At 65.2% G+C, this 57,671-nt stretch carries 46 protein-coding genes (1 of these 46 cut by a window edge); 28 read left to right on the top strand and 18 right to left on the bottom strand.

Going from position 1 to position 57,671, the window contains the following annotated elements; all coding sequences use genetic code 11:
* Nucleotides 1-14 precede the first annotated feature (14 nt).
* Nucleotides 15-704 carry a L,D-transpeptidase gene (locus LB520_RS15315; protein WP_224638126.1) on the bottom strand — a complete coding sequence of 230 codons (690 nt, stop codon included), beginning with the start codon at nt 702-704 and terminating at the stop codon, nt 15-17.
* A gap of 305 nt (nt 705-1,009) precedes the next feature.
* On the opposite strand from LB520_RS15315, the gene LB520_RS15310 reads away from it, so the two are divergent.
* The 3 genes from LB520_RS15310 (at nt 1,010) to xylB (ending at nt 4,492) form a co-directional block, all read left to right on the top strand.
* On the top strand, nt 1,010-1,633 hold the full coding sequence (locus LB520_RS15310; protein ID WP_140844649.1) for a LysE family translocator: 624 nt from the start codon (nt 1,010-1,012) through the stop codon (nt 1,631-1,633).
* 4 nt (nt 1,634-1,637) lie between these two features.
* A complete protein-coding gene (locus tag LB520_RS15305; protein ID WP_224638039.1) occupies nt 1,638-2,957 on the top strand; it encodes a tetratricopeptide repeat protein in 1,320 nt (439 codons plus the stop codon).
* Between the two features lie 80 nt (nt 2,958-3,037).
* Complete coding sequence (gene xylB / locus LB520_RS15300; protein WP_224638038.1) at nt 3,038-4,492, top strand: xylulokinase; 1,455 nt, start codon at nt 3,038-3,040, stop codon at nt 4,490-4,492.
* A gap of 197 nt (nt 4,493-4,689) precedes the next feature.
* On the opposite strand, the gene LB520_RS15295 is transcribed toward xylB, so the two are convergent.
* Complete coding sequence (locus tag LB520_RS15295; RefSeq protein WP_224610155.1) at nt 4,690-5,052, bottom strand: nuclear transport factor 2 family protein; 363 nt, start codon at nt 5,050-5,052, stop codon at nt 4,690-4,692.
* 111 nt (nt 5,053-5,163) lie between these two features.
* On the opposite strand from LB520_RS15295, the gene xylA reads away from it, so the two are divergent.
* The 3 genes from xylA (at nt 5,164) to LB520_RS15280 (ending at nt 7,686) form a co-directional block, all read left to right on the top strand.
* The gene (xylA, locus tag LB520_RS15290) at nt 5,164-6,489 is read left to right on the top strand and encodes a xylose isomerase (RefSeq protein ID WP_224638037.1); all 1,326 of its coding nucleotides are present in this window, start codon (nt 5,164-5,166) and stop codon (nt 6,487-6,489) included.
* Nucleotides 6,490-6,660: 171 nt separating this feature from the next.
* The gene (locus tag LB520_RS15285) at nt 6,661-6,864 is read left to right on the top strand and encodes a hypothetical protein (RefSeq protein ID WP_224531740.1); all 204 of its coding nucleotides are present in this window, start codon (nt 6,661-6,663) and stop codon (nt 6,862-6,864) included.
* Between the two features lie 60 nt (nt 6,865-6,924).
* On the top strand, nt 6,925-7,686 hold the full coding sequence (locus LB520_RS15280) for a TIGR01458 family HAD-type hydrolase (RefSeq protein ID WP_318011965.1): 762 nt from the start codon (nt 6,925-6,927) through the stop codon (nt 7,684-7,686).
* On the opposite strand, the gene LB520_RS15275 is transcribed toward LB520_RS15280, so the two are convergent.
* The gene (locus LB520_RS15275) at nt 7,667-8,647 is read right to left on the bottom strand and encodes a GlxA family transcriptional regulator (RefSeq protein WP_224604367.1); all 981 of its coding nucleotides are present in this window, start codon (nt 8,645-8,647) and stop codon (nt 7,667-7,669) included. The genes LB520_RS15280 and LB520_RS15275 overlap by 20 nt on opposite strands.
* A gap of 131 nt (nt 8,648-8,778) precedes the next feature.
* Between LB520_RS15275 and LB520_RS15270 the strand changes: the two genes are divergently transcribed.
* The 12 genes from LB520_RS15270 (at nt 8,779) to LB520_RS15215 (ending at nt 26,527) form a co-directional block, all read left to right on the top strand.
* Complete coding sequence (locus tag LB520_RS15270) at nt 8,779-9,702, top strand: 3-keto-5-aminohexanoate cleavage protein (RefSeq protein WP_224604370.1); 924 nt, start codon at nt 8,779-8,781, stop codon at nt 9,700-9,702.
* 70 nt (nt 9,703-9,772) lie between these two features.
* Nucleotides 9,773-10,396, top strand: coding sequence for an HD domain-containing protein (locus LB520_RS15265; protein ID WP_224638036.1), 624 nt, complete (start codon nt 9,773-9,775; stop codon nt 10,394-10,396).
* Nucleotides 10,397-10,401: 5 nt separating this feature from the next.
* Entirely contained in the window at nt 10,402-11,523 is a 1,122-nt protein-coding gene (locus tag LB520_RS15260; RefSeq protein WP_224638035.1) for a carnitine 3-dehydrogenase, read from the top strand.
* Nucleotides 11,524-11,527: 4 nt separating this feature from the next.
* The gene (locus tag LB520_RS15255) at nt 11,528-12,691 is read left to right on the top strand and encodes an acyl-CoA dehydrogenase family protein (protein ID WP_095768160.1); all 1,164 of its coding nucleotides are present in this window, start codon (nt 11,528-11,530) and stop codon (nt 12,689-12,691) included.
* Between the two features lie 64 nt (nt 12,692-12,755).
* On the top strand, nt 12,756-14,834 hold the full coding sequence (locus LB520_RS15250) for an acetate--CoA ligase family protein (RefSeq protein ID WP_224638034.1): 2,079 nt from the start codon (nt 12,756-12,758) through the stop codon (nt 14,832-14,834).
* Nucleotides 14,827-15,609 carry a carnitinyl-CoA dehydratase gene (locus LB520_RS15245; RefSeq protein ID WP_224631488.1) on the top strand — a complete coding sequence of 261 codons (783 nt, stop codon included), beginning with the start codon at nt 14,827-14,829 and terminating at the stop codon, nt 15,607-15,609. Before LB520_RS15250 ends, LB520_RS15245 begins: the two co-directional genes overlap by 8 nt.
* Before the next feature lie 216 nt (nt 15,610-15,825).
* Nucleotides 15,826-16,758: an alpha/beta hydrolase gene (locus LB520_RS15240; protein WP_224638033.1), complete on the top strand. Its 933-nt coding sequence runs from the start codon at nt 15,826-15,828 to the stop codon at nt 16,756-16,758.
* Between the two features lie 365 nt (nt 16,759-17,123).
* The gene (locus LB520_RS15235) at nt 17,124-19,085 is read left to right on the top strand and encodes a hypothetical protein (protein WP_224638032.1); all 1,962 of its coding nucleotides are present in this window, start codon (nt 17,124-17,126) and stop codon (nt 19,083-19,085) included.
* An 11-nt stretch (nt 19,086-19,096) separates the two neighbouring features.
* On the top strand, nt 19,097-22,936 hold the full coding sequence (locus tag LB520_RS15230; RefSeq protein WP_224638031.1) for a DUF11 domain-containing protein: 3,840 nt from the start codon (nt 19,097-19,099) through the stop codon (nt 22,934-22,936).
* Between the two features lie 289 nt (nt 22,937-23,225).
* Complete coding sequence (rpe, locus tag LB520_RS15225; protein WP_224638030.1) at nt 23,226-23,903, top strand: ribulose-phosphate 3-epimerase; 678 nt, start codon at nt 23,226-23,228, stop codon at nt 23,901-23,903.
* Nucleotides 23,904-24,163: 260 nt separating this feature from the next.
* The gene (locus LB520_RS15220; protein WP_224610136.1) at nt 24,164-24,901 is read left to right on the top strand and encodes a GntR family transcriptional regulator; all 738 of its coding nucleotides are present in this window, start codon (nt 24,164-24,166) and stop codon (nt 24,899-24,901) included.
* 108 nt (nt 24,902-25,009) lie between these two features.
* Complete coding sequence (locus LB520_RS15215; protein ID WP_224638029.1) at nt 25,010-26,527, top strand: malonate--CoA ligase; 1,518 nt, start codon at nt 25,010-25,012, stop codon at nt 26,525-26,527.
* 180 nt (nt 26,528-26,707) lie between these two features.
* Here the strand turns inward: LB520_RS15215 and nagA are convergent, their stop codons facing one another.
* From nagA to LB520_RS15195, 4 genes are read right to left on the bottom strand one after another with little or no spacing between them, the layout of a single operon-like run.
* Nucleotides 26,708-27,868, bottom strand: coding sequence for an N-acetylglucosamine-6-phosphate deacetylase (nagA, locus tag LB520_RS15210; RefSeq protein ID WP_224638028.1), 1,161 nt, complete (start codon nt 27,866-27,868; stop codon nt 26,708-26,710).
* Complete coding sequence (locus LB520_RS15205; RefSeq protein ID WP_224638027.1) at nt 27,865-28,896, bottom strand: SIS domain-containing protein; 1,032 nt, start codon at nt 28,894-28,896, stop codon at nt 27,865-27,867. The genes nagA and LB520_RS15205 overlap by 4 nt, the downstream gene beginning before the upstream one ends.
* On the bottom strand, nt 28,893-29,672 hold the full coding sequence (locus tag LB520_RS15200) for a GntR family transcriptional regulator (RefSeq protein ID WP_224531693.1): 780 nt from the start codon (nt 29,670-29,672) through the stop codon (nt 28,893-28,895). Before LB520_RS15200 ends, LB520_RS15205 begins: the two co-directional genes overlap by 4 nt.
* Nucleotides 29,669-30,550 (bottom strand): BadF/BadG/BcrA/BcrD ATPase family protein, encoded by an 882-nt coding sequence (locus tag LB520_RS15195; RefSeq protein ID WP_224638026.1) that lies wholly within the window; start codon nt 30,548-30,550, stop codon nt 29,669-29,671. Before LB520_RS15195 ends, LB520_RS15200 begins: the two co-directional genes overlap by 4 nt.
* Before the next feature lie 200 nt (nt 30,551-30,750).
* Between LB520_RS15195 and LB520_RS15190 the strand changes: the two genes are divergently transcribed.
* From LB520_RS15190 to LB520_RS15165, 6 genes are all read left to right on the top strand, one after another.
* Nucleotides 30,751-31,701 (top strand): N-acetylmuramic acid 6-phosphate etherase, encoded by a 951-nt coding sequence (locus LB520_RS15190; RefSeq protein WP_224638025.1) that lies wholly within the window; start codon nt 30,751-30,753, stop codon nt 31,699-31,701.
* A 114-nt stretch (nt 31,702-31,815) separates the two neighbouring features.
* Nucleotides 31,816-33,075: an ABC transporter substrate-binding protein gene (locus LB520_RS15185; protein WP_095768147.1), complete on the top strand. Its 1,260-nt coding sequence runs from the start codon at nt 31,816-31,818 to the stop codon at nt 33,073-33,075.
* Between the two features lie 241 nt (nt 33,076-33,316).
* Nucleotides 33,317-34,246, top strand: a complete 930-nt coding sequence (locus LB520_RS15180; RefSeq protein WP_224638125.1) for a carbohydrate ABC transporter permease — start codon at nt 33,317-33,319, stop codon at nt 34,244-34,246.
* An 8-nt stretch (nt 34,247-34,254) separates the two neighbouring features.
* Complete coding sequence (locus LB520_RS15175) at nt 34,255-35,094, top strand: carbohydrate ABC transporter permease (protein WP_224638024.1); 840 nt, start codon at nt 34,255-34,257, stop codon at nt 35,092-35,094.
* 130 nt (nt 35,095-35,224) lie between these two features.
* Nucleotides 35,225-36,238, top strand: coding sequence for a Gfo/Idh/MocA family protein (locus LB520_RS15170; RefSeq protein WP_263483734.1), 1,014 nt, complete (start codon nt 35,225-35,227; stop codon nt 36,236-36,238).
* A gap of 15 nt (nt 36,239-36,253) precedes the next feature.
* A complete protein-coding gene (locus LB520_RS15165) occupies nt 36,254-37,252 on the top strand; it encodes an ABC transporter ATP-binding protein (RefSeq protein WP_140686978.1) in 999 nt (332 codons plus the stop codon).
* 205 nt (nt 37,253-37,457) lie between these two features.
* Here LB520_RS15165 and LB520_RS15160 read toward each other — a convergent pair whose 3' ends face one another.
* From LB520_RS15160 to LB520_RS15140, 5 genes are all read right to left on the bottom strand, one after another.
* A complete protein-coding gene (locus tag LB520_RS15160; RefSeq protein ID WP_224638022.1) occupies nt 37,458-38,303 on the bottom strand; it encodes a fumarylacetoacetate hydrolase family protein in 846 nt (281 codons plus the stop codon).
* A gap of 174 nt (nt 38,304-38,477) precedes the next feature.
* The gene (locus tag LB520_RS15155; RefSeq protein WP_224638021.1) at nt 38,478-39,209 is read right to left on the bottom strand and encodes an SDR family oxidoreductase; all 732 of its coding nucleotides are present in this window, start codon (nt 39,207-39,209) and stop codon (nt 38,478-38,480) included.
* Nucleotides 39,210-39,489: 280 nt separating this feature from the next.
* A complete protein-coding gene (locus LB520_RS15150; RefSeq protein ID WP_224638020.1) occupies nt 39,490-41,865 on the bottom strand; it encodes an aldehyde dehydrogenase family protein in 2,376 nt (791 codons plus the stop codon).
* A 16-nt stretch (nt 41,866-41,881) separates the two neighbouring features.
* The gene (gene deoC / locus LB520_RS15145; protein ID WP_224638019.1) at nt 41,882-42,928 is read right to left on the bottom strand and encodes a deoxyribose-phosphate aldolase; all 1,047 of its coding nucleotides are present in this window, start codon (nt 42,926-42,928) and stop codon (nt 41,882-41,884) included.
* Nucleotides 42,929-43,361: 433 nt separating this feature from the next.
* Nucleotides 43,362-44,189 carry a ferredoxin--NADP reductase gene (locus tag LB520_RS15140; protein ID WP_224629680.1) on the bottom strand — a complete coding sequence of 276 codons (828 nt, stop codon included), beginning with the start codon at nt 44,187-44,189 and terminating at the stop codon, nt 43,362-43,364.
* Between the two features lie 222 nt (nt 44,190-44,411).
* On the opposite strand from LB520_RS15140, the gene LB520_RS15135 reads away from it, so the two are divergent.
* Together LB520_RS15135 and LB520_RS15130 are read left to right on the top strand one after the other, a co-directional pair.
* Nucleotides 44,412-46,484: a hydantoinase/oxoprolinase family protein gene (locus LB520_RS15135; protein ID WP_224638018.1), complete on the top strand. Its 2,073-nt coding sequence runs from the start codon at nt 44,412-44,414 to the stop codon at nt 46,482-46,484.
* Between the two features lies 1 nt (nt 46,485).
* Complete coding sequence (locus LB520_RS15130; RefSeq protein ID WP_224638017.1) at nt 46,486-48,174, top strand: hydantoinase B/oxoprolinase family protein; 1,689 nt, start codon at nt 46,486-46,488, stop codon at nt 48,172-48,174.
* Nucleotides 48,175-48,433: 259 nt separating this feature from the next.
* Here the strand turns inward: LB520_RS15130 and LB520_RS15125 are convergent, their stop codons facing one another.
* The 6 genes from LB520_RS15125 to LB520_RS15100 form a co-directional block, all read right to left on the bottom strand.
* Nucleotides 48,434-48,895: a MarR family winged helix-turn-helix transcriptional regulator gene (locus LB520_RS15125; RefSeq protein WP_224638124.1), complete on the bottom strand. Its 462-nt coding sequence runs from the start codon at nt 48,893-48,895 to the stop codon at nt 48,434-48,436.
* Entirely contained in the window at nt 48,892-49,476 is a 585-nt protein-coding gene (locus LB520_RS15120; RefSeq protein ID WP_224638016.1) for an amino acid synthesis family protein, read from the bottom strand. Before LB520_RS15120 ends, LB520_RS15125 begins: the two co-directional genes overlap by 4 nt.
* Nucleotides 49,469-50,353 carry a UPF0280 family protein gene (locus tag LB520_RS15115; protein ID WP_224638015.1) on the bottom strand — a complete coding sequence of 295 codons (885 nt, stop codon included), beginning with the start codon at nt 50,351-50,353 and terminating at the stop codon, nt 49,469-49,471. Before LB520_RS15115 ends, LB520_RS15120 begins: the two co-directional genes overlap by 8 nt.
* Nucleotides 50,353-51,894 carry a 6-hydroxynicotinate reductase gene (locus LB520_RS15110; protein ID WP_224638014.1) on the bottom strand — a complete coding sequence of 514 codons (1,542 nt, stop codon included), beginning with the start codon at nt 51,892-51,894 and terminating at the stop codon, nt 50,353-50,355. The genes LB520_RS15115 and LB520_RS15110 overlap by 1 nt, the downstream gene beginning before the upstream one ends.
* Nucleotides 51,891-54,638, bottom strand: a complete 2,748-nt coding sequence (locus LB520_RS15105; RefSeq protein ID WP_224638123.1) for a molybdopterin-dependent oxidoreductase — start codon at nt 54,636-54,638, stop codon at nt 51,891-51,893. Before LB520_RS15105 ends, LB520_RS15110 begins: the two co-directional genes overlap by 4 nt.
* A 62-nt stretch (nt 54,639-54,700) precedes the next feature.
* Complete coding sequence (locus LB520_RS15100; protein ID WP_224638013.1) at nt 54,701-55,558, bottom strand: FAD binding domain-containing protein; 858 nt, start codon at nt 55,556-55,558, stop codon at nt 54,701-54,703.
* Nucleotides 55,559-55,859: 301 nt separating this feature from the next.
* Here LB520_RS15100 and pncA point away from each other — a divergent pair, with 301 nt between their 5' ends.
* Nucleotides 55,860-56,474 (top strand): bifunctional nicotinamidase/pyrazinamidase, encoded by a 615-nt coding sequence (gene pncA, locus LB520_RS15095; RefSeq protein ID WP_224638012.1) that lies wholly within the window; start codon nt 55,860-55,862, stop codon nt 56,472-56,474.
* Between the two features lie 324 nt (nt 56,475-56,798).
* On the top strand, nt 56,799-57,671 hold the 5' portion of the coding sequence (locus LB520_RS15090; RefSeq protein WP_224638011.1) for a sodium:proton antiporter. 549 nt of this gene lie beyond the right edge of the window; only the first 873 of its 1,422 coding nucleotides appear in the window; the start codon lies at nt 56,799-56,801; the stop codon falls past the right edge of the window.

Here is a 57,671-nt window from a genome sequence, read left to right as displayed (position 1 = left end):
GTCGCCTGGAAAGATCAGACCACGACGACCGGGTTCTTCTTGGAAACGCGGCTGTAGAGGTCGATGATGTCCTGGTTGATCAGGCGCACGCAGCCCGACGACATCGCCTGGCCGATGCTCCACCATTCGGGCGAGCCATGGATGCGGTAGCCGGTGTCCTTGCCGTTCTGGTAGATGTAGAGCGCCCGGGCGCCCAGCGGATTGGTGAGGCCGCCGGGCTGGCCGCCTTGCCATTTCACCAGTTCGGGCTTGCGCTGGATCATTTCCGGCGGCGGCGTCCACACCGGCCATTCGCGGCCGTACTGGATATTGGCGCGGCCCGACCAGCGGAAGCCGTCCTTCCCGATGCCGACGCCGTAGCGGATGGCATCGCCGCCCGGCTGGACGAGATAGAGCATGCGCTCCTGCAAGTGGACGACGATGGTGCCGGGCGCCTCGCCGGTCTTGTCGACGACGATCTGGCGGCGGAACTGCGGCTTGACCTTCTGCCACGGCACCTCCGGCACCTGGAAGCCGCCGTCGGTGAGCGAGGCATACATGACGTCCGGGCCGGTGATGTTCTTGTCGACGCTGATCGCCGGACGCATCGGCGGCACGGAACCGGTGACGGTGTTGTCGAGCTGCATTTGCGGCAGGTCGAGCGCGTCGGTGGTGCTGCAGCCGGCAAGGCCGAGCAGCGCCACGGCGCCGGCGCCGGAAAGCATGGCGCGGCGGGAAAGCTGAATTTCGATATCGATTGCGGCGCCGTTGGAAGGCGGCGTCAGACGTTGCGGCAACTCGCGCATGCACCAAACCCTACGCTGCCGGCGGGGGTCCGGCCGGATCGCAGGCATTTTCGCCATTCATCGTTGAAAAAGGGTGAAAGAGTCCGTGCCGGGCTTAACCCTAACGGATCGTTATGGCGGCAGATGAGCCGCCGGCCTCGGCGCTGAAGATTTTTCCAACGGCCCCTTTACATTCTCCCCTGCCCCAGGATTTATCCTTTTCTTTGCGCTCAAGGAGCAGGGAAATGTCCTTCGAAAACTGGGCTGCCTTCGCCGCCGCCTCTTCCATTCTTCTCATCATTCCTGGCCCGACGATCCTCCTGGTCGTCTCTTATGCGCTTGGGCAAGGCTGGCGCACCGCGTTGCCGATGGCAGTGGGCGTGGCGCTGGGCGACTTCACTGCCATGACGCTGTCGATGCTCGGCATCGGCGCGCTGCTCGCGGCTTCGGCAACGGTGTTCACCATGCTCAAGGTGATCGGCGCCGGCTATCTCATCTATCTCGGCATTAAACTGTTCCGCGCCGGCGGCGCGCTGAAGGCGGAACCGCGCACCGACGCGGTCTCGGCGGCACGGATGATGGCGCATGCCTGGCTGGTGACGGCGCTGAACCCGAAGAGCATCACCTTCTTCGTCGCCTTCCTGCCGCAATTCCTCGACCGGCATGCCGACTTCTGGACACAGATGCTGATCTTCGAGACGACCTTCCTGACTTTGGCCTTCGCCAATGCCTTTGGCTACGCGCTGGTCGCATCCAGGGCCCGGGCGATCGTGCGCAACCCGAAGGCGATCCGCATCTTCAACCGCACCGGCGGCACGCTGCTGGTCGGCGCCGGCATCGCCACGGTGGCGATGCGGTCGGCCAACTGACGCTATGAAGGACGCGTTCGGTCTTACCTATTCCGGTGTGACCGAAGCCGGGTTTTCGTCCTACGCCCGCGCCGTGCATGAATTGCAATGCTTCATCGGCGATCCGGTCAGCTCCATCGACCGCGCTATTGGCGAAAATCCCGGTTTCGTCATGGCGCATGTATTCAAGGGCTATCTGTTCGGCCTGGCGACGGAGCGCGAAGCGACTGCCGTGGCCAAGGCGTGCTACGAGGCGGCGTTGCCGCTTGCGGCGACGACCCGCGAGCAGGCGCATGTCGCCGCACTCGGCCATCTCGCGGGGGGACACTGGCACCAGGCGTCGCGCATTCTGGAAGATGTCGCCATCGACCACCCGCTCGATGCGGTGGCGCTACAGACCGGGCATCAGGTCGATTTCTTCACCGGCAATGCGCGCATGCTGCGCGACCGCATCGGCCGGGCGCTGCCGGCCTGGCAGAAAGGCATGCCGGGCTACCACGCCGTTCTCGGCATGCAGGCGTTCGGGCTGGAGGAGATGGGCGATTATGGCCGTGCCGAATCCTTCGGCCGGCAGGCTGTGGAGATCGAACCGCGCGACGGCTGGGCGCAGCATGCGGTCGCGCATGTCATGGAAATGCAAAGCCGGCAACGAGACGGCATCGCCTGGATGCGGGCCGACCCGGAAGCATGGACCAAGGAGAGTTTTCTCCAGATCCACAATTGGTGGCATCTGGCGCTGTTCCATTACGATCTCGGCGAAACCGACGAGGTGCTCAAGCTCTATGACGGGCCGATCTATGGCGACCGCTCGACATTGGCGCTCAATATGGTCGATGCCTCGGCGATCCTGTGGCGCCTCGCTCTGGGCGGCGTCGATGTCGGCGACCGCTGGGCGGCGCTTGCCGGCAACTGGAGTCCAAAAGCCGCCGCCGGCAATTATGCCTTCAACGACGCGCATGCGATGATGGCCTTTGTCGGCGCAGGCCTGGAGGCGCCGGCCAAGACGCTGCTCGAGGCGCAACGCGAAGCGATGCGCGGCGAGGATGACAACGCCGTCTTCACGCGCGATGTCGGCCATCCGCTGACGCTTGCGATCAAGGCTTTCGGCGAAGGCAAATATGACGAGGCCGTGCGACTGATCCGGCCGATCCGCTCGATCGCGCATCGTTTCGGCGGCAGCCATGCGCAGCGCGACGTGATCGACCTGACGCTGATCGAGGCCGCGTTGCGCGCCGGCGATAGGGCGCTCGCGCGGGCGCTGACGGCCGAACGGCAGCTCGCCAGGCCCGACAGCCCGCTGTCGGCGCTGTTCTTGCGTCGCGCCGCCGATTTGTCAGAGAATTGACCCGGAGCGGATCTTGTCCTAAAAACTGGCCAAGCCAGATTTTTTCGGGACCCGAAAAAATTAAGGCAGTGGAGGAAATCATGTATCTCGGCCTCGACCTGGGCACTTCGGGCGTCAAGGCGCTGCTGATCGACGACGGCCAGAAGGTCATCGGCTCCGGCCATGGCTCGCTCGACGTTTCGCGGCCGCATCCGGGTTGGTCGGAGCAGGATCCGGCGCATTGGATCGACGCCTGCGAGACGGCGATTGGCGAACTCAAGGCTTCCCATCCGAAGGAGCTGGCCGCGGTCAAGGGCATCGGCCTTTCCGGCCAGATGCACGGCGCCACCCTCCTCGACGCCTCGAACAAGGTGCTGCGCCCCTGCATTCTGTGGAACGACACCCGCAGCCATGTCGAGGCGGCCGCGCTCGATGCCGATCCGCGCTTCCGCAAGCTCACCGGCAACATCGTTTTCCCGGGCTTCACCGCGCCGAAGCTTGCCTGGGTGAAAGAGCACGAAGCCGGGACCTTCGCCGAGGTCGCCAAGGTACTGCTGCCCAAGGATTACCTGCGACTCTGGCTGACCGGCGAGCACATCTCCGAAATGTCGGATTCGGCCGGCACCTCGTGGCTCGATGTCGGCAATCGTCGCTGGGCGCCCGAATTGCTGGCGGCGACGTCGCTCGACGAAAAGCACATGCCGTCGCTGGTCGAGGGCACTGCCAAGGCCGGTGAGCTGCGCGGTGAGCTTGCTTCCAAGTGGGGCGTCGCGGCGGGTATTCCTGTTGCCGGCGGCGCCGGCGACAACGCAGCCTCGGCTTGCGGCATGGGCACGGTCGGCGCCGGGCATGCTTTCGTATCGCTCGGCACGTCGGGCGTGCTGTTTGCGGCGAACGTCTCCTATCTGCCCAATCCGGAAAGCGCGGTCCACACATTCTGCCATGCGCTGCCCGACACCTGGCACCAGATGGGCGTGATCCTTTCGGCCACCGATTCGCTCAACTGGCTGTCGGAGATCACGGCAAAGAGCGCCGGCGACCTGACCGGCGAACTCGGCGACAAGCTGAAGGCACCGACGGGCGTTACCTTCCTGCCCTATCTCTCGGGCGAGCGCACGCCGCACAATGATTCCGCCATCCGCGGCTCGTTCATCGGGCTGGCGCATCAATCGAGCCGGGCCGTGCTGACGCAGGCGGTGCTCGAGGGCGTCGCCTTCGCCTTCCGCGACAGTCTCGAGGCGCTGAAGACGGCCGGCACCACGCTGAGCCGGGTGACCGCGATCGGCGGCGGCTCGCGCTCGCGCTATTGGCTGAAGGCGATCGCCACGGCGCTGCAGGTTCCGGTCGATATTCCGGCCGACGGCGATTTCGGCGCCGCTTTCGGCGCGGCAAGGTTGGGGTTGATCGCCGCGACGGGGGCTGATCCGCTGGCTGTGTGCACGGCGCCGGCCACGGATGCGACGATCGAGCCGGATGCAGGGCTTGGCGGTGCTTTTGCTGATGCCTATCAGAGGTATCGGGCGCTCTACCCGGCGATAAGGGCGATAACTGCGTGACTATGCGCGAGGCCCCCCTCTCTGCCCTGCCGGGCATCTCCCCCGCAAGGGGGGAGATTGGATGTCACGCCGGCTTTCGCCAATCGCCGGCGTTGCAAGGAGAGGCGAGGCCTCGAAGCTGCCAATCTCCCCCCTTGAGGGGGAGATGGCCGGCAGGCCAGAGGAGGGGGCCTCACATCCCACCTCCTCGGTTAGCCTCACTGCGCCGGCACCTTATCCAAGAACCCGGTGACACTCTTCAGGCGACCATTCTCGATGACGCCAATATCGGTGCCCTCGATGACGGATTCCGTGCCTTCCGGCCCAAGATTCCACGAGAAGCGGATGCGGTCGGCGAAACCGTCCGGCTCACCCTTCAGCGAGAAGCGGAAGCCGACGAAGCGCTGTTGCACGCCGTCGATCAGCGCGGCGATGCCGTCATGGCCATCGCCTTGCATGATCGGGTCGCGATAGCTGACGTCGCTGGTGAAAGCCGCGTCGAGCAGCGCCTTGCGGCGCTGCGCATCGATCTCGTTCCAGGCGGCGATGTAGTTGCGGGCGATCGTGTTGAGGTCGGTCATAGTCATGTTCCTTCGTTGGATCGTTTCGACATGACGCTTTTCGCCCGGCAAAAGATTGAAACCAATTACGCCTGAGGTAATCGGGAAACCATCTCGGAGAGGAAGGAAACCATGAGCAGCGGATTTTTCGGCGACATCAAGACAATCAAATATGAAGGGCCGGATTCGACCAATCCGCTGGCCTACCGATTCTACGATCCCGACGAGGTGGTGGCCGGCAAGCGGCTGGAAGACCATCTGCGCTTCGCCGTCGCCTACTGGCATTCCTTCGCATGGCCGGGCGGCGACCCATTCGGCGGCCAGACCTTCGACCGACCCTGGTTTGCCAAGCCGGGCGGCGTCGACACGATGGAACTGGCCAAGCTCAAGGCCGACGTCGCCTTCGAGATGTTCTCGCTGCTTGGCGCGCCCTATTTCTGCTTCCACGACGCAGACGTGCGCCCGGAAGGCAAGGATTTTTCGGAGAGTGCCGCGCGCCTCGACGAGATCACCGACTATTTCGCCGACAAGATGAAACAGACCGGCGTCAAGCTGCTCTGGGGCACGGCGAACCTTTTCTCGCACCGGCGCTTCATGTCCGGCGCGGCCACTAATCCCGATCCGGATGTGTTCGCCTATGCGGCGGCGACGGTGAAGAAATGTATCGACGTCACCAAGAAGCTCAAGGGCGAGAACTATGTGCTTTGGGGCGGCCGCGAGGGCTATGAGACGCTGCTCAACACCGACCTTGCCCGCGAGCAGGAACAGGCCGGCCGCTTCCTCAACCTCGTCGTCGATTACAAGCACAAGATCGGCTTCACGGGCACGATCCTGATCGAGCCGAAGCCGCAGGAGCCGACAAAGCACCAGTACGACTACGACGTCGCGACCGTCTACGGCTTCCTCAAGCGCTTCGGGCTGGAGAAGGAAGTAAAGCTCAACATCGAGCAGGGCCACGCGATCCTGGCCGGCCATTCCTTCGAGCATGAGCTGGCTTTGGCGAATGCGCTTGGAATCTTCGGTTCGATCGACATGAACCGCAACGACTACCAGTCGGGCTGGGACACCGACCAGTTCCCCAACAACGTGCCGGAAATGGCGCTTGCCTATTACCAGGTGCTGCAAGGCGGCGGCTTCAAGACCGGCGGCACCAATTTCGACGCCAAGCTCAGGCGCCAGTCGCTCGACCCGGACGACCTCCTGATCGGCCATATCGGCGGCATGGATGCCTGCGCACGCGGCCTCAAGGCGGCGGCCAAGATGATCGAGGACAAGGCGCTGTCCGGCCCGCTCGCCGAGCGCTATGCCGGCTGGAACACCGCCGAAGGCAAGGCGATGCTTTCGGGCGAGCGCACGCTGGAGGAGATCGCCGAGCGCGTCTTGAAGGAGAAGATCGAGCCGCAGCCGCGCTCCGGCCGGCAGGAACTGCTGGAGAACATCGTCAACCGCTACGTCTGATCGCTCAGGCGGAATGCCCGAGCGTATAGCATTCGCGCGGGGCAGAACTTCACGACAAGGTTTTGCCCCGAGCCGCCCCTCAATCGCCCCGCTCTTGCCTTCAAACAGCCGTCACGGAACTCGTATAAACGTGGCTCCTGTGGCGGGTGAAGAAGAAGGAGGCGAACCGATATGCAGCACGAACGCGAGATCGACGCCCTGCTTTCGTCCGGTGAAACCGGATCGATCATCGACCGGCTGATGGCCTTGCCCCATTCGAAAGAGGGCGGTCGCAAGACAAATGAATGGGACCGCGCGGTCGCCGCGCGGTTGGAAACGGCGCTGGCCAAGAGCATGCGCACGCGCATCGTCGGCGAGGGCCGCGACGCCGCCTGACAATTCCCGTGATTTGACGAAAAGAGGTGGCTTCTCCATCCTGCACCGATGATACGCGCGGTGCTGCTTGACCTTGTGGGTGTCGTCTATGATGGCGATACCCCGATCGCAGGAGCTGTGACCGCGGTCGGGCGTTTGCGCAAGGCCGGCCTGCCGCTCCGCTTTGTCAGCAACACGACACGCTCGCCGCGCAGCAAGATCGTCGCGCAACTTGCCGCCATGGGCATCGAAGTTGCGGATGAAGAATTGCTGACGCCGGCGCGCGCTGCGATCGAATGGTTGCGCAGGCATGGCCGCGAGCCGCATCTGCTCATCCATCCCGATCTCGAAGCAGAGTTTTCGGGCCTGGAGGGAGGAAGCGGCAAGGCGGTTGTCGTGGGCGATGCCGGCGAGGCGTTCGGCTACGCCAGTCTCAACCGTGCTTTCCGCGCGTTATCCGCCGGCGCCGATTTTGTGGCTTTGGCCACCAACCGCACCTTCAAGGATGCGGACGGCCAGCTCAGCCTCGACGCCGGCGCCTTCGTTGCGGCCCTCGAATTCGCCAGTGGCCGAAGCCCCGTCGTGCTCGGCAAGCCGTCGGCGGATTTCTTCCATTCGGCGCTTGCCGATTTGAACTGCCCGGCCGCCGATGCGGTCATGGTCGGCGACGACGCGGAGAGCGATGTCGCCGGCGCGCTCAGCGCCGGGCTCGGCGCGGCGCTGCTCGTGCGAACCGGCAAGTACCGACCCAAGGACGAGACGCGATACGATCCGGCTCCGACGGCAGTGGTCGATGACCTCGCCGCCGCAACAGACTGGATTCTCAACCGCGCCGCAGCCTGACCGGCGCCTCGCCGAAAGCTCTTGAAAATGCCCTGGAAAATGCTGCGGCGGAGGAAAAGCCCGTACGCCCGGCAATGTCGGCCATGGCGATGCGCGTATCGACCACGAGCCGCCGGGCGGCGCTGAGGCGCAGCCTCAGATAATAGGCGCCGGGCGTCTCGCCGATCGACTTGCGAAAAATGCTTTCCAGCGTTCTTGCCGTGACGCCGGCGCGTTTTGCCACGGCGTCAATGGTGAGCGGCTGGTCGACATGCGCTTCCATCAGCCGGATTGCCTGCGCAAGCCGCGGATCGTAGCCGTCGAGCCGGCCGAGCGAGACCAGCGGCTGCGCGTCGGTCGCGGCGCGCGCCTGGTCGTAGATGAAGACGCTCGCCACATCGAGCGCGGCGGCCATGCCGAGCCGGGTGCGAATGAGATGCAGCATCAGGTCGAAGGTCGGCGAGGCGCCGCCGGAGGTGAAGACCGGCCCGTCGATGACATAGCGGTCCGGCCGCACGTCCACGCCCGGAAAGGCGGTCGAGAAATCCTCCATGTCTTCCCAATGCGTGGTGGCGCTGCGGCCCTCGAGCAGGCCGGCGCGCGCCACCAGCCAGGTGCCGGCCTCGACGCCGCCGCAGGCGCGGGCAGCGCGCGCTGCCCTGCGCAGGCCCGCGAGCAATGCCGACGTGGCGTAGTTCTGCGTGCCGAAGCCGGCGACGACAACCAGCATGTCGGTGGCCTCGGCCGCGTCGAAACGGCCGCTGACGGCCACGGGGAGGCCGCATGTCGTCACCGGCGCCTCGCCGGTGACCGAGACCAGCTTGAAATCGAACAGCGTCTCGCCTGAGATGCGGTTTGCTGCGCGCAGCGGGTCGACCGCCGAAGCCACGCACATGATCGAGGACCCCGAGAACACGAGGAGCGTAACCTTGAGCCTCTCGCGCTCGGACCGAAAGATGGTCGGCTTTTCGCTTTTGATCATGAGAGCTTCGTAAAACGCAAAACAGTTTCCAGCAAGTCGGGCATTCTTGCTGAATTGCCGTGCATGCCGTGCCGCTATCGGCTCCCGCTTCTGGGTGGCATGCATGGCCGATCGAATCTGGGAGGATCAAAATGCCGCTTGCGATGAACCGCGAGGTCTTCATTACCTGTGCCGTGACCGGCTCCGGTGGCACGCAGGACCGCAGCCCGCATGTGCCGCGCTCGCCCAAGCAGATCGCCGATTCGGCGATCGAGGCCGCCAAGGCGGGTGCGGCGATCGTCCACTGCCATGTGCGCGACCCCGAGACCGGCAAGCCCAGGCGCGACGTGCATCTCTACCGCGAGGTGACCGAGCGCATCCGCGAGGCGAACGTGGACGTGGTGCTGAACCTCACCGCCGGCATGGGTGGCGACATGGTGTTCGGCTCGCCGGAAGCGCCTTTGCCGCTCAACGAGAAGGGCACCGACATGGGAGGCGCCACCAACCGCATGGAGCATGTGCGCCAGTGCCTGCCGGAGATCTGCACGCTGGATTGTGGCACGATGAATTTCGCCGAGGCCGACTATGTGATGACCAACACGCCGGGCATGCTGCGCGCCATGGGCGGCATGATGACGGCGCTGGGCGTGAAGCCCGAGATCGAGGCCTTCGATACCGGACATCTGTGGTTCGCCAAGCAACTGGTCGAGGAAAAGGTGCTCGACCCGGATGCGCTGGTGCAGCTCTGCATGGGCGTGCCATGGGGTGCGCCGGACGACCTCAACACTTTCATGGCCATGGTCAACAACGTGCCCTCGACCTGGAACTGGTCGGCCTTCTCGATCGGCCGCAACCAGATGGCCTATGCGGCGGCGGCCGTGCTTGCCGGCGGCAATGTCCGCGTCGGCCTGGAGGACAATCTGTGGCTCGACAAGGGCGTGCTGGCGACAAACGCGCAGCTCGTCGAACGCGCGGCCAGCATCGTCACCAATCTCGGCGCGCGCGTGCTCGGGCCCGAGGAAGTCCGCAAGAAGCTCAACTTGACCAAGCGGCCGCCGATCGCTGCCACGGCTTAAGCATGATCCCGAAAAGTGGGTACCGGTTTTCGGACAAGATCATGCTCAAACAAGACACCGGGAGTTGAGCATGGCTACCGTCAAATTCACCGCGATGAAGGACGGCGACAAGGAAGACTACGAATTCCTGACCGCCCATGAGATCGACTACGCCGCCAAGACCGGCGACCGGCTGCTCGACGCGCTCGTACAGCTGGATGAGGGTCTTTCCGGCTACAAGATCACCCGGCTCGGCCATTCGCTGCAGGCGGCGACGCGCGCCTGGCGCGACGGCGCCGATACGGACTGGATCGTCTGCGCGCTGCTGCACGACATCGGCGACATCTACGCGCCCTACAATCATGACGAATATGCGGCTGCGATCCTAAAACCCTTCGTGCGCGAGCAATGCACCTGGGTGGTGGAAAAGCATGGCGACTTCCAGCGCCTCTATTACGCGCATCACCTGGGCGGCAACCGGCATGCCCGCGACCGCTTCGCCGGCCACCTCTATTTCGATGACTGCGACCAGTTCTGCGAGCGCTGGGACCAGTCGAGCTTCGATCCCGATTACGAGACGCTGCCGGTCGAGTTCTTCCGGCCCTTCGTGCTCGAGGTCTTCGCCCGCAAGGCCTACGATCCGGCGGTGATCCGCGCCGGCGAGCGCGTGGCCCTCACAGATCCCGAAACAGCCAAGACGAGAACCGGAGCCTGACAAGCATGAGCATCATCAACAAGGCGGCCGCCATCGGCGGCGGTGTCATCGGCGCCGGCTGGGTGGCGCGGCTGCTCCTGAACGGCATCGACGTGTCGATCTTCGATCCCGATCCGGAAGCGTCGCGCAAGGTGGGCGAAGTGATGAAGGGCGCGCGCCGCGCCTACAAGCAGATGCTGCCCGGCGGCCTGCCCAAGGAAGGCAAGCTCACCTTCGCCAAGACCATCGCCGAGGCGGTTGCCGACGCCGACTTCATCCAGGAAAGCGTGCCGGAGCGGCTCGACCTCAAGCACAAGGTGCTGGCCGAGATCGACCAGCATGCGCCGGCCAATGCCATCGTCGGCTCGTCCACCTCCGGCATCAAGCCGACCGACATGCAGGTGGCGATGAAGAAGCATCCGGAGCGGCTGGTCGTCGGCCATCCGTTCAACCCGGTTTATCTCTTGCCGCTGGTCGAGATCGTCGGTGGCGAGCAGACCTTCCCCGAGGCGATCGAGGTGGCCAAGGAGCTCTACGCCTCGATCGGCATGAAGCCGGTGGTGGTGCGCAAGGAGATCGAGGCCTTCGTCGGCGACCGCCTGCTCGAGGCGGCATGGCGCGAAGCGCTGTGGCTGGTCAAGGACGGCATCTGCACCGTCGAGGAACTCGACGACATCATGCGCTATTCCTTCGGCCTGCGCTGGGCGCAGATGGGCATGTTCCAGGTCTACCGGGTCGCCGGCGGCGAGGCCGGCATGCGCCACTTCATGGCGCAGTTCGGACCTTGCCTGAAATGGCCGTGGACCAAGCTGATGGACGTGCCGGAGTTCAACGACGAGCTGGTCGACCTGATCGCCACGCAGTCGGACGAGCAGGCGCATGGTCTGTCGATCCGCGAGCTGGAGAGGATCCGCGACGACAATCTGGTCGCGATCATGGAGGCGCTGTCGAAGCAGAACAAGGGCAAGGGCTGGGGTGCCGGCGCGCTGCATAAGGACTATACCAGGCAACTCGCCAAGCTGGCCGCGAAGAAGAGTCCAGCCAAAACTGCCGAAAAGCCCAAGCCGGCGAAGAAGGCAGCCAAGCCGGCAAAGGCTGAGAAGTCCGCCAAGGCCGACAAGGCGAAGAAGAGCAAGAAGAAGGGCTGAGGCGATGCATTTCGGTCTTTCGGAAGAACAGAAGCTCATCGTCGAAACGACGCGCGCCTTCGTCGAGAACGAGCTCTACCCGCATGAGCGCGAGGTGGAGCGCACAGGCGTGCTGCGCCGCGAACTGATCGACGAATTGAAGGCGAAGGCGATCGAGGCCGGGCTTTATGCCGCCAACATGCCGGCCGATGTCGGTGGCGCCGGCTTGGACACGGTAAGCTGGCTGCTCTACGAGAAGGAGCTTGGCCGCGCCAATTACGCGCTGCACTGGACCTGCGTGGCGCGTCCGTCCAACATCCTGCTCGCCGGCACGCCGGAACAGCGCGAGAAATATCTTTTCCCCTGCATCCGCGGCGAGAAGTCGGACTGCCTGGCGATGACGGAGCCCGGCGCTGGCTCCGACCTGCGCGGCATGAAGGCGACCGCGGTGCAGGACGGCTCGGACTGGGTGCTCAACGGCACCAAGCACTTTATCTCGCATGCCGACATCGCCGACTTCGCCATCGTGTTCATGGCTTCGGGCGAAGAGGATTCGCCGCGTGGCAAGCGCAAGAAGATCACCGCCTTCTTCGTCGACAAGGGCACCAAAGGCTTCACGGTGCGCGACGGCTATCGCAATGTCTCGCACCGGGGCTACACCAATTCGATCCTCGAATTCGACGATTGCCGGCTGCCGGCTTCCCAGGTGCTCGGCGAAGTGCACAAGGGCTTCGACGTCGCGAATTCGTGGCTTGGCGCCACGCGTCTCCAGGTCGGCGCCACCTGCCTCGGCCGCGCCGAGCGCGCGCTATCGCATGCCATCGAATATGCCGCGCAGCGCCAGCAGTTCGGCCAGCAGATCGGCAAGTTCCAGGGCGTCTCGTTCAAGCTCGCCGACATGGCGACGGAATTGAAGGCCGCGGACCTGATGGTCTTCGAAGCCGGCTGGAAATACGATCAGGGCACCGTCACCGACCAGGACATGGCGATGGCCAAGCTGAAGGCCACCGAGATGCTGGCCTTCGTCGCAGATGAAGCCATCCAGATCCATGGCGGTATGGGGCTTATGGACGACCTGCCGCTGGAGCGCATCTGGCGCGACGCCCGCGTCGAGCGCATCTGGGAAGGCACGTCGGAGATTCAGCGACATATTATTTCGCGGGCGCTGCTGCGTCCGTTCGGAGCTTAGAGCATGATGCGCCAAGGCCGGGATCCGGCCTTGGACAAGATCGCGCTCAAACGAAAAGATGGCCATGCATAAACTCGAACGTCTCTTGCGCCCAAAATCGATCGCCGTGTTTGGCGGGGCGCAGGCCGCCGCCGTCGTGGCGCAGTCGATCAAGATGGGCTTTGCCGGCGAGATTTGGCCGGTGCATCCGACCAAGGACGAGGTCGCCGGCCGCAAGGCCTATCGCTCCGTCGCCGACCTGCCCGGAGCACCGGACGCCGCATTCGTCGGCGTCAACCGGCATCTGACCATCGAGGTGATCAAGGCGCTGGCCGAACGCGGCGCCGGCGGCGCCGTCTGCTTCGCCGCCGGCTTCCTCGAGACCGAGGCCTATGACGAGGACGGCGAGCGGCTGCAGGCCGAGCTCGTCGCCGCCGCAGGCCAGATGCCGATCATCGGGCCGAACTGCTACGGCCTGATCAACTATGCCGACGGCGCGTTGCTTTGGCCTGACCAGCATGGCGGGATCAGGCTGGCCGAGGGCGGCAATGGCGTCGCCATCATCACGCAATCGTCAAACATCGCCATCAACATGACGATGCAGAAGCGCGGGCTGCCGATCGCCTTCCTGATGACCGCCGGCAACCAGGCGCAGACCGGTCTTTCGGAAATGGCGTTGGGCCTGATCGAGGACGAGCGCGTCACCTCGCTTGGCCTGCATATCGAGGCCTTCGACTCGGTCGCCGGCTTCGAGAAGCTGGCGGCACGGGCGCGCGAATTGAAGAAGCCGATCATCGCCATGAAGGTCGGCCGCTCGGAGCAGGCAAGGCAGGCGACGGTGTCGCACACCGCCTCGCTGGCCGGCTCCGACGCCGCCTCCGGCGCCTTCCTGAAGCGTCTCGGCATCGCGCGCGTCGATTCCATTCCGGCCTTCATCGAGGCGCTGAAGCTGCTGCACATCACCGGACCATTGCCCGGCTACAGGCTCTCGTCGATGAGCTGCTCGGGCGGCGAGGCCTCCGTGATGGCCGACAGCGCCGAGGGGCGCTGGGTGCATTTTCCGGCCCTGACGGCCGAGCACCGCGCGCATGTCAAATCGACGCTCGGACCGCTGGTCGCCGTCGCCAATCCGCTCGACTACCACACCTTCATCTGGAACAACGAGCCGGCGATGACCGCCACCTTCACGGCCATGGTGTCGGGCGGCTTCGACTTGAACATGCTGGTGCTCGACTTCCCGCGCCCGGACCGCTGCTCGGACGTGGACTGGTGGGCGACGCTGCGCGCCTTCGAGGCCGCATTGAAGACCAACAAGGCGCAAGGCGCGATCGTCTCTTCGTTGCCGGAAAACCTGCCGGAGGAGTACACCGCCGGCCTGATGGCGCGCGGCATGGTGCCGTTGTTCGGCATCTCGGAGGCCATGGACGCCGCCCAGGCCGCCGCCTTCATCGGCTGGGCCTGGCGCGAGCCGCAGGCGCAGCCGGTCGACACCACGGCGGCAGGCGCATCCGAAGCCAAACGCGTGACGCCGGACGAGGCCGAGGCCAAGGAAAGGCTGATCAACGCCGGCCTGCCGGTGCCGAAGGGCGAGCGCGCCTCCAATGCGGTCGAGGCGGTGATTTCCTCGATGAGCTTGGGCTTCCCGGTGGCGCTGAAGGCGCTCGGCGTCACGCACAAATCGGAAGTCGGTGCCGTCAGGCTGAACCTGAAGGACGCCGAATCCGTCAGCGCCGCCGCGCATGACCTTTTGCCGCTCGGCACGGGACTTTATGCCGAGCGCATGGTGCGCGACGGCGTCGCCGAACTGATCGTCGGCTTCACCCGCGACCCGATGTTCGGCGTGGTGATGACGCTCGGCACCGGCGGCGTGCTGGTCGAGCTGTTGCGCGACAGCGTGACCCTGATGCTGCCGGCGACGCGCGACGACATCGAGGCGGCATTGCATGGATTGAAACTCTATCCTCTCCTCGAAGGCTATCGCGGCCGGCCGAGGGCCGACGTCGACGCCGCCATCGACGCCATCGCCGGCATTGCCGACTTCGTGCAGAAGAACGAGGGCGAGATCGAGGAACTCGACATCAACCCGCTGATCGTGTGCGCCGAAGGCAAGGGCGCCTGGATCGCGGACGCCCTGCTGGTGCTTGGAGAAAAGAAGAATGGCTGAAATCATCACCACCCGCCGCGAAGGTGCTGTCCTCGAGGTCACGCTCGACCGGCCGAAGGCCAACGCCATCGATCTCAAGACGTCGCGGCTGATGGGTGAGACCTTTAAGGCGTTCCGCGACGATCCCGACTTGCGCGTCGCCATCGTCAAGACAGCCGGCGACAAGTTCTTCAGCGCCGGATGGGACCTCAAGGCGGCGGCCGCAGGCGACGCGGTCGACGGCGACTACGGCGTCGGCGGCTTTGCCGGGCTGCAGGAGCTGCGCGACCTCAACAAGCCGGTGATCGCCTGCGTCAACGGCATGGCGGTGGGCGGCGGATTCGAGCTGGCGCTGTCCTGCGATCTCATCTACGCCTCGGACCATTCCTCTTTCGCGCTGCCCGAGATCCGCGCCGGCACGCTGGCCGACGCTGCGACCATCAAGCTGCCGAAGCGCATCCCCTACCATATCGCCATGGACCTTCTGTTCACCGGCCGCTGGATGGATGTCGCCGAGGCGCATCGCTGGGGCTTGGTCAACGAGGTGCTGCCCAAGGACAAGCTCGAGGAGCGCGTCTGGGAGATCGCAAGGTTGCTCGCCAGCGGCCCGCCGCTGGTCTTCGCCGCGATCAAGGAGACGGCGCGAGTGGCCGAGGCGCTGACCTTCCAGGACGCGATGAACAAGGTGACGCGCCGGCAGCTGCCGACAGTCGATAAGCTCTACGGGTCGGAAGACAACATGGAAGGGTTCCGGGCTTTCGCGGAGAAGCGCGAGCCGGTTTGGAAGGGCAAGTGATTCTGCGGAGATGACGGAGCGAGGCCCCCCTCTCTGCCCTGCCGGGCATCTCCCCCTCAAGGGGGGAGATCAGATGTCACGCCCGCTTTCGCCAATCGCCGACGTTGGGAAAGAAGTGCCGTCGACGAAACTGCCAATCTCCCCCCTTGAGGGGGAGATGTCCGGCAGGACAGAGAGGGGGGCCTGGGCTCGGCCTTGGCTACCTGTTCCGCACCCATGACCGACTACAAAACCCTCATCGACGCAGAAACCTGGGCCTTCATCGAGAAGACCAACTCCTACTATCCGCCGGACACGATCGACTACACGATCGAAGAGCAGCGCGCGATCTATGACCGGATGTGCCGGGAGTTCTTTGCCGGCTATCCGCAGGGCGTGACCGCCTTGACGACAGGCATCGCCGACGGCATCCCGATTCGCATCTATCGCAACGCGGAGCCGAACGACGCTGCGATGGTGCTCTACCTTCATGGCGGCGGCTTTATCCTGGGCGGGCTGGAGAGCCATGACGATGTCTGCGCCGAGCTTTGCGCCCGCACCGGCTACGAGGTGGTCTCGGTCGATTATCGGCTGGCGCCGGAGCATCTGCATCCGGCCGCCTTCGACGATGCCATGGACGCCTTCGAATGGGCCGCCAGGACCTATGACTGCCCTGTCGTGTTTTGCGGCGACAGCGCCGGCGGCAATCTCTGCGCGGCGGTAGCGCATGCGACGCGCGGTCACGCCAAGAAGCCGGCCGGCCAGATGCTGATCTATCCCGGGCTCGGCGGCGACCATTCGCGCGGCTCCTACGTCACCCATGCCGAGGCTCCGATGCTGACCGCGCGCGATCTCGACTTCTACAAGCATATCCGCACCGGCGGCGTCGACCAGACCGGCGACATCACGCTCTATCCGCTGGCCGACGCCGATTTCGCCTATTTGCCGCCGACGGTGCTGATCACCGCCGAGTGCGACCCGCTGTCATCCGACGGCGAGGCTTATCGCGACCGCGTCATCGCGGCCGGCGGGCGCGCCGCCTGGTTCGAGGAGCCGGGCCTGGTGCATGGCTACCTCAGAGGCCGCCACATGATCGGCCGGGCACGGACGAGCTTCACCCGCATCGTCGAGGCGGTATCGGCGCTCGGCCGGGGCGACTGGATCTGGTAACGCCCCTGGCGACCGCAAACACTTTCCACCCCGCTATCCTCCCATGAACCTTTCCATGCCGGCCAGCGACTGACGGCCAGGCGCCGCAATGGCGCGGCCCGGAAAGGAAAGCCGCCATGACCAGAAACCCAGAGACTTCGCGGTCTCCGGGAACAACGGGAATCCAGCGCGATCACCCCCTTCGGGAAGGGGTCGACGCGCTGGGCTTCCGGCTGATTCCGTTGACCCTGCCCAGCAGCCGGCGTATCGTCGCCAAGAGGAAAACAGACAATTCGAACGGGGAAGAACGTGCCGCAACGCCGCGCCTTGCCCTGGTTGGCGCGGTAGAGGCGGACGTTCCTTCCAGCGGCTTCGGGGGGAGTTCAATGTCTGGCGTTCGCGGCTCGTTCCTGCGTTCCCGTGGCCGCCGTTTGCGCCGCGCAATCGCAACAAGCGGCGGAATTCTGGCTTTGGCGCTGTCCGCCGGCTTGTGGCTCGGCGCGGCGAAGGCGCAGGAAACCCAGATCATCTATCCCGGTTCGATGGCGGTCACGGGCTTTCCGGGCACCACCATTCCCGATTTCGATCAGGGTCTGCCCCCCGGCGTCGACCCGGTCGACGAGACCTTCATCGATACATCCCGCGCATCCTTGCGCATTTTCGACGTCTCGCATCTCGGCGGGCCCGCTTCCGGCCAACTCGTCAACACGCGGCCGCCCTTCGAGGTGACGGCCGGGCAGATCGGCGAGGTGTTCGGCCTCGCCTATGACGATGGCGTGCGCGACGGCGTGCCCTCAGGCGTTCCCAACCTCTACGCGGCTGCGACCTCGCTGCATGGCGTCGAGATCGTCACGCCGGACGCCGACCATGACGGCAGGCCGGAACGGCAGCGCCGCGGCACCGCGGGCGCCACTTTCATGCAGGGTCAGTTCGGCACCGAGAATGGCGGCGGACCAGGCACGATCTGGAAGATCGACGGCATCACGGGCGCCGTCTCCAAATTCGCCGACATCGACACCAACAGCGGGCCGGGCATCGGCAACCTCGCCTTCGATGCTACCCATCGCCAGTTCTTCGCTTCGGATCTCGATACCGGGCTGATCCACCGCATCGATATCGAAGGCAATTTGATCGACAGCTTCGACCATGGCGTCGCCGGGCGTCCGGCGCATGGGTTAGCCCCGGTCGCCGACGACGGCGCCGCGATGGACATCCAGGCTGCCGCTTTCGATAGCGAAGACCCCGCGACCTGGGGCTACACGCAGGACGCGCGCCGGGTCTGGGCCGTCGCCTATCATGGCGGCCGGCTCTACTATTCCGTCGGCGAGAAGGCCGAAATCTGGTCGGTCGGCATCGCAAGCGACGGAGGCTTTGCCGGCGGTCCGCGCTGGGAACTGACGGTCAAGGCGGACCAGGACTATGCCGTCACCGACATCGCCTTCGACAACAAGGGCTTCATGTATCTCGCCCAGCGCGGCCCGGTCGAGAACCGCTACGATTACAGCCGCTTCGCCGATTCCGGCAAAGGCGAGCTGATACGCTACTGGCGCGAGGATCCGGACGATCCGGCAACGGAATCGGCCTGGGTCGAGGTGCCGCAGGAATATGCCGTCGGCTTCCCGCAGGGCAACCGGCAGTCGGCCGGCGGCGTCGACCTGCAATATCGCTATGACGCCGAAGGCAATCTCGACACTTCCGTTTGCACCGACACCGTCGTCAACACCGGCGACAAGTTGCGCGACAATCCCGAACTTGCCGAGCGCCTCGCCGCCGGCGGGCCGCTTGCCGTGCATGGCGTCCAGCTGACGCCAAGCGCGCTGGTCAAGCCGGCGAACGTTCCGCCCTTCGGCTCATGGTTCGTCGACTTCGACGGCTATTTCGAAGACCCGGACGTCCAAGGCCATGTCGGCGACGTAAGGGTCTGGCGCCCCTGTGAGGGCCGCGCCGGCTACTATGAGGAAATCCCCGGCGGCGGCTACCTGCCTCCGTTCTATCCGCCGGACTTCCCGCCGCCCGGCAACCTGCCGCCCTGCGTGGATGTCGACGACGTGCATTACTACTGCACGCCGCGCGGTCTGCGGGCCGAACTCTATCTCCATGACCATGCCGGCTTCGGCGGCGATTCGATCAAGGCGCAATCCCAGAGGCCCGGCGTCGCGGTGACGACCCCCATGTCGCATGTTCCGGGCAAGCCCTACACGATCGACATCACCGGCCATGATCCGGGCGACACCGTCAATGTCGGGCTCTGCTTCTACCGCAAGTCCGACCAGGACAAGGGTGGCTACTACCCTTGTTGCAAGATGACGCTGCCGCTCAGAACGCCAGCCGTCAGCTGCGAGCGTTGAGGGAGGGACAGATGAGCAATCTCGCCCTTTCCCGCTTCGTTTCGAGCAACCCGAAACCCGTCATGGAGACGATCATGAAACCCCTGTCATACGCCAGGCGCGGCGCGCGCTGGCTGATGGCGGCCGGTGTCGGGGTCGCCATGACGGCTCTGCCGGCGTTTGCCCAGGACCAGGCTCCGGCCAAGACCAATCAGGCCGCCAATCCGGCGTCACGCGGCATTAATGCGGAACTCGCGCGGACCGTGCCCTTCTTCACCAAGAAAGGCAGCCAGAAAAGCTGCGATTCCGTCGAGTATGTCCTGAGCTTCGGCATCCATGGCGACCCGCAGGACTTCGACCGGCCAAGCGTGGCCGCCCTGCTCAAAGCGACAAGGCTCGATTTCAAGGACCAACTGCCGCACGGCCTGCAGATTGTCGGCGTCGATGTCTCCGGCGACGGCACCAGCGCCTCCGGCGGAGCGCTGCCCGTTGCTTCAATCGGCACGTCGGACAGCCCGAACGACACGGCCAGCGTTTCCAACTTCCGCATCAGCGCTGCCAACCTCGATGGCGCGGGTGTTGCGAACGAACGCGTCATCACCTTCCGCATCACCGCCAGGATAGACCATGCGACCTTTCCCGTGCCGACGACGGTCGACAACCAGGGTGAGATCGAGGTGGCCTTCAGGGGCGGTTCGGCAACAACGATCCACTCGCAGGATCCGGACAGACCGGACGACGGTGATTTCCTGACCGGCGTGAAGACCTCGATCAAGATCGACTTGATCAAGTGCAACCCGCCGCCACCACCTCCCGGCAAGGAATGTTTCAAAGTCGAGCGCGGCACGGTCGATTGCGTGCCAGGCGGCGGCGCCTTCATCTATCATATGCCGGTCGGCCCGGAGATGGGCGACAAATGGGTGCAGGTGTCGACGACGACGCCCGGCGTCAGCATCGTTCCCGACATGCAGAAGGTGCCGATCGGCGGCGGCGTGCTGAACTGGAAAATCATCGGCGCTTCGCCCGGCGAAACCATCCACCTCGTCGTCACCGGCATCGAGACCTATGCCGGGCCGAAGGAAGGCTGGGGGCTCTGCTGCACGCAGGTGATCGACATCGTCGTCCCGCGTGACCTGAGATGCCCGCCGAAGGACAAGGAGCCGGACCTCAAGGTCGAAAAACATGCGGACGTGCCGCGTTGCACGATGGCCGGCGGCTGCGACTTCACCATCACCGTCACCAATGTCGGCGACGCGCCCTATAACGGCAAGATCGTGCTCGACGAGGTGACGCTGCCGGCAGGCTCAGTGCTGACCTCCGGGCCGAACGCGCCCTGGGTCTGCGCGCCCGGCACGACGCCGATGACCTGCACCTATCCGGCGACTACGCTCAACCCCGGCGCCTCCGTCAACCTCAAGCTCGGCTTCAAGCCGGCGGGCGGCTGGCAAGGCGGCGTGCTGCGCAACTGCGCCGCCTATGACTACCAGGCCAGCGGCAAGCCGCTGTTCGGTAGCCAGCAGAACGACCGCGGCTGCGCCTCGATCCCGATCTGCCGCCGCGGCGATCGCGATCCGCAGTGCAATCCGCCGGTCGAGAAGAAGGTCGACCTGATCCTGAAGAAGCGCGCCCGTACCCCGGTCTGCACGCCGGACGGCGCCTGCACTTTCGTGATCGACATCATCAACAACGGCACCGGGACCTATAACGGGCCGCTCACGGTGATCGACACCTACCCCGGCGGCGCGCCCACCTCGTCGACCTTCGGGCCGAGCCCGCCATGGGCCTGCGGACCGAACGGCCCCGGACAGTTCCGCTGCGACAATGCCGGCATCTCGCTGCCTCCGGGCGCCTCGACGCCGATCGTCGTCAGAGCGGTGATGCCGGCGAACTACCGGCCGGACACGGTGGAGAACTGCGCCGAGGTGAAGGGCATTGCCGGCGAGGTCGACCTTGCCAACAACAAGGCCTGCGCCACCGAGCGCATCCGCCACCCGAATGGCGGCCAGCCTGGCCTGCGCATCACCAAGACCTGCGATGGCTCGCTGGCTGGCGCTGCGGTTGTTTCCTGCCGCATCACCGTTACCAATGCCGGCACCGCCGCCCCCACCGGACCGGTGCGGGTCAACGATGCCGCGACGCTGGTATCGGGTGGCGCTCCGGTGCAAATCCAGACCGTCACCCCGGACGGTGCGGACTGGGCTTGCGAACCGGTGCCTGCCAACACGCTGTCGTGCCAGATCCCCGGCGCCGTGATGACGCCCGGAACCAGCCGGCACTTCGACGTGACGGTGAGCGGCAACGGCGCGTTCGAGAACTGCGCGCGCGGCTCCTACGGTCCGGCGCCGGGGGACGGTATCGTCTATCCGATCGGCCAGGCCTGCGCGAAAGGCGGCGGCGGCTCGACCATCCGCGTCGAGAAGACCGGCGATGCCGAGTGCCGGCCGGGAGAGCCCTGCTCGTTCGAGATCACCATCACGAACGATGGGCCTACCCCCTTCTCCGGCCCGGTCCGCATCGGCGATGCGATCGGCATCGACGGCATCGGCAGGCTGGAAGGCGTCCGGATCACCTCGATCGACCCGCCCTTCGGCTGCTCGCCGGAGCCGGCGACGCTGCCGGCGTCCTGCATCGCGAACCTGGCGCTCGGCGCCGGCGAAAGCCGCAAGCACCATGTCACCGTGACCCTTCCCGACGACAAGCGGCTTGCCGATCTCAAGGGCACGGTCAGCGGGCAGAATTGCGTCGGCGTGCTCTCGCCGAACACGCCGGTGCAAAGCGGCGGCGACGTGCTGTCGCGCACGCCGAGCGGCATGCAGGGCGATCGCGGCAAGGCCTATGCGTGCCATCCCTTCATCGTCAGCCGAGAGGTTAAGAACCAGTGCTTGTATGGAATGGTGCTGAACTCGGCCGGCCGCTGTGTCTGTCCGGAAGGCACCACCTTCCGTGACGGCCAATGCTCGTCCGGCGGCAGCAAGCTTCTGCCGCTGCCGCAGCGTTGCGTCCTGCTGCAGGGCCAGATCCGCACCGAGGACGGACGCTGCGTCTGCCCGCGCGGCACCGAGCTGGAGAACGGCAAATGCGTGCGGGGCGAAGAGCCGCAGGAGCCGCAATGCACGCTGCGTCCCGGCCAGTACCGCGACCAGAACGGCAATTGCGTCTGCCGCCGCGGCGAGCTGGTGAACGGCGTGTGCCAGGTCGTCCCGCCAAAATGCACGATTCGTGGCGCAGTGCTGACGACGGACGGCTGCGTCTGCCCGAAAGGCACGCATCTCGACCGTGCCGCCAAGGCTTGCGTGCCTGACAGGGAGCCGCCCGCCCAGTGCCGTATCCGCGGCCAGTCCCGCAACGCTGATGGCGATTGCGTCTGCCCGCGCGGCATGGAGGTGCGCGGCGGCGCCTGCCGGCCGATCGTGTCGAAGCAGTGCCCGGTCCGCGGCCAGCTGCGCGACGCCAACGGCAACTGCGCCTGCCCGGACGGCCTGGTGGTGCGGGGCAAGGCCTGCCAGCGGCCGAAGCCGAGCCAGGAGCAGTGCGCCATCCGCGGCCAGGTCCACAACAAGCGGGGTGACTGCGTCTGCCCGCGCGGGACCGAAATCCGCAACGGCGCCTGCCGCAAGGCGTCGGTGGAATGCGCACCGGGTGCGGAGTTCATCGACGGACAGTGCCAGCCGGTTTTCACTCGGCGGCGCTGCCCGGCCGGAACGGCCGGACAGTATCCGGATTGCTACCCGATCCGCAGGCGGCCGGACATCGAGATCAACCCCGGCATCCTGCTCAACCCGAATGTGCTGCAGCAACTGGTGCCGCAGCGCCAGCCGCGGCGGATGCTGCAGGATCCGGCGGGCGCCAACATCCAGAACTTCAAGCCGTAATCTTGGCTGAAGACCAGGACCCGCCGGAGCGATCCGGCGGGTTTTCTTTTCCACATCGAAGAAAGCCCTATGTCAGGCGGGCTAATGCACCTGTCCTAAACATGCTTCCCTTTGGCCGGATCATGGTCCAGGGCGTTTTACCGTTTCACGAAAACGGTGAACGCCCTATCTCTTTGTTTTCACGCAATTCCGGACGGAAAAGCGCTCGCACTTTTCCTGGAATTGCTCTAGGCAATCGCCCTGACAGGCGCGCGACCACGCGCACAGGACCGCCGGGAGAATTTGCGCCATGAGCAAGAAGACCCTGATCGCGCCATCGGTGCTGGCGTCGGATTTTTCGAAGCTCGGCGACGAGGTCGAGGCCGTCGCGGCGGCCGGCGCCGACTGGATCCATCTCGACGTGATGGATGGTCATTTCGTGCCCAACATCACCTTCGGCCCGCCGGTGATCAAAGCGATCCGCAATCGCACCAAGGCCTTCTTCGATTGCCATCTGATGATTGCGCCGGCCGATCCTTACCTGGCGGCCTTCGCCGAAGCGGGCTGCGACGGCATGACGGTGCACGCCGAGGCCGGGCCACATCTCGACCGCTCGCTCCAGACCATCAAGAACCTCGGCAAGAAGGCAGGCGTCTCGCTCAACCCGGCAACGCCGGAAACGACGATCGAGTATGTGCTCGACCGGCTGGACCTCATCCTGATCATGACCGTCAATCCGGGCTTCGGCGGGCAGGCCTTCATCCCGGCGATCGTGGACAAGGTGAAACGGGTGAAGGCGCTGATCGGCGGTCGGCCGATCCGTATCGAGATCGACGGCGGTGTTTCGGCCGAAACGGCGCCGCTGGTGACCGCGGCCGGAGCCAATGTGCTGGTAGCGGGCGCCGCAGTCTTCAAGGGCGGCAGCGTCGAAGCCTATAGGGCAAATATCGAAGCAATTCGAACGGCTGCCGACAGGGCCGCCAGTTAAACATATAACGGTGCGAGCCTCGCGGGAGTTGTACAACCGCGACAGGGATTGAACGATTGTTCATTCTATGAGGCGACGCAGGAACATCGAGTTTTCCCTGAGATCTACTTTGTTCAATAAATAGACGATCCGCTTGTCTTAAAGTCGAATATCGTCATCTTCCGCTTGAGACACCTCATTGCCCGCCTGTATGATACATGTACGGGAATTGCTTCGCCGCGGGGCCCTGGCAAACCAGGGGCAAAGCAACAGGAGTTCGATTGACAAACGGAAGCACCGAGCCGGGCGAGAGCAAGGGAGCCAAAAGCACGCTTGCCAGTTCGGTCTACCAGCAACTGCGCGATGACCTGTTGCGCGGAGCCCTGGAGTCCGAGACGAAACTGCGTGTTGAGTGGGTCGTTTCCCGCTATGGCGCCGGCGCCTCGCCGGTGCGCGAGGCGCTCAACCGCCTGGCCGCCGAGGGCCTGCTCGGCCGTCACGACCAACGCGGCTTCTTCCTGATGCCGGTCAGCGCCGCGGAACTGGAGGAGCTAACGCGTACGCGCTGCTGGCTGGAGGAGCGGGCGCTGCGCGAATCCATTGCGCACCGAACCGCAGAATGGGAAGAGCAACTGGTGCTTGCCCTGCACCGCCTGGCGCGCGCCGAGCGCCGCCTGCCGGATGACCCGGCAACCAACAATCCGGAATGGGAAAAGCTGCACCGCGCCTTTCATCGCGCCCTGATCGCGGCCTGCAGGTCGCACTGGCTGATCGGCTTTTGCGATCAGCTTTCCGACCAGGCCTCGCGCTACCGCCTGATCGCGCAAAACGCGCCAAGCACGGGCCGCGACGATCTCGGCGAGCACCGCATCATCGCCGAACGCACGCTGGACGGCGACGCCGACGGCGCGGTCGAGGCGCTTCTCAATCACTACCGCCTCACCGCGGCGATGTGCATGGAACGCCTCGCCCAGGGTTATGATCCGAGGGCCGGCAAGTCCCAACGCGGCCGTAAATAGCGGATCGAAAAATCAACGCAGTTTTTGCTCCGGGCGCCAAATCTGGTATTCGCTCAGGCGAGCGCAAGGCATGCGCCATTCGGCCTTCGTCCGCCTTGAGGACATCTCATGACCAATCATCTCTTCAGCGCTTTCCGTTCCCGCATGCCGGCGCCCGGCCGGTTGCTGATGGAGACGGATGACGGCCGTTCGATCACCTATGGCGACATGCTGGCGAAGTCGGCGCAGCTGGCGCATGCCCTCGCGCAGGCCGGCGTCGAGCCCGGCGACCGGGTCGCGGTCCAGGTCGAGAAGAGCCCGGAGGCGATGCTGCTCTATCTCGCCTCGTTACGCACCGGCGCGGTCTTCCTGCCGCTCAACACCGCCTATACACTGCCCGAGCTCGACTATTTCTTCCGTGACGCCGGGCCGAAACTGATCGTCTGCGATCCGGACCGTCTTTCGGGCATCGAACCGCTTGCCGCGGCGATCGGCGCCACGGTGCTGACGCTCGGCCGCGACGGACAGGGAACGCTGGCCAGCCAGGCTTCGCGACAGGCGACGGATTTCAGCGATGTCGCGCGCGGGCCGAACGATCTTGCCGCGATACTCTACACCTCCGGCACGACCGGCCGTTCCAAGGGTGCGATGCTCAGCCACGAGAACCTCGCCTCGAATGCCCGCGTGCTGGTGGAGCAGTGGCGCTTCGGCGCCGACGACGTGCTGATCCACGCGCTGCCTATCTTCCACACACACGGCCTGTTCGTCGCCACCAACGTCGTCTTGATGGCCGGCGCGACAATGTTCTTCGAGCAGAAATTCGATCCCGCGCGCATTCTGTCGCTGATGCCGCGCGCGACGGCTTTGATGGGCGTGCCGACCTTCTATGTGCGGCTGTTGCAGCAGGACGGCCTGACACGCGAGGCGGCGAAGACGATGCGCGTCTTCATCTCCGGCTCGGCGCCGCTGCTCGCCGAGACGCACAAGGCCTGGCGCGAGCGCACCGGCCACGCCATCCTCGAGCGCTACGGCATGACCGAGACCAACATGAACACGTCCAACCCCTATGACGGCGAGCGGCGCCCGGGCACGGTCGGTTTCCCCTTGCCCGGAGTCTCGCTGCGCATCACCGATCCCGAGACGGCCAAGCCGCTGGCCCAGGGCGAGATCGGCATGATCGAGGTCAAGGGGCCGAACGTCTTTGCCGGCTATTGGCGCATGCCCGACAAGACCAAGGCCGAATTCCGCGATGACGGCTTCTTCATCACCGGCGACCTCGGCCTGATCGATGCCGACGGCTATGTCCACATCGTCGGGCGCGGCAAGGACCTGATCATCTCGGGCGGCTACAATGTCTATCCGAAGGAGATCGAGAGCGAGATCGACGCGCTGGACGGCGTCAGCGAAAGCGCGGTGATCGGGGTCACGCATCCGGATTTCGGCGAAGGCGTCACGGCGGTCGTGGTGCGCAAGCCGGGCTCGGCGATCAGCGCCGCCGACATTGCCAGCGCCATCGCCGGCCGGCTGGCGAAATACAAGCATCCGAAGCAGGTGATCTTCGTCGACGAACTGCCGCGCAACACGATGGGCAAGGTGCAGAAGAACGTGCTGCGCGAGGCGTATAAGGATATCTATACAGCCGGCTAACAACACTGCGTCGTCATCCTAGGGCGAAGCAAGGAGCGAAGCGACGCGCGCAGACCCTAGGATCTATGCCGTTATGCTAAGTGTTGCGACGATTACAGAATTCTGCACCGTTGCGCCCGGCGGCAGAGGTCACGGAATGGATCCTCGGGTCAAGCCCGAGGATGACGAAACCGCGAAGGCCTACGTTCCAAACACCTTCCTGCCGCCGATCCAGACGTTGCTGACATCCAGGTCCTCCGACAGCCCAACAATGTCGGCTGCTGTCCCGTTGGCGAAGCGGCCGAGGCGGTGGGCCTGGCCGATCGCCTCGGCCGGATAGAGCGAGGCCATGCGCAGAGCCTCGTCGAGTTCCAGGCCGACGACGCGATGGACGTAGCGCACGGCGGAAATCATGTCGAGATCGGCGCCGGCCAGCGTGCCGTCGGCAAGCCGCAGGCTCCCGTCCTTGCGGTAGATGGTGCGGCCGTTGAGCGTGAACGATGTCATGTCGGTGCCGATCGTCGCCATGGCATCGGTGACCAGCACGATCTTGCCAGGCCCCTGCTTGCCGTGCAGCGCAAGCATCATCGTCGCCGGATGGACATGGATGCCGTCGGCGATGATCCCAGCATACAGGCCGCCGGTGTCGATCGCCGCACCGGCCAGGCCCGGCTCGCGGTTGCCGATCTGGCTCATGGCGTTGAACAGGTGCGTGACCACCGTGGCGCCGGCTTCAGCGAAGGCGGTTGCCGTCGCGTAGTCGGTATCGCTATGGCCGAGGCTGACGACGACGCCGGCCTTGGCCAGCGCCGCGACACGGGCCGGCTCGACCGATTCCGGCGCGATCGTGGTGAGCAGGACGGGAAGCTGTTTGCGCGCCGCGATCAGCGCCGCCTGGTCGGCGTCGGTCATCGGCCGGATCAGGGCCGGATCGTGCGCGCCCTTGCGGGCTACCGAGAGATGCGGTCCTTCCAGGTGCAGCCCGAGGAAGCCCGGCGCCTTTTCCCGGGCGGCCTCGGCGCCGGCGGCGATGGCGGCGGCGGTGATCGCCGGCGTGTCGGTGATCAGCGTCACCAGCAGCGCGGTGGTGCCGAAGGGCGCGTGCGCCCGGCAGATGGTCGTGATCGAGGCGACATCGGGATGGTCGTTGAGCATGACGCCACCGCCGCCATTGACCTGGATGTCGACGAAACCGGGCACAAGCAGGCCGCCGCCGGTCTCGACCGTCGAAACGCCGGACGGAATGGCGCCGGTGGGCAGGATGGCCTCGATGACGTCGCCCTTGACGACGAGGGAGGCGTTGTCATGCCAGTCGGCGCCGTCGAAGATGCGGGCGCCGGTGAGTGCGAAACGGTCGCTCATACGGTTTCCGTCACCTTGCGCAGGTTGCGCGGCGCATCGGGGTCGAGGCCGCGATGGCGCGCGAAGGCCTCGACGAAGCCGTAGAAGGACACGATTAGCGGCAGCGGATCGGTCAGCGGGTGGCCGGTGGCGACATGGGGAAGAAGCCGCGCGGCCTTCGCCTTGTCGGATGTGATGAAGGCGGCGGCGCCCTTGGCCGTCAATCCGTCGGCCGCCTCGGCGACCGAGGGTTCGGACGCATCACGGGCGGCAAGCGCCAGGACCGGAAAACCCGGACCGACCAGCGCCAGCGGCCCATGCATGACCTCGGCGGCGCTGTAGGCCTCGGCATGCATGGCGCAGGTTTCCTTGAATTTCAGCGCCGCCTCGCTGGCGATCGCGAAGGACGGGCCGCGGCCGAGGATGAACAGCGATTGCGGGTTCTCCAGAGCGCCGGCGAGCGCCATCCAGTCGCAGGCGATCGCCTTCTCGAAATGGCCGGGAAGGCCGGCGAGCGCCTTGATCAATGCTTGGTCATCGGTGGCATGCGCCATCAGCGCAAGGCCGGCGACGGCCGAATTGACGAAGGTCTTGGTGGCCGCGACGCTGCGCTCAGGTCCGGCCAAGATATCGATGGCATAGTCGGAGGCCCGCGCCAGCGGCGACTCCGCCGTGTTGGTGATGGCGACGGTGAGCGCGCCGCCGGCCCTTGCCGTTTCGGCCATGGCAACGATGTCGGGGCTCTTGCCCGACTGCGAGATCGCCAGGCAGGCCGAGCCTCGGAGCCTCAACCTGGCGCCATAGATCGACGCGATCGACGGCCCAACGGAGGCGACTGCCAGGCCTGCCGTCAGCTCGACGGCATATTTCATGAAGGTCGCGGCATGGTCGGACGAGCCGCGCGCCACGGTGACGACGAAATGCGGATCGCGCTCGCGAAGGCCGCGACCAGCCTCAGCCAACATGGCGGACGAGCCGTCGAGAAGGCGCGCGGCCGCTTCCGGGATCTCGTCGATCTCGCGCCGCATATGGGTGGTGCTGGCATTCATGGCCGGAGCTCCTCTCCCGGCCCGGTCAGCCGGAGTTCCGCGACGAAATCATAGGCGTCGCCCCTGTAGACGGAGCGGGTGAACTCGATCACCTTGCCGCTCGCCAGATAGGAAATGCGCTCGATCTGCAGTCCGGCAACCCCCGGCGGCACTTCCAAGAGGCGCGCATCGGCATCGCCGAGATTGGTGGCCGAGATGCGCTGCACGGCACGTACCGGGCGATTGCCGGTCGTTTCCAGCGCCGCATAGAGCGAGGAGCCGATCGCTTCGGGATCGGGCAGGACGCTGGCCGAGAGCGCCGCGCGCTCGATCGCCAGCGGCGTGTCGTTGGCGATGCGCAGGCGCGCGACGCGCGCCACCAGTTCGGTCGAGGAGAGGCCCAGCACCATCATCTCGTCCGGCGACGGCGCATAGAGGCCGCGGTCGAGCCAGACCGAGCGCACATTCATGCCGCGGCGCGCCATGTCCTCGGTGAAGGAGGTGAGCCGCGACAGCGACTGCTCGACGCGCTCCATGCGCGGCGCGACGAAGGTGCCCGAGCCGTGGCGCTGGACGAGGATGCCGCCCTTGACCAGGTCCTGCACCGCCTTGCGCACGGTGACGCGCGAGATGTCGGCCTTGCTGGCGATGTCGCGCTCGGAGGGCAACGCGTCGCCCGGACCGATCAGGCCGCGATTGACCGCTTCCTCGATGCTGCGCCTGAGCTGCAAATAGAGCGGCGCGCCGCTCTGCGAGGATTCTTTCAGCATGGAGAAGATCTGGTCGGCGGCGCTCATCGGGCGGCCTCCGAACCCTTGGCAAAGATGCGCAGGGCCATCTGCACGGCGCCGCCCAGCGCATCGTCGAGCGGGGCTTTGAGCAGCGCCCGATAGCGTGCCGAAAGGCGCGACGCATAAAGCGGCGCCAAGCCGCCGAGCAGGCAGAGCGGCGCATCGTCGGCAAGATCGAGCGCGTCGAGTGAGGCCTCGACATCGGCGACCGCCTTGGCGAGGATAAAATTGGCGACGAGATCGCCCTTCTCGGCATGCTCGAAGACCTTTGGCGCGAAGCCGCCGAAATCGCCCGGCTTGGCGTTGGTGGTGAATTCGACCACGTCTTCGGGATTGTTGCGGAAGACAGCGAGCATGGCGTCGGTCAAGGGCGAGCCCGGACGGATGCCGTCATAGGCAAGCAGCGTCTGTTCCAGCAGGTCGCGGCCGATGCGGGCGCCGCTGCCCTGGTCGCCGACCTGGAAACCCCAGCCGCCGATGGCGCGCGACTTGCCGTCCTTACGCGCCATATAGGCGGTGCCGGTGCCCAGAATGGCCATGGCGCCGTCACCGGAGCCGACCGCGCCCTCTAGCGCGATCTCGGCGTCGGTTTCGACACGACTCCGGCTGAAGGGCAGGATCGCCTCGAGCTGCTGCCGGTAGGTGCCGACATTGGCGCCGGCGAGACCGAGAATGGCCGGCGTTTGGGGAATCAGTTCCGGATCCGCCCCGGCGGCCAGAAAAGCCTGCCTGGCCGCTTCGACAATGTTGGCACGGGCGCCAGTGAGGTCGGTGCGGATGTTGGCGGCGCCGCTCTTGGCGCGGCCGACAACGGCGCCGCCGACGGTCGCAAGGGCCGCCCTGCAGCTGGTGCCGCCGCCATCGATGCCAAGCACGAATTTCACGCGATTTCTCCTCGGAGCCGGATAATACCAATAAAATACCAATAGCCAAGAGTTAATTTCTGTTCAAAAAAGATTAAGGCGCATTTTGTTGAAAAATCACGTTAATTTGCCGACAAGGGAGGTCCGCCGCCTGAAATTCATTAATGCGTGTGGACAAGTGGTATTTTTTTGGTATTGTTCGCTCAATCGGAGGAAAATGCATGGCCGAGACGCGCACCGAAGCGCTCCACCAGAATGCCGAGGGGCTGGATATCCAGGCCCCCGAAACCATTCTGGCGTTCCTGGCCAACGCCCAGATCGAGGCCGGCAAAGCCGTGCACGGCGCCATTCCGGCGATTGCCGTTGCCGCCGAACTCATCGCGAAGCAATTGAAGAGCGGCGGCAAGCTCGCCTATGCGGCGGCCGGCAGCTCCGGCCTGATGGCGGTGGCCGACGCGCTGGAACTGCCCGGCACCTTCGGCATTGCGCGCGACCGCATCGCTATCCTCATCGCCGGCGGCGACGACGCCTTCCGCACGCTGGCAGGCGGGCCGGAGGACGACACCGGGGAAGCGTCGGCAGCGGTTGCCGCGGCCGCCATCGGCAAGGGCGACTGCCTGATCGCCATCTCGGCCAGCGGCTCGACCCCTTATGCGGTCCAGGCGCTCCAGGACGCGCGGCGCCGGGGCGCCGCCACCATCGCGATTGCCAACAACCGGGGCGCCGTCCTGTTCGAGCAGGCCGACGTCGCCGTCCTGCTCGAAACGCCGCCTGAGCTGATCGCCGGCTCGACGCGTATGGGCGCGGGCACCGCGCAGAAGATCGCGCTCAACATGCTTTCGACGCTCACCGCCATCCATCTCGGCCATGTCCATGACGGCTATATGGTCAATCTCACCGCCGACAACATCAAGCTGCGCGACCGCGCCGTGCGCATGGTCGCCGCCATCAGCGGCAAGAGCCGCGAAGACGCCGCCCGCCTGCTCGAGGAGAGCGGCGGCGTCGTCAAAACCGCCATTCTGCTCGCCGCGGGCGCCGCCAACGCCGACGCGGCCGACAAGATACTGGAAGGAACCGGCCAGAAGCTTCGGCCGGCGCTTTCCGCGCTGGGGCATGATCCCGAAAAGTGGAACCCGCTTTTCGGAAAAGATCATGCCCTAACAAAGAGGTAGGGCCCTTTTCATCCCGATTTCCATCGGGGTGAAACGGGCTTGCGAGGGGAGCAAGGGGCGCTGAGCCTCTGTTCTCAAAACCGAACCTGAAAAAGGTCAACAGGGAGACTGAAGATGAAGACCAAACTACTGACGGCCCTTCTGCTCGGCACAAGCATCCTCGGCACGACCGGGATGGCGCTGGCCGAGGACGTGACGCTCAACATCGAAAGCTGGCGCGGCGACGACCTGACCATCTGGAAGGACAAGCTGATCCCGGCTTTCGAAGCCAAGAACCCCGGCATCAAGGTGGTGTTCGCGCCTTCGGCGCCGACCGAATACGACGCGGCCCTCGGCGCCAAGCTCGCCGCCGGCTCGGCGGGCGACCTGATCACCTGCCGCCCCTTCGACAAGTCGTTGGAACTGTTCAAGAAGGGCAACCTCGCCGACCTGAGCTCGCTGCCTGGCATGGAGAACTTCTCGCCCGTCGCCAAGGCCGCCTGGCAGACCGACGACGGCAAGTCGAGCTTCTGCGTGCCGATGGCCTCGGTCATCCACGGCTTCATCTACAACAAGGATGCCTTCGACAAGCTCGGCATCAAAGTGCCGCAGACCCGCGACGAGTTCTTCGCCGCGCTCGACAAGATCAAGGCGGACGGCACCTATATCCCGATGGCCATGGGCACCAAGGACCTCTGGGAAGCCGCGACCATGGGCTACCAGAATGTCGGCCCGAACTACTGGAAGGGCGAGGAAGGCCGCCAGGCGCTGATCAAGGGCGAGCAGAAGCTCACCGATCCGCAGTGGGTCGAGCCCTTCAAGGAATTGGCCAAGTGGAAGCCGTATCTCGGCGACGGCTTCGAGGCGCAGACCTATCCGGACAGCCAGAACCTGTTCACGCTCGGCCGCGCCGCCATCTACCCGGCCGGCTCGTGGGAAATCGGCCTGTTCAACACCCAGGCGCAGTTCAAGATGGGCGCCTTCCCGCCGCCAGTCGAGAAGGCCGGCGACACCTGCTACATCTCCGACCACACCGACATCGGCATGGGCCTGAATGCGGCATCGAAGCATGCGGAAGAGGCCAAGAAGTTCCTCTCCTGGGTCGCCTCGCCGGATTTCGCCACCATCTACGCCAACGCGCTGCCCGGCTTCTTCAGCCTGAACTCCTCGCCGGTGAAGATGGAAGACCCGCTGGCGCAGGAGTTCGTCTCCTGGCGCGGCAAGTGCAAGTCGACGATCCGCTCGACCTACCAGATCCTGTCGCGCGGCACGCCGAACCTCGAGAACGAGACCTGGGTTGAATCGGCCAATGTGATCAACGGCACCGACACGCCGGAAGCCGCGGCCAAGAAGCTGCAGGACGGCCTCGACAGCTGGTACAAGCCGGCGAAGTAAGAGCATCGATTGCGATACCGGCCGGGCTCGGCCCGGCCGGCATTCAAACAGTTCCCGATAGCGATTGTCGGCGCAGCCTCCCGGTCTTACCCTCGCCGTGCGGGGAAGACGGAGCCGATCTGTCGCTGGCCTTGTCTTTCTCCTCAAGGGGACAGCCAAGCCGTGCATCGAGGCATCAGCTAGCATCAACCGACCTGGAACCCAGAGACGGCGGGGAACCGAACTCATGGCTACCGAACTCATGGCTGCAGAAACGCGACCGAAAAGAGCGATCCGCTGGCATGTCGGCGTCTTCCTGGCGCCGGCGGTGCTGGTCTACACCGCATTCATGATCCTGCCGCTGTTCGGCACCCTCCAGCTCTCGCTATTCCGCAACATCGAACAGTCCCAGGTCTTTGTCGGACTGGGCAATTTCCGCACGCTGTTCGGCGATCCGAACTGGTCGGTGAATTTCTGGAACGCGCTGAGGAACAATGTCTGGTTCTTCATCATCCACATGCTGGTGCAGAACCCGATCGGCATCCTGCTCGCGGCGCTTCTTTCCAGCCCCAGGCTGCGCTTCACCGCCTTCTACCGCACGGCGATCTTCGTGCCGACGATCCTGTCTTTCGTCATCGTCGGTTTCGCATGGAAGCTGATCCTGTCGCCGATCTGGGGCGTGGCCCCGCATCTGATGGATTTCGTCGGGTTGAAGAGCTTTTTCACGCCGTGGCTCGGCAAGGAGCAATATGCGCTCACCGCGCTCAGCCTGGTCTCGGTCTGGCAGTTTGTCGGCATCCCGATGATGCTGATCTATGCAGCACTGCTGTCGATCCCCGACGAGGTGATCGAGGCGGCCGAATGCGACGGCGTCACCGGCATGGCGCAGTTCTGGAAGATCAAGCTGCCGCTGATCCTGCCCTCGATCGGCATCATCTCGATCCTGACTTTCGTCGGCAACTTCAATGCTTTCGACCTGATCTACACGGCGCAAGGGGCGCTCGCCGGGCCGAACTATTCGACCGACATCCTCGGCACCTTCCTCTACCGCGCCTTCTTCGGCTTCCAGCTGCAGGTCGGCGATCCCAACATGGGCGCGACTATCGCCACGATCATGTTCCTGATCATCCTCGCCGGCGTCTGCGTCTACCTGTTCCTCGTGCAGACGCGCCTGCGTCGCTACCAGTTCTGAGGCGCGTCATGAGCACAGCCACCCGTTCGCTTCCCCGCGCCGTCGGCGCGCATGCGATCCTTTTGACCTACACCGCGATCGCGCTATTTCCTGTGATCCTGGTGGTGATGAATTCGTTCAAGTCGCGCGCGGGCATTTTCGGCGCGCCGCTGACGCCGCCGACACCGAAGACCTTCGACCTGATCGGCTACACCACCGTGTTCGGCCAGGGCGACTTCATCCACTATTTCCAGAACAGCCTCGTCGTCACCGTCGCCTCGCTGTTCTTCGTGCTTCTGTTCGGCGCGATGGCCGCCTTCGCGCTGTCGGAATACCGCTTCCGCGGCAACACGATGATGGGGCTCTACCTCGCGCTCGGCATCATGATCCCGATCCGCCTCGGCACCGTCGCCATCCTGCAATTGATGGTGGCGACCGGACTGGTCAACACGCTGACGGCGCTGATCCTGGTCTATACCGCGCAAGGCCTGCCGCTGGCGATCTTCATCCTTTCGGAATTCATGAAGCAGGTGTCCAGCGACCTGAAGAATGCAGGCCGCATAGACGGGCTGTCGGAATACACGATCTTCTTCCGGCTGGTGCTGCCGCTGGTGCGTCCGTCCATGGCGACCGTCGCCGTCTTCACCATGATCCCGATCTGGAACGATCTGTGGTTCCCGCTGATCCTGGCGCCTTCGGAGGAGACCAAGACGGTGACGCTCGGCGCGCAGCTCTTCCTCGGTCAGTTCGTCACCAACTGGAACGCGATCCTGGCGGCGCTGTCGCTGGCGATCCTGCCGGTGCTGATCCTCTATGTCATCTTCTCGCGGCAGCTGATCCGCGGCATCACGTCGGGAGCGGTGAAGTGAGCCGCAATAGCCAACTTTTGATAGGGCTGCGCTTCACCCTCTCAGGAAAAAATGGAGCAGTCAGGTGAGCGATAAAACCTCTCTTCGTGTCGCAAATCCTCTACGGGTAGTCGTCGCCGGCCTCGGCAATATGGGCCGCAGCCATGCGCTCGCCTACCACAGCAACCCAGGCTTCGAGATCGCCGCACTCGTCAACCGTTCCGACGTGCCGCTGCCGGACCGGCTCGCCGGCTACGGCATAAGGCGCTCCTTTGACGACGCGCTGCGGGACGAGAAGCCGGATGTCGCGGCGGTCGCCACCTATTCCGACAGCCATGCCGACTATGCGGTGCGGGCCCTAGAGGCCGGCTGCCATGTCTTCGTCGAGAAGCCGCTGGCGACCACGGTTGCCGACGCAAAGCGAGTCGTCGATGCCGCGAAGGCCAACGGCAAGAAACTGGTAATCGGCTATATCCTGCGTCACCATCCGTCCTGGGTGCGGCTGATCGCCGAGGCGCGCAAGCTCGGCGGCCCATATGTCTTCCGCATGAACCTCAATCAGCAATCCTCCGGCCACACCTGGGAGACGCACAAGCAGCTGATGCAGACGACGTCGCCGATCGTCGATTGCGGCGTGCATTATCTCGACGTGATGCTGCAGATCACCGATTCGAGACCCGTCGAAGTACGCGGCATGGGGGTGCGGCTGAGCGACGAGGTGGCGCCCTCGATGTACAATTACGGGCACTTGCAGGTGCTGTTCGAGGACGGCTCGGTCGGCTGGTACGAGGCCGGCTGGGGGCCGATGATCTCGGAAACGGCCTTCTTCGTGAAGGACGTCATGTCGCCGAAGGGCTGCGTCTCGATCGTGATGAAGGAGGGCGTCAGGTCCGACGACATCGACACCCATACCAAGACCTCGACGATTAGGCTGCATAGCGCGGCGACTGGGCCGGACGGCAAATTCGCCCGGGAGGACCAACTGCTGTCGATGGAAGGCGAACCGGGCCACCAGGAGCTTTGCGACCTCGAACAGGCCTTCCTGCTCAAGGCCATCCGCGAAAACATCGACCTCACCCGCCACATGGACGATGCCGTGAAATCGCTCGCCGTCTGCCTTGCCGCCGACGAGAGCGTGCGCAGCGGCAACGCCGTAAAACTCTAGAACAGGAACGACGCCGTGGGCTCGCTGAAGATCGAGAATGTGAAGAAGGCTTTCGGGCCGGTCGAGGTGCTGAAGGGCATCGACCTCGAAGTGACGGACGGCGAGTTCGTCGTCTTCGTCGGCCCGTCCGGCTGCGGAAAATCGACGCTGCTGCGCGTCATCGCCGGCCTGGAAGATTCGACCTCCGGCCGCGTGCTGATCGACGGCACGGACGTTTCCGTCACGCCGCCGGCCAAACGCGGCATCGCCATGGTGTTCCAGACCTACGCGCTCTACCCGCATCTGACGGTGAAGAACAATATGGCGCTTGGCCTGAAGCAGGCCGGCACGCCGGCGGCCGAGATCGAGCGGCGCATCAAGATCGCCTCCGCGATGCTGTCGCTGGAGCCCTATCTCGAGCGCCGCCCGGCGGAACTGTCGGGCGGCCAGCGCCAGCGCGTCGCCATCGGCCGCGCCGTGGTGCGCGAACCGAAGCTGTTCCTCTTCGACGAACCATTGTCCAACCTCGATGCCGCGTTGCGCGTCAACACCAGGCTCGAGATCGCGCAGCTGCACCGGCGGCTGAAGGCGACGATGATCTACGTCACCCACGACCAGGTCGAAGCGATGACGCTGGCCGACAAGATCGTGGTGCTCAATGCCGGCCGCATCGAGCAGATCGGCAGTCCGATGGAGCTCTACAATTCGCCGGCCAACGAATTCGTTGCCGGCTTCATCGGCTCGCCGAAGATGAATTTCATCGACGGCGCCAGGCTGGGCGAGACGGCCAAGACCATCGGCGTGCGGCCGGAGCACGTCACCGTCGACGCGACGTCGGGCGCCTGGAAAGGCACGGTCGTGCATGCCGAGCATCTCGGTGCCGACACCAACCTCTATCTCGACTGCGAGAAGGCCGGGCTGATCACCGTGCGTATCTTCGGCGTCTACAATGCCGAGCCGGGCGCGACCCTCTACGCGACCCCGGATGCGGCGAAGACGTATCGGTTTGGAGCGGATGGGAAGGTGCTGAGGTAGCGCCGGCTTCCCCTTCTCCCCTTGTGAGAGAAGGTGGCCGCGAAGCGGCCGGATGAGGGGTGTTGGAAGGGATCTCGTCGCGGCAGAATAAAGCGTGGGATATCTTCAATCTTCAAGGCGGCACTCGGCTGGACCACCCCTCATCCGTCTCGGCGCTGCGCGCCGATCCACCTTCTCCCACAAGGGGAGAAGGGATCGTCGCACCTTACTCGTCCGCTTTGAACGTCTGCTTCTGCTGGCCCAATCCCTCGATGCCGAGCTCGACGACGTCGCCGGGCTTCAGGAACACCGGCGGCTTCATGCCGAGGCCGACGCCGGGCGGGGTGCCGGTGGAGATGATGTCGCCGGGATGCAGCGACATGAATTGGCTGAGATAGGCGACCAGATATTTCACGCCAAAGACCATGGTCCTGGTCGAGCCGTTCTGCATCGTCTTGCCGTTGACGGTCAGCCACATCTTGAGGTTCTGCGGGTCGGCGACCTCGTCTTTGGTGACCAGCCAGGGGCCGGTCGGGCCGAAGGTGTCGCACGACTTGCCCTTGGTCCACTGGCCCTGGCGCTCGGCCTGGAAGGCGCGCTCGGAGACGTCATGCGCGACGCAATAGCCGGCAACATAATCCAGCGCGTCGTCCTCCGAGACATACTTCGCTGTCTTGCCGATGATCACGCCGAGCTCGACTTCCCAGTCGGTCTTGACCGAGCCGCGCGGGATCAGCACGTCGTCATCGGGCCCGACGATCGCCGAGCTTGCCTTCATGAAGATGATCGGCTCCGGCGGCACGGTGGCGCCGGTCTCGGCGGCGTGATCGGAATAGTTCAGGCCGATGCAGATGAACTTGCCGGTGCCGGCGACGCAGGCGCCCAGGCGCGGCTTGCCGGGAACCACCGGCAGCGACTTCGGATCGAGCTTCGAAAGCATCTCCAGCGAGGCCGGATGGAGCGCCGTGCCGGCGATGTCGGCGACATGAGCCGAAAGGTCGCGGATCGTCCCATCCGCATCGAGCAGGCCGGGCTTTTCGCAGCCAGCTTCGCCATAGCGCAACAACTTCATCTCAACGTTCTCCACCTTGCGGCCAAGGGCCGGTTTTGCAAATTCCCATCGAAGCCAGCGGACCGTAGTTGCCGACCCCGTCCACGGCAAGCAAGCCTCGCTGCTATGCCGACCAAATCGTCGAGATTTTCAGACGTTTCGATCCGACCGCCCCACCGATATCCGAGCCTCTCGTCAGATCGACCAGCCGCCATCGATATTATAGGCCTGCCCCGACGTGTAGGTTGCGCCGGCAAGATAGACGGCGAGATCGGCGATCTCCTCCGGCGTGCCAAGCCTGCCCATGGGCTGGCGGGCGATGAAGGCCGCGCGCGCTGCCTCATAGTCGCCCTGGGCATGCATGCGGTCCTGAAGCGACGGGCTTTCGACCGTGCCCGGGCAGATCGCGTTGCAGCGTATGCCCTTGGCGACATAATCGGCGGCAACCGCCTTGGTCAGGCCGACCACGGCTGCTTTGGTCAGTCCGTAGACGAAGCGGTTCGGCACACCCTTTTGCGAGCTTGCCAGCGAGGCCATGTTGATGATCGAGCCGTCGCCGCGCTCCAGCATGCCGGGCAGCACGGCGCGGATGGTGCGGATCATCGAACGGACATTGAGGTCGAGCGCGAAGTCGAGATCCTCGTCCTTCATCTCGAGGATGGAGCCGCCATGGACGAAACCGGCGCAGTTGAACAGCACGTCGACTTGGCCGATCTCGGCGAAGGCAGTAGCGACGGCCGCATCGTTCAGCACATCGAGCTTGCGTATCTTGATGCCAGGCGTCTTGCCCAGCTCGGCCAACAGCGGCTCGTTGATATCGGTGGCGTGAACGGTCGCGCCCGTCTTGGCGAAAGCCAGCGCGCTCGCCCGGCCGATGCCTTGCGCCGCCGCGGTGACGACGACCACCTTACCTGCCAGATCCGCCATGCTTTTCTCCTCACCTGCCTGGTGCGTCCGCGTCTATTGATGGCCAGTCCGGGCGTCATGCGCCAGACCGTCAGCACCGTACGGCCTAAGTTCTTGCCCATAGATAAAGATGTTTTTTCTGGTTAAAGAACACCCGCACAAGCGTCAAGCCCGAACGCCATCACCTTCGCGGCAGCTGCTTTAATGCATATAGTCTGTCGCGGCGCAAGGACTTGTACGACAACCGGGCAACAAGTTCCGCTGTCCTGGACCATTCGGGCACGCCGCGCTTCGTAAGCGATCAATCGCCGTAAGGCACCCAGACATTCTTGACCTCGATGGCGCGGCGCAGGAAGACCTCGCCTGCCGCCTCCCCCGAGGCCCAGTCGAGGCTACGACCATTGCCGGTCCAGACGCGCTTGAGGTTGCCGATGGAGTCGGCCTCCGCCTTGGCGCAGGTGTCGGCATCGGCGAAGACCCAGAGCCCGTCGACGTCGTCATGCTTGGCCAGCACGCCGGCAAGCTCGGCGCCGCGGCCGGTGACGATGTTGATCGCGCCGGCCGGAATGTCGGAATATTCGATCACCTGGTAGAGGTCGGTGGCCAGCAGCGGGTGGCGCTCCGACGGGACGGCAACAACCGTGTTGCCCATGGCAAGCGCCGGCGCGACCAGCGAGATGAAGCCCAAAAGCGGCTGGTTGTCCGGCGCGACGATACCGACGACGCCGACGGGCTCATGCAGCGCAAGTGTCACGACACGGGCCGGCGGCTGGTGCACGCGGCCTTCGAACTTGTCGGTGAGGCCGGCATAAAGGAACAACCGCTCGATCGACTGCTCGACCTCTTCGCGCGCGGCCTTGGCGCCGACGCCGGTGAGTTGGACAAGGCGCGCGGCGAACTCGTCGGCGCGGCCCGACAGGTTCTCGGCGAAGTAATAAAGCACCTGGCTGCGGTTGAAGGCCGTCGCCTCCGGCCAGGCCTTGCAGCCACGCGCGGCTGCGACGGCGTCGCGGATATCCTTGCGGTTGCCGAGACCGACTTCGCCTGCCAGCTTGCCCTTGGCGCTGGCAATGGCGATCGAGTAATTGCCATCCGGGCGCACCTGCTTGCCGCCGATGAACAGTTTTGCCGTGCGGTCGATGGCCAAGCCGTCGGCCTGCTCGACCGGCTGGGCCGAGCCGGCCGAGGCCGGCTTGATGGCGGGGCCGACCGGCAGCTTGGCGGCGAGATATTCGAACATGCCTTCGCGGCCGCCTTCACGGCCAAAACCGCTTTCGCGATAGCCGCCGAAGCCGCAGGCGGCGTCGAACATGTTGGTGCCGTTGACCCACACCACGCCCGCCTTCAGTTGCGGCGCGACATGCAGGGCCAGATTGATGTTCTCGCTCCATACCGAAGCGGCCAAGCCGTAGCGCGTGTTGTTGGCAAGCTCGATCGCCTCCTCGGTGTTGCGGAAGCTCATCGTCGCCAGGACAGGGCCAAAGACCTCTTCCTGCGCCAGAATGTTAGCCGGCGACACACCCGTCGCGAGCGTCGGCAGGTGATAATAGCCGGAGGATGGCAAAGCGGCGTCCGGCTGCCAGCAGACCGCGCCCTGTTTCGCCCCCTCGGCAATGAGACCCTTGACGCGGTCGAGCTGGGTGCGGTCGACAAGCGGGCCGATATCGGTGTTTTTGTCGAGCGGGCTGCCGACGCGCAGCCGGCTCATCCTGACCTTGATCTTGGCGATCAAGGCTTCCGCAACGCCTTCCTGCACCAGCAGACGCGAGCCGGCGCAGCAGACCTGGCCCTGGTTGAACCAGATGCCGTCGACCAGACCTTCGACGGCGCTGTCGAGATCGGCATCCTCGAAGACGATGAAGGCCGACTTGCCGCCGAGCTCCAGTGAAAGCTTCTTGCCCGACCCGGCGGTGGCCTTGCGGATGATCTTGCCGACTTCCGAAGAGCCGGTGAAGGCAATCTTCTGGATGCCGGGATGATTGACGATGGCCGCACCGGCCTCCGGTCCGCCCTGGACGATGTTGACGACGCCCTTCGGCACGCCGGCACGCTCGCAGATCTCGGCGAACAATATAGCGGTGAGCGGCGTGAATTCGGCCGGCTTCAGCACCACCGTGCAGCCCGCGGCCAGAGCCGGCGCTATCTTCCAGGCCAGCATCAGCAGCGGGAAATTCCACGGGATGACCTGGCCGACGACGCCGACCGGCTTGTGGTCGGGAAAATCCTTGTCCAGCGTCTGCGCCCAGCCGGCATGATGGACGAAATGGCGGATCGCCAGCGGCACGTCGATGTCGCGGCTTTCGCGGATCGGCTTGCCGTTGTCGATCGATTCCAGCACCGCGAACAGGCGCTGGTGGCGCTGCATGGCGCGGCCGATGGCATAGAGCACTTTCGCGCGGGCGTAGCCCGAGGATGCCGACCATTTTGGCAGCGCCTTTGCTGCCGCCGCGACCGCCGCGTCGATATCGGCGGCGCCGGCATCCGAGATCTTGGCCAGAAGCTTGCCGGAAGACGGCTCGCTGGTGTCGAAAGTCTTGCCGCTTGCCGCCGGCTTCCAGCCGCCGTCGATGAACAGCGCCTTGGAGAAATCGCGTGCGGCGAGCCAGGCATCCGCCTCATTGCGGGCCTCCGGCGCCGGGCCGTATTCCATGGCGTGATAGCGTTCGAGGATGTTCATGGGGCGCACTCGTAGCCTACGCCATTGCGTGGCGATGGTTGGCCGAATAGTGGCCGGTCAAATGATGTTCGAGCTGGCGCTCGATGTCGGTGAGTAGGCTGGAGGCGCCGAAGCGGAACAGGTCCGGCTCGAGCCAGGGACGGCCGAGCTCCTCCTTCATCAGCACCAGCCAGTCGAGCGAGACTTTTGCCGTCGAAATGCCGCCGGCCGGCTTGAAGCCGATGAGATAGCCGGTCTCCTCGAAATAGGCGCGGATGGCGCGCACCATGGCAAGGCCGACGGGAAGCGTGGCGTTGACGCTCTCCTTGCCGGTCGAGGTCTTGATGAAATCGGCGCCCGCCGTCATCGCAACCATCGAGGCGAGCATGACGTTGCGCAGCGTGGCGAGGTCGCCGGTGCCAAGAATGACCTTGAGATGCGCATCGCCGCAGGCGGCGCGCATGGCGACGATCTCGTTGAACAGCTCGCGCCATTTGGCGCCATAGACCAGGCCGCGCGGAATGACGACGTCGATCTCGTCGGCGCCGTCCTTCACCGATGCTTCGATCTCCTGCAGGCGCGTGGAGAGCGGCGCAAGGCCGTGCGGGAAAGCAGTCGAGACGGCGGCGACATGGATGCCGGTGCCGCGCACGGCGTCGACCGCGGTGGCGACGAAGGGATGGTAGACGCAGATCGCCGCCGGACGGATCGCCTCGCCTGATATGCCGAGGCCCTCGACGATATCGCGACGCAGTGGGTTGATCGCCTTGGCGCAAAGCCGGCGCACGCGCTCGTCGGTATCGTTGGAGTTCAGCGTGGTGAGGTCCATGCAGGCGATGGCGCGCAGGAGCCAAGCGGCCTGGTTGTCGGCCTTGATCGAGCGCCGCTTGGTGAGCGTCGCGACGCGACGCTCCAGCGCCGAGCGGTTGACGCTGCGCACCGATTCCAGAAAGCCGAGATCAAGCTTCATGCCGGGGTTGCGGGCGATGCCGTGTTCCAGCGGCAGCGGCGTGTTGGCGGCGGCGCGCGCCGGCAGCGGCATCACCTTGGGCGCGCCTGCGCCGGCCTCGCGGATCGTGCTCATCTCCTGCCCTTTCACTCAGCGCCTTTGCGCTTTTATGCCTTCGTGGGTGTCATTGGGTGGCACGAACGAAGATAGCCCGTGAAGCGATGCTTCACGAGTCTTTCAAAGGGTCATAGCGCAAAAAGCCCGCTCAGGCAGCAGATTTTTGACCGTATGGTCAAAACATCATGCTGGGTAGGCGCTCCATGCGTTGGAGATTGGCCGAAATGCCCATCCCTTCGTCATACTCGGGCTTGACCCGAGTATCCATGCCGTGACCTCTGCCGCAGAGTGCAACGGTGCAGAATTCCGTAACCGCCGCAATGCCTTAGCGTAACGGCATGGAGGGTCTGCGCGCGTCGCTCCGCTCCTTGCTCCGCCCTAGAATGACGAAGCGCGAATGCCGTCGCTAATCTCAGACGCCTCCAACAGAGCAGGCGGACCGCGATATGTCTCAGCCGACGAAGGCGCGCTCGACGACGAAGCTGGCCGGATGGCTGAGCGAGCCTTCCTGGAAGCCGAGGCTTTCGGCGAGTTCCTTGACGTCCTTCAGCATGTGCATCGAGCCGCAGATCATGATGCGGTCGGTCTCTGGGTTGAGCTTGTCGATGCCGAGGTCGGAATAGAACTTGCCCGAGCCGATCAGCGCGGTGATGCGGCCCATGCGCGCCGATTCCTCGCGGGTCGTCGAATTATAGAGCGTGACGCGGCCGCCGGTCAGCTCGCCGATCAGCGGATCGCTTTCGAGCGCCGCCACCAACTCCTGGCCATAGGTGAGCTCGGCATTGTCGCGGCAGGTGTGGGTGAGAATGACCTCGTCGAACTTTTCGTAAGTATCGGGGTCTCGCAGCAGGCTGGCGAAGGGCGCGATGCCGGTGCCGGTCGAGATCATGATCACGCGCTTGGCGGGCGTCAGCGCGTCGAGCACCAGCGTGCCGGTCGACTTCTGACGCATGATGACGGTGTCGCCGACCTCGATCTTCTGCAGCTCGGACGTCAGCGGACCGTCCGGGACCTTGATCGAGAAGAATTCGAGCTCGTCGTCCCAGGCGGGGCTCGCGACCGAATAGGCGCGGAAGATCGGCTTCTCGGCATTGGGCAGGCCGATCATGACGAACTCGCCGGAGCGGAAGCGCAGCGACTGCGGCCGGGTGATGCGGAAGGAGAACAACCGATCGGTATAATGCTTCACCGACACCACGGTCTCGGCATAGACATTGGCCGGGATCGGGAACTGCAGCGGCTTTGCGCCGGCGACGTTCAACGCGGATGTCGTGTTCATTCCAACCCAACTTTCCGGCCCAGATGAAACGCACTGGGCGCCAAACCTTCTCGTGCGCGCCCGAACGGTCAGGTTCCGACGTGCTCCCTGCACACTGTCAAGCGGTAAGCTCTTGTGTCCGGAATTTATTAGTATACAAATGATCTCCAGGTCAAGATAGCAGCGTAAAACGCCTTTCCAAACCGAGGCATATCCGTAGTCCTGGCATTTCGGGTTTCGGCAATGAATGAGAAATTTTCGGCGTCGGCGGGAAACGTCGTGGCTGGCATCGATGTCGGCGGAACCTTCACCGATCTGCTTTTGATCGACGGCAAGGCGGGCGGCAAGGTCCATATCGCCAAGAGACCGACCACGGTGGAAAACCAGGCCTTCGGCGTCGTCGCGGCACTTGGCACCACCGGTTTTCCGATCGACGGCATCGACCTCATCGTGCATGGCACGACGACCACGACCAACGCCGTGCTGGAACGTCGCCTGGCGCGGACCGGCATGATCACCACCCGAGGCTTTCGCGACGTGATCGAGCTTGGGCGGCGCACGAGGCCGCAGGCCTATGGGATGACGGGCACTTTTGTCCCCGTCATTCCCCGTGACCTTCGGCTTGAAGTGTCGGAGCGGGTCGAGGCGTCGGGCGCCGTGCGCATTGAACTCGACGAAGCCGAGATGCGCGATGCGGTGAAGGCGCTGCTCGACGCCGGCTGCGAGTCGCTGGTCATCCATTTCCTGCACTCCTACGCCAACCCGTCGCATGAGCGGCGTGCGGCAGAGATAGCGGCGGAGCTCTGGCCGAACGGCCACATCACCACCGGCCATGCGCTGCTTTCGGAAGCGCGCGAGTTCGAGCGCGGCGTCACCGCGGCGGTCAACGCCTCGGTGCAGCCGATCCTGGAGCGCTATGTCGAGCGGCTGCGCAAGGAGCTGGCGGCAAAGGGCTACGCCCGCGACTTCCTGATCATGAACGGCAATGGCGGCATGATCTCGGCCCGCTTCGTCACGCTGGAATCGGCCAAGACCGTGATGTCCGGCCCGGCGTCGGGCGTGATCGCCGCCGCCTATACGGGAAAACGCGCCGGCTTCGGCAATCTCGTCACTTACGACATGGGCGGCACCTCGACCGACGTGGCGCTGATCCGCAACGCCGAACCTGCCGTGTCGAACGAGATCGAGATCGAATATGCGATGCCGATCCATGTGCCGATGGTGGCGGTGCACACCGTCGGCGCCGGCGGCGGCTCGATCGCGCGCGTCGATGCGGCCGGGCTGATCCAGATCGGCCCGGAAAGCGCCGGCGCCAACCCAGGCCCGATCTGCTACGGGCGCGGCGGCATCGAGCCGACCATCACCGACGCCAATCTGGTGCTCGGCCGCCTGGCGCCGAAGAAATTGCTGGCGGTCGACAATCCGGTCACGGTCGAGCGCGTCACCGGGATTTTCGAGGACAAGATCGGCAAGCGCACAGGCCTCTCCGGCGTCGAAGCGGCGGGTGCCGTCTTGAGGCTCGGCAACATGAAGATGGCGGGCGCGATCCGCATAGTGTCGGTCTCGCGCGGCCACGATCCGCGCGATTTCGCGCTGTTCGCCTTCGGCGGCGCCGGACCGCTGCACGCGACGGCGCTCGCCCGCGAGCTCGGCCTGCCGAGGGTGCTCGTGCCGGCGCGCCCGGGCATCACCAACGCGCTCGGCTGCGTTGTGGCCGATCTGCGGCACGACTTCGTCAACACAATCAACCAGCCGGTCGGCGGCCTCGATGAAACCGCGCTTCGCGAGGTGTTGGAACGGCACCGTAACGAAGGTGAGGCGCTGATTGCCAAGGAAGCGGTGAAACCCGACGCGATCCGCGTCACCCATTCGGCCGACATGCAGTTCGTCGGCCAGACGCACATCATCAACGTGCCGCTGCCCTCCTCGTCGGTTTCACGAGAAACACTGCAGCTTCTGTTCGAAAAAGCCTATTTCGCGCGCTTCAAGGTCGAGTTGCCGGAGATCCGCGCCAACCTCGTCAACCTCAACACATCGGTTACCGGCGTGCGGCCGCAGATCGACCTGTCGCGGCTGATCGACCCCGCAGGACGTGCCGCCACGCTCGAGGAGGCGCGGCGCGAAATCCGGCCGGTCTGGTATCACGGGACCTGGCACGACACGCCGGTCTATGCCCGCGAAAAACTGCCGCTCGATATAACAATCGAGGGTCCGGCGATCCTGGAACAGATGGATGCGACCACCGTGCTCGAACCCGGCGACCGGGCGCGCTCGGATGCCGACGGCAACATCATCATCGACATCGGTGAGGGCTAAGATGGCAAAGCTCGATACGATCACGCTTTCGGTGCTGCAGGCGGCGCTGCAGCAGGTCTGCGACGAGATGGACCTGACCTTCTCGCGCGCGGCCTTCTCGCCGGTTATCGCGGAAGCCAATGACCGTTCGGACGGCATCTATTCGGCCGTCGATGGGTCGCTGATCGCGCAGGGCAGCCAGGGCCTGCCGGTCTTCGTCGGTGTCATGCAATACTCGACCAGGACGGTGATCGCGATGATCGCCAACGGACGATGCCTGCCGCCCGAGCCCGGCGACATCTACATCGTCAACGACCCCTATCTCGGCGGCACGCATCTGATGGATGTGCGCTTCGTCATGCCGGTCTATCGCGGCGGCAAGATCTTCTGCTGGCTTTCCAACACCGGCCACTGGCCGGATATTGGCGGCTCGGTACCGGGCGGCTTCTCCGCTTCGGCCACGGCGGTCGAACAGGAAGGCCTGCGCCTGCCGCCGGTAAAACTATTCAAGCAGGGCTCGCTCGATCCGGAAATCTACGCCATCATCTGTTCCAACATCCGCGTCGCCGACCAGCGCATCGGCGACATCCGCGCGCAGGCTGCGGCGCTGCTGATCGGCCAGGACAGGCTCAACGAAATCCTGGATCGTTACGGGGACGAAACCGTCGTTGAGGCCATTGCCGAACTTCGCCGCCGCGCCGCTGAGCAGATGCGCGCCTCGATCGCCGTGATCCCGGACGGCGTCTACCGCTCGCAGGCCTTCGTCGATTCCGACGGCGTGGTGAACGAGCCGCTGACCATCAATCTCGCCGTCGAGAAGCAGGGCGACACGCTGACCTTCGACTTTGCCGGCTCATCGAAACCCTGCGCCGGACCGATGAACAGCGTGCTGGCGACGACGCTGTCGTCGGTCTATCTGGCCATGCGGCATATCTTCCCGGAAGTGCCGATCAGCGCCGGCGCTTTCGAGCCGCTGAACGTCAAGCGGCCGGAAGGCACGTTCCTCGACGCCAAATATCCGCGCCCGGTCTCGGGCTGCGCGGCGGAGGTCTCGCAGCGCATCGCCGAAGCCGTATTCGCCGCGATGGTGCAGGCGCTGCCGGAAAAGGTGACGGCGGCGCCCGCCGGCTCCAGCGGCAATTTCGCCCTCGGCGGCAACGATCCGGCGCGCGGGCGCGACTATGTCATGTACCAGATCTCGGGCGGCGGTTATGGCGGCAATGCCGGCCATGACGGGTTGAGCAATGGCTGCTCGACGATCGGCATTTCGAAATCGCCGCCAGTCGAGATCATGGAACAGGCTTTTCCGGTGCTCTACCGGCATTACGCCTTGCGCGAAGGCTCCGGCGGCGCGGGAAAACATCGCGGTGGCTTCGGGCTCGCCTATGAAGTCGAGCTATTGCGCGGCGAAGCGCGCGCATCATTCGTCATGGATCACGGCCGCTTCGGGCCGCAAGGCGCGCTCGGCGGCAGGGACGGCGCGCCGAACAGCGTCACCGTGTTCCGAGGCGGCGAAGCGCATGTGCCGCCGCATCTTTCCAAGGAACAGGACATCGCGCTCAAGGCCGGGGACCGCGTGCGTGTCGGCACGCCCGGCGGCGGCGGTTACGGCGATCCGCGCGAGCGCGACCCGAAGCTGGTCGCCGAGGATGTCAGGCTCGGGTACTATACGGCTGAGCAGGCCAGGGAGATGTTCGGGGTGGACGTGTAGGCGGACGGCTAACGATCGATCGAAGGTGCCGACACGCTTCCGTCGAGTTCCTTCACACCCCCCTCTGCCCTGCCGGGCATCTCCCCCGCAAGGGGGGAGATTGGCAGTTTCAGCCTTGGCGCTCTCTCTTCAACGCCGGAGATTTGCGAAGGCCGAGATGACATCTGATCTCCCCCCTTGCGGGGGAGATGGCCGGCAGGCCAGAGGGGGGTGCTGTCCCGCCGGCGCAAAAAGGTGTCACCCTCTCGAAAGCAACCCTTCACGCCAGCTTCGCCAGCAGCCGCAGGAACGTCGCGGTCTCCTTGGCGGTCAGCGGCGCCAGCGTCTCCTCGGTGATTGCGCGCGCGAGCGGGATCAGCCGCTCGATCGCCTCGCGGCCTTCCGGCGTCAGATTGACCAGCAGCCGCCTTTTGTCGACCTCATGCTTGGAGACTTCGACCAGCCCGCGCGCCTTCAGCCGGTCGATGACGCCCTTCACGGTTGCGGCGTCCATGGCGATCAGCGTTCCGAGCTGGTTCTGCGAGGTTTCGCCGATATCGTAAAGCTTGGCCAAAGCGGCGAATTGCGGCGGCGTCAGGTCGCCGATATGCGAGGCGAAGATCGAGACATGGCGCTGATGCGCCTTGCGCAGGATGAAGCCGACCTGGTCCTGCAGGTGGTAGTTGTTCTCGTCGCTATCCTCGGCCTCGACCAGCCGCAGCAAATTGTCCTCGCCGCTCATCTCAAGCCGTCCCATGCCTTGATATCCTCGGCAGCCAGGCCGCCCATGCGGTTGTGGACGCGCGGACCGCAGGTCATGGCGAGGCAGAACAGGATCTCGTCCGGACGCGGGCCGTCGCTGATGCCGACCTCCATGGCGTCGAAATGACTGCGCACATAGGCGGCGTTGATATGGCCGAGCGGCACGTCGAGCCTTGACCCGAAGGCGCCGACCTTCTTGGCCGAGGGCACGATCGCCTTGGCGTCGCCGAGGCGCTCGCGCATGGCATAGCCGCCAGGGACATGCCACAGCGCGCCGTGCTCCAGCTCCCCTGCCGTGCCGACGATGGCGCCCTTGCCGTAGCCGTCGATCTTCTTCACGTCACCGCCGAGCGCCGCGATCAGCCTGTCCGAGAGCAGAAGCCCGAGCGGCTTCAGGTCCTCCATCGCGCCCTGCAAATCCTCGACATAGCGGCCGGCGAAGGGGTTCTTGACCACGGCAAGAGCCGCCGCGCGCAGGCGGGGTTCTTTCACCACCGGTCCGCCGTCGTGAAAAATCTCCTCGGTCAAGACCGCGACCTTGCGGATCGGAAAGTCAGGCATGGGCAGTTTCCTTCGCTTTATGTTTATTGGGCGCAGCGAGCGTCACCGAGCCACTGATGCGGGCCTCGCCCGCCAGAAACAGCGCCGATGCGGCGACCAGGCCGCGCCGGCGAAAATCTTCGGCGACGGCAAGGCCGTTGTCCAGCGCGCGCGCAATTTCGGCGGCGTCAAGCGGGCCGACGCTTTGTGTTACCAGCATCTCGCCGAGATCGCTGTCTGGCGCCAGATCGCGCGCGGCGGCGCGTGCAATGGCGGGATGTCCGGGCAGATCGACGGCGTTGGCAATCAGCGTTGCCGCCGCGTCGGCCTCGGCGCCCGTCGGCGCCAGCACCGTGACCGCATCGGCTATGCCCAGCGAAAACGACCGGCCGCGCCAGCCGCTGGTGGCGACGCCGCGCACGCCGTCCTCGGCGCGAATGGAGACGCGGTCGGCCATGCCATTCCCGGTGCCGGCGATCGCCACCGTCATCGTCTGGCCGATGCCAAGATGGAGAGCGCAGTCGCCGCCATTGTTGACGTAAGCGCGGTCGAGCCGGCGGCCGGCGAGCATTGAGCTGAGAATTTCGTCGGCTACCGAACCGGCAACGGCGGCCATCGGCGTGATGAAGCATTCTGCCAACGGCATGACGGCAGCCTCCATGCGGCGCGCGGTCGGGCCGGCGAAGTCGCGCGGCGCCAGGAAGAAGGCCGGCAGGCGCAATTCGGGCAGCTCTTCGACCACCTCGATCAGGATTGTCTGAAAGCGGGCGACCGCCTGCTCATAGGCGGCGCGGCATTCATCCGCTTCCCCAAAGGCCTCGACGATCAGATCGATCGGCCCATGGTTGAGATGGAGCCGCCTGCCGTCGGCAAGCCAATGCGCCTGCGGGCCGTTCATCAGCCGGCACCATTCGCCGCTGATCGCCGCAACTGCGCCAACGGCGGCCAGGGGTTATCGGCCGGCGCGCCCGTGCCGCGGCGTGGGTTGAGATATTCGCCGCCCTTGGCGAGGATGTCCTCGATGCTGCGGATCTCGTTCTCATAGCCGCCGAGCCGGACATAATCGTCGCGGCGCATGGTGAATTCGATCGGCGCCACCAGCGCCGGCGTCGGCACATAGCCGAAGGCGCCTTCCGGCACGCGGGTGACGTCGACCATCAGCGTGATGCCGCCGCCCGGCCAGACATAGACCGGCGCGCCGCCCACGGTCACATAGGTCTTCAACCCTTGCACCGAGCGGGTGAGGTTCACCGGGTTTTCGGTGACGCCGGCGCGCAGCGAGCCGCCGGCGCCGCCGATGAACAGAACCGTACACAAAGCCGGCTCGCAATTGTCCTCGATCAGGCCGACGGACTTTTGCAGCCGCTCGGGAAACGGCTTCTGGACCGGCTTCAGCTGGTCGTCCAGCTCGTAATAGGCGAACTGCTCGCCGGTGGTCGAGACCATCAGCAGCGACAGGCCGGGACGCGCGCCCTTCTTGGCGTTCCAATCGCCGAGGATCGACAGCGGATCGGAGATCGTGGTGCCGCCCCAACCGAGGCCGGGCTCGGACACCTTGAAATAGCGGCCGGGGGTCGAACGACGGCCGATGATCTTTATCCCGGTATCCTCCCAGCCCAGCACCTTGCCGGCCTGGTGCTCGGAAACGACGCCGGTGATGTGGTCGTCGACCACCACCACCTCGTCGACGAGACCGCGCCATTGCGTGGCGAACATGCCGATGGTCGCCGAGCCGCAGCCGACGCGCATGCGGTGCTCGACCTTGCCGTCGATAACCGGCGCCTTGCCGGCTTCGACGATGACCGTCGCGCCGCCGTCGATGGTGAGCTCGACCGGGTTGCGGTTGCAGAGATTGAGCAGCGCGTCGCAGGTGGCGCGTCCTTCTGCCTTCGAGCCGCCGGTGAGGTGATGGACGCCGCCGAGCGACAGCATTTGCGAGCCGTATTCGCCCGTCGTGACATGGCCGATCGCCTCGCCTTCAGAGCGCACGGTCGCCGTCTCGTCGCCGATGTGGCGATCGGTGTCGATCTTCACCTTGACGCCGCAGTACGAAAAAATGCCTTCGGTGACGACGGTGACGAGATCGACGCCCTCGACCTCCTGGCTGACGATGAAGGGCGCGGGCTTATAGTCCGGATAGGTGGTGCCGGCGCCGATCGCGGTGACGAAGCGGCGGCCGGTGTTGACCAGATCGCCGTTCCAGGCTTCGCCCTCGGCGACGAAAGGCACGACCGCGCCGCCCGTCTCGGCCGCGTGGTCGAGGATGGTCAGCGGATCCATGCGCACGATGCGGCCGCCGACATTGCCGTAGCGGTCGCAGGCGCCGGTACGGCCGTCGGCGATGTAGCACATGACCGGACAGGCATCGCAGCGGATCTTTTCCGCCACCTGCTTCTCGCCGGGATCGTGGGTTTCGAAACGTTCGGCAAGCTCGCTCATCGGCGCGCCTCCTTCTCGCGGATCGCCGCCAGGATGCGGCTCGGCGTCGCCGGCACCTTGGTGACCAGGACACCGGTGGCATGACGGATGGCGTTGAGGATCGCCGGAGCGGTCGGGATCAGCACATGCTCGCCCAGGCCCTTGGCGCCGAAAGGACCTTCAGGATCCGGAACTTCGACGAGAATATGCTCCACCGGCGGCACGTCGCCGATGGTCGGGATGAGATAGTCGTGCAGGTTCTCGGTGCGGCCGGGGATATATTCCTCCATCAGCGCCATGCCGATGCCTTGCGCGATGCCGCCTTCGATCTGGCCTTCGACCAGGACCGGGTTGATTGCCTTGCCAACATCATGCGCCGCGGTGATCTTGATCAACTTGACGGTGCCAAGCTTGAGATCGACCTCGATCTCGGCGATCTGCGCGCCATAGCCGTAGACCGCGTAAGGCTTGCCCTGGCCCTTGGCATCGAGCGGCAGCGTCGGCGGGTCGTAGGTTTCTTCCGCAGCGAAAACGAAGCCATCGGCATCGGCCTTCAGCCCCGCGAGATCGATGCGCCGCGCGGCATCGCCTTCGCGGATGGAGATGCTGGTGCCGTCGAGCGCGATCGTCGCTTGTTCCGAGACATTGGCAAAGCGCAGGATCTTCTCGCGCAACGCCCTTCCGGCCTTCTCGGCGGCCTTGCCGGTGACAAAAGTCTGGCGCGAGGCGGATGTTTTGCCGGCATCGGGCGTGATGGCGGTGTCGGCGCTCTTCAGCTTGAAACTGGCCAGCGGCAGGCCGAGCGCGTCGGCGCAGATCTGGGCGATCACCGTGTTGGAGCCCTGGCCGATGTCGACCGCGCCCTGGTGCAGGATGACGTCACCCGCGGCCGAGATGCCGACCTTGATGGTCGAAGGATTGGGCAACGAGGTGTTGCCGCAGCCATACCAGCAGGAGGCGATGCCGACGCCGCGCTTGCTTGCCGTATGGGTGGCATTAAACGCCTCCGCGTCCGCCAGCGCACGCGCCCAGTGCGGCTTGAGCTGTTCCAGGCATTCGCCGATACCGACACCTGATTCCAGGCGTTGGCCGGTGACCGTTTCGTGTCCGTTACGAAGGCAGTTCTTCAGCCGAAAATCGAGACGATCCATGCCGAGCTTTGCGGCGAGCTCGTCATAGAGCGTTTCCTGCATGATGGTGGCTTGCGGCACGCCGAAGCCGCGGAAGGCGCCGGCGATCGGGCCATTGGTGTGGATGGCGTAGCCCGTAGCCCGGTAGTTCGGCGTGAGGTAAGGGCCGGAGGCATGCACCGGCACGCGATTGGCGACCGTCGGGCCCCAACTGGCATAGGCGCCGGTGTTGAAATCGCCCTCGAAGACCATGCCGGTGACGCGGCCCTCGGCATCGGCGCCGATGGTCGCCTTCATCTCGGCCGGATGGCGCTTGGTGGTCGACATCATCGATTCGTTGCGCGTGTAGGCAAGTGCCGCCGGCCGCCCGGTCTTCATCGCCACGAGGCCGATGAGAGGCTGCAGCGAGACATCGAGCTTCGAGCCGAAGCCGCCGCCTGTCGCCGTCGGCACGATACGGACCTTCTCCACAGGAAGGCCCAGCACCTTGGCCGTGTCGTCGCGGTCCATGTAGGGCGCCTGGGTGCAGGCGACGACGACCAGCGTGTCGCCGTCCATATAAGCATAGCCGGCTTCCGGCTCGATATAGGCGTGCTCGACAAAGGAGGTCTCGATGGCGCCGGAGACAGTGACCGCTGCGCCGGCGAGCGCGCCATCGGGATCGCCGCGCTCGACATAGCCGGAGGTGAGCAGGTTTGCAGGTCGGTGCGGATGGATCAGTGCCGCGCCGTCAGCTTTCGCATCGCGCGGCTGCAGCATATGCGGCAGCTCGGTCCAGGCGATCGGGAAATCCGTCAGATCGAGATCGAGGATCGCTTCGCGCTCGCCGGCGACGAGCGCCACGGCCTCGCCGCGCAGGCGCGCAAAGCCCTCGGCCAGCGCCGGCTGGTCGGCGAAGGGGCCGATGACGCCGAAGCAATTCTTTCCCGGAATGTCCTTTGCGGTGAAGACGCCGGCGATGCCGGGGTGCGCTTTTGACCAAGCATCGAGATCGCCGAAGCTGAAGCGGGCATGATAATGCGACGAGCGCACCACAAGCACCGCCAGTGCGTCGGACGGGAAGGAATCGCCGCCGAATTTTTCGTCACCGGTGACTTTCGGCACGCCGTCGAGCCGGATCGGCGAGGCACCGACGGCATGGCCGGCTTCCGGCAGGCGAAGATCCACGCTGTTCATGTGCTGCGAGGCCTGCATCACCGCCGCGACGATTTTCCTGTAGCCGGTGCAGCGGCAAAGGACGCCGCCCAGCGCGTCCTGCGTCTCGGCCTCACTCGGCGTGGGATTGCGGTCCAGCAGCGCGGTGGCCGCCACAAGCAGGCCGGGCGTGCAGATGCCGCATTGCGCGGCACCATGTTCGAGGAAGGAGGCCTGCAAGGCGGACAGCCGGCCATCGGCGAGGCCCTCGACAGTGGTGACGGAGGCGCCGGCTACGGAGGCCACCGCCATCAGGCAGGCGCAGACCGGATTGCCGTCGACCAGCACCGTGCAGGCGCCGCAGTCGCCGGCATCGCAGCCGACCTTGGTGCCGGTCAGCCGCAACTCGTCGCGCAACACCTGCGACAGCCGCCTGACCGGCGGCACCGACACGCTGACGGCGGCGCCGTTGACCTCGAAGGCGATCTGGGAGCGGTCCATGCCGGACCGGGCCATGGCGGATTGAGCCATGCCGGATTTGGCAGCGCCGGACTGGGTCATGCTCATGCGGCCACCTTGCTTTCGCCGTGACCGATCGCAGCGCGCACCGCGCGGGATACGATCTCGCGCGCGGCATCCTGTCGGTATTCCGCGCTGCCACGCACATCGGCGATCGGCGACAGTTCGTCGATCGGCGCGGATAGCACCGCATCGGCAAGGGCAGAAGTAACTGGCTGCCCGCGCAGCGCCTTCTCTACACCGGCGAGACGGCGGGCGACTGCCGAGCAGGCGCCGACGGCGATCGCCGCATCGGCGACGACGCCATTCTCGACCACCAGCCGCGCCGCGGCCATGGCGATCGAGATGACGAGATAGCGCCGGGCGCCGAGCTTGACGAAGGCCGAGCTGCCGGCAGCGGAACGCTTCGGCACGCGGATGGCGGTGACCATCTCGCCCGGCCGAAGCGCCGTGCGGCGATTGCCGAGGATGAAGTCACCGAGGGCCAGATGGCGGATGGTTTTCGCCGAGCGCAATTCGACATCTGCATCGAGGGCCAAAAGCGCCGGCACGCCATCCGCTGCCGGCGAGGCATTGCAGAGATTGCCGGCCACCGAGGCGACATTCTGGATTTGGACCGAACCGACCTCGCGCGCGGCCGATTTCAACACATCGAACGCCGCCGGCAGCGGCTGGCGCACGATATCGGTCCAGGTTGTGCGGGCACCGATCCGCCAATGCCCGTCCGTTTCGGCGACGCCGCACAGTTCGGCGAGAGCGTTGATGTCGAGGACGTTGTCGCGGAAGGGTTTCGCGCCCTGCGCCGGATAGAAATCCGTGCCGCCGGCGAGAATGCGCCAGCGGTCCTCGCCAAGCAAAGCGAGCGCTTCGTCGACCGTGGTGGGTTTTGCGTAACGGATCACGCTCTGCCTTCCAGACAATTGCGCCTTCCCAGACCTTAGGCCTTCCCCAGGCCTCCCGAAGTGCCGCTTCAGGTCTTCTTGCCGGTCTCCGGACCAGTCAAATTCATTCGTATGCAAATGATATCAGGCCGGCCGGAATTGTCAAAGCCGGAGTTGGCGCCGCGAAGAGTTGAACGCGATTGTTATGGCGCCGGAGGTTGACGCCGCCGGCCATCTGGTCAAGGTTCCGTGTCCGGTCGCGTCAGCGGCTTTTGGACAGGTGCCCCAAGCCAGACGAGAGGGCCGAAACGAAAGGGACCGCATGGCCGAAGAAGCGCTCATCGTCATCGACCTGCAGAACGATTTTTGCCCCGGCGGCGCGCTGGCGGTTGCCGGCGGCGACGAGATCGTGCCTTTGGTCAACGACCTGATCCGGCGAACGGAGCACGTAATCCTGACCCAGGACTGGCACCCGGCCGGGCATTCGAGCTTTGCCTCCAGCCATCCGGGCAAGCAGTCTTTCGAGGGCATCGAGATGCCATATGGGCCGCAGACGCTGTGGCCCGATCACTGCATCCAGGGAAGCCTCGGCTCCGATTTCCATTCGGGACTGGCGTGGACCAAGGCGGAACTGGTGATCCGCAAGGGGTTCCGCACGGCGATCGATTCTTATTCCGCCTTCTTCGAGAACGACCATAAGACGCCGACCGGCCTCGGAGGCTATCTGAAGGAACGCGGCATCGACACGATCACCCTGGTCGGCCTCGCCACCGATTTCTGCGTCGCCTTCTCTGCGCTCGACGCGGTGAAGCAGGGTTTCAGGACGACCGTGCGGCTCGACGCCTGCCGCGGCATCGATCTCAACGGCTCGGTCGAGGCGATGCTGAAGCGGATGCGCGACGCCGGCGTGACGCTCGAAGACCATTCGGCGGACTGACCGGATCGTGGGGCAAGCGACGGTTCCTTTCGTATCTTCCTGGTGGGGAGAGGCCACCAGTTTGCGGGGCCAAGATGCGGGTTCCCCCTTCTCCCCTTGTGGGGTGAGAAGAGGTCCGCGTAGCGGACGAAAAGCCAATCGCTTGGCTTTTCGAACTTCGAACGCCCTGAGCCAGCGAAGGGCCGGGTGGTGTCGCCGAAGGCGCGGGGTGTTCCAGGGAACGCCGACGTCTCACTCCGCTGGAACACCCCTCATCCGTCTCGGCGCTATCGCGCCGATCCACCTTCTCCCACAAGGGGAGAAGGGAGAGCGCGGAGCGGCCAAATGAGGGGGCTTTTCTCATTCGCCGCGCTCGCAATCTCAGTGCTGTTTCCGGTCCAGGCTCTCGCCTCCGAAATTCACGGGCTGCCGGGCGCCGCGATGCCGCTGTGGTGGGGATTGCCTTTTGCCGGCCTGCTCTTGTCGATCGCGACCGGACCGCTGCTTTTCCCGCATGCGTGGGAGCATCATTACGGCAAGATCGCCGCTGCCTGGGCCATGCTGGCGGTGGTGCCGCTGACGATCGCCTTCGGCCTTCCGTCGGCAGGCGAAGCGGTGCTGCACACGCTGCTTACCGAATATCTGTCCTTCATTATCCTCCTGTTCGCGCTCTACACCATCTCGGGCGGCATCCTGCTTGCCGGCAACATCCACGGCACGCCGCTCGTCAATGCCGGCCTGCTGCTCATCGGTGCGCTGCTTGCCTCGGTGATCGGCACCACCGGCGCCTCGATGATCCTGATCCGGCCGATGCTGCGCGCCAACGACAACCGGCCGTTCAACGCGCATGTGGTGATCTTCTTCATCTTCCTGGTCTCCAACATCGGCGGCTCGCTGACGCCGCTTGGCGATCCGCCTCTGTTCGTCGGCTTCCTGCGCGGCGTCGATTTCTTCTGGACGACCGCGAATCTGTGGCGCGAGACGCTGTTCAGCGGCGGGCTGGTGCTCACCGTCTTCCTGGCGCTCGACATCATGCTGCATCGCCGCGAAGGCGGCATGCCGAAGATCAAGGACCCGACGCCGGACACGAAGGTGCGCTTGCGCGGCCTGGCCAATTTGCCGCTGCTTGCCGGCGTGATCGGCGCGATCCTGCTTTCGGCGAGCTGGAAGCCGGGCATCAGCATCCCGATCCTCGGCGTCGGCCTCGAGCTGCAGAAC

The organism is Mesorhizobium sp. CA12 (assembly GCF_020165255.1).
Lineage (GTDB): Bacteria > Pseudomonadota > Alphaproteobacteria > Rhizobiales > Rhizobiaceae > Mesorhizobium.
Note: the sequence above shows the minus strand (reverse complement) of the source record. Positions and strands in the feature narration are given on the sequence as shown.

Coding starts and splice junctions, on each gene's coding strand:
- LB520_RS15245 (WP_224631488.1), top strand. CDS start 14,827: ATGGCTGAAATCATCACCACCCGCCGCGAAGGTGCTGTCCTCGAGGTC.
- nagA (WP_224638028.1), bottom strand. CDS start 27,868: ATGAGCGACCGTTTCGCACTCACCGGCGCCCGCATCTTCGACGGCGCC.
- LB520_RS15285 (WP_224531740.1), top strand. CDS start 6,661: ATGCAGCACGAACGCGAGATCGACGCCCTGCTTTCGTCCGGTGAAACC.
- LB520_RS15235 (WP_224638032.1), top strand. CDS start 17,124: ATGTCTGGCGTTCGCGGCTCGTTCCTGCGTTCCCGTGGCCGCCGTTTG.
- LB520_RS15175 (WP_224638024.1), top strand. CDS start 34,255: ATGAGCACAGCCACCCGTTCGCTTCCCCGCGCCGTCGGCGCGCATGCG.
- LB520_RS15120 (WP_224638016.1), bottom strand. CDS start 49,476: ATGCCTGACTTTCCGATCCGCAAGGTCGCGGTCTTGACCGAGGAGATT.
- LB520_RS15110 (WP_224638014.1), bottom strand. CDS start 51,894: ATGAGCGAGCTTGCCGAACGTTTCGAAACCCACGATCCCGGCGAGAAG.
- LB520_RS15295 (WP_224610155.1), bottom strand. CDS start 5,052: ATGACCGACCTCAACACGATCGCCCGCAACTACATCGCCGCCTGGAAC.
- xylB (WP_224638038.1), top strand. CDS start 3,038: ATGTATCTCGGCCTCGACCTGGGCACTTCGGGCGTCAAGGCGCTGCTG.
- LB520_RS15150 (WP_224638020.1), bottom strand. CDS start 41,865: ATGAACATCCTCGAACGCTATCACGCCATGGAATACGGCCCGGCGCCG.
- LB520_RS15240 (WP_224638033.1), top strand. CDS start 15,826: ATGACCGACTACAAAACCCTCATCGACGCAGAAACCTGGGCCTTCATC.
- LB520_RS15135 (WP_224638018.1), top strand. CDS start 44,412: ATGAATGAGAAATTTTCGGCGTCGGCGGGAAACGTCGTGGCTGGCATC.
- LB520_RS15125 (WP_224638124.1), bottom strand. CDS start 48,895: ATGAGCGGCGAGGACAATTTGCTGCGGCTGGTCGAGGCCGAGGATAGC.
- LB520_RS15155 (WP_224638021.1), bottom strand. CDS start 39,209: ATGGCGGATCTGGCAGGTAAGGTGGTCGTCGTCACCGCGGCGGCGCAA.
- LB520_RS15130 (WP_224638017.1), top strand. CDS start 46,486: ATGGCAAAGCTCGATACGATCACGCTTTCGGTGCTGCAGGCGGCGCTG.
- LB520_RS15305 (WP_224638039.1), top strand. CDS start 1,638: ATGAAGGACGCGTTCGGTCTTACCTATTCCGGTGTGACCGAAGCCGGG.
- LB520_RS15205 (WP_224638027.1), bottom strand. CDS start 28,896: ATGAATGCCAGCACCACCCATATGCGGCGCGAGATCGACGAGATCCCG.
- LB520_RS15265 (WP_224638036.1), top strand. CDS start 9,773: ATGGCTACCGTCAAATTCACCGCGATGAAGGACGGCGACAAGGAAGAC.
- pncA (WP_224638012.1), top strand. CDS start 55,860: ATGGCCGAAGAAGCGCTCATCGTCATCGACCTGCAGAACGATTTTTGC.
- LB520_RS15275 (WP_224604367.1), bottom strand. CDS start 8,647: ATGATCAAAAGCGAAAAGCCGACCATCTTTCGGTCCGAGCGCGAGAGG.
- LB520_RS15190 (WP_224638025.1), top strand. CDS start 30,751: ATGGCCGAGACGCGCACCGAAGCGCTCCACCAGAATGCCGAGGGGCTG.
- rpe (WP_224638030.1), top strand. CDS start 23,226: ATGAGCAAGAAGACCCTGATCGCGCCATCGGTGCTGGCGTCGGATTTT.
- LB520_RS15270 (WP_224604370.1), top strand. CDS start 8,779: ATGCCGCTTGCGATGAACCGCGAGGTCTTCATTACCTGTGCCGTGACC.
- xylA (WP_224638037.1), top strand. CDS start 5,164: ATGAGCAGCGGATTTTTCGGCGACATCAAGACAATCAAATATGAAGGG.
- LB520_RS15230 (WP_224638031.1), top strand. CDS start 19,097: ATGAGCAATCTCGCCCTTTCCCGCTTCGTTTCGAGCAACCCGAAACCC.
- LB520_RS15140 (WP_224629680.1), bottom strand. CDS start 44,189: ATGAACACGACATCCGCGTTGAACGTCGCCGGCGCAAAGCCGCTGCAG.
- LB520_RS15115 (WP_224638015.1), bottom strand. CDS start 50,353: ATGAACGGCCCGCAGGCGCATTGGCTTGCCGACGGCAGGCGGCTCCAT.
- LB520_RS15180 (WP_224638125.1), top strand. CDS start 33,317: ATGGCTGCAGAAACGCGACCGAAAAGAGCGATCCGCTGGCATGTCGGC.
- LB520_RS15260 (WP_224638035.1), top strand. CDS start 10,402: ATGAGCATCATCAACAAGGCGGCCGCCATCGGCGGCGGTGTCATCGGC.
- LB520_RS15105 (WP_224638123.1), bottom strand. CDS start 54,638: ATGGACCGCTCCCAGATCGCCTTCGAGGTCAACGGCGCCGCCGTCAGC.
- LB520_RS15200 (WP_224531693.1), bottom strand. CDS start 29,672: ATGAGCGCCGCCGACCAGATCTTCTCCATGCTGAAAGAATCCTCGCAG.
- LB520_RS15255 (WP_095768160.1), top strand. CDS start 11,528: ATGCATTTCGGTCTTTCGGAAGAACAGAAGCTCATCGTCGAAACGACG.
- LB520_RS15170 (WP_263483734.1), top strand. CDS start 35,225: ATGGGCCGCAGCCATGCGCTCGCCTACCACAGCAACCCAGGCTTCGAG.
- deoC (WP_224638019.1), bottom strand. CDS start 42,928: ATGAGCACGATCCGCGAGGCCGGCGCAGGCGCGCCCAAGGTGATGCCG.
- LB520_RS15160 (WP_224638022.1), bottom strand. CDS start 38,303: ATGAAGTTGTTGCGCTATGGCGAAGCTGGCTGCGAAAAGCCCGGCCTG.
- LB520_RS15215 (WP_224638029.1), top strand. CDS start 25,010: ATGACCAATCATCTCTTCAGCGCTTTCCGTTCCCGCATGCCGGCGCCC.
- LB520_RS15250 (WP_224638034.1), top strand. CDS start 12,756: ATGCATAAACTCGAACGTCTCTTGCGCCCAAAATCGATCGCCGTGTTT.
- LB520_RS15310 (WP_140844649.1), top strand. CDS start 1,010: ATGTCCTTCGAAAACTGGGCTGCCTTCGCCGCCGCCTCTTCCATTCTT.
- LB520_RS15185 (WP_095768147.1), top strand. CDS start 31,816: ATGAAGACCAAACTACTGACGGCCCTTCTGCTCGGCACAAGCATCCTC.
- LB520_RS15315 (WP_224638126.1), bottom strand. CDS start 704: ATGCTTTCCGGCGCCGGCGCCGTGGCGCTGCTCGGCCTTGCCGGCTGC.